The organism is Streptomyces californicus (genome assembly GCF_000717645.1).
Lineage (GTDB): Bacteria > Actinomycetota > Actinomycetes > Streptomycetales > Streptomycetaceae > Streptomyces > Streptomyces californicus.
On the sequence record NZ_JNZZ01000026.1, the window covers coordinates 1 to 57,671 of the forward strand.

Below are 57,671 nucleotides of genomic sequence, written 5' to 3' on the forward strand. Positions count from 1 at the left end.
CTATCAGACTCTTTCGTGCCTGATTCCCGGTCGAAGCGGGCCCTGCGATTCTGCTTGTTTCGCTTTCCAGGTCTTCGCTTTCACGTTTCCCTTTCCGGCAAGTCCGACTCTATCAGATCCTTTCGGGCCTGATTCCCAGTCAGCGGGGCTTGTCTTCCCGGCTGTTGGGCCGTTCCGACGCTCAAACTCTAGCGGATTCTCCCGGCGGCTCATAATCGGGCCTTCGCAATCAATTCCGGCATGCCGAAATCATCCCGAGTGGGAGATCGTGCTGAAGTTTGGTTGCCGCATTCGCGGCGGGATGGCTGCCCCGGATTCGTACCGACTCCGTGACAACTCGGAGAACACTACGCAGCCGAGCGGGGTGGTGTCAACCCTCCCCGGGTGGCCTTCCCCGTCCGCCCCGGGGCCTTCCGCTACCGGCCGTCAGTCCAGGTCGGTGAGGCGGCCGCCGGCGTCCGGTTGGGCGTGCTCCACCCGGCGCAGCAGGCGGACCAGCAGCTCGCCGAGGACGCCGCGCTCATCACCGGAGAGGTCCTGGAGGAGGTCCTCCTCGAAGTCGGTCGCCATGCGCATCGCCTCCAGCCATTTCGTACGGCCCTCGTCGGTCAGCTCGACGATGACGCGGACCCGGTTGTTCTCGTCGCGGTCCCGGGTGACCAGGCCCTCGCCGGCCATCCGGTCGATGCGGTGGGTCATGGCGGCCGGAGTGAGGCCGAGGCGCTTCGCCAGCTCTCCGGGGCCCAGGCGGTAGGGGGCGCCGGACAGGACGAGGGTCTTGAGGACCTCCCACTCGGCGTTGCTGATGCCGAGCGCCGCGACCTGTCTCCCGTACGCGACGTTCATCCGGCGGTTCAGTCGGCCCAGCGCGGAGACGACCTGCTCGACCTGGGGGTCGAGATCGCGGAACTCCCGCTGGTACGCGGCGATCTGTTCGTCGAGGCTCGGCTCGCCGACGGCGGGCTCCTCGGTGCTCTCGGACATGGCGGGCAGTATGGCACGGCTCACCACCCTTGAAGTCCTTCATGATGAAGTTTTCACACTTGAAGTTTAGTGCTAAAGTCTTCGAGTCTGATTTCTTACGTGCGGGGCCCGCCGCGCGGCCAACCGGTGACGGGCCCTTCGAGATCTTGAGGTAGGTGAGTGTGACCAGGGAGATGGGCGCAGCGCTGCGGCGGATCCAGCTGGGCAGCGCGCTGAGCGCGTTCGGGCTCGGATTCACCGTTCCGTATCTGTACGTCTATGTGGCGCAGGTGCGGGATCTGGGCGCCGGGACGGCGGGGGTCGTCCTGGCGGTCTTCGCGATGGCGGCGCTGGCCGTTCTGCCGTTCACCGGACGGGCCATCGACCGGCGGGGCCCGTTGCCCGTGCTGGTGGTGGCCTCCGGTCTGGCCTCCGTGGGCGCCGCCGCCCTGGGATTCGCGAGCAGTGTCCCGGCCGCCGTGCTGGCCGCCGCGGTCCTGGGCGCGGGTACCGCCGTCATGCAGCCCGCCCTCGCCACGATGCTCGTGTGGTGCTCCTCCACCGCGACCCGTACGCGCGCCTTCGCCATGCAGTTCTTCCTGCAGAACCTGGGCCTCGGCCTCGGCGGGCTGGTCGGCGGGCAGCTGGTGGACGTGGACCGGCCGGCGAGCTTCACCATGCTGTTCCTGATCGAGGCCGCGATGTTCGTGGTGCTCGGCGTCACCGTGACGACCGTGCGGATGCCCCGCCCGGCCTCGCTCGGTGAGGTGCGGCCGTCCGACGCCTCGGCGGCGAAGGGCGGCGGGCTGCGCGCGCTGCTCTCGCACCGGGCCATGGTGCAGCTGTGCGTGCTCGGGTTCGTGCTGTTCTTCGCCTGCTACGGGCAGTTCGAGTCGGGCCTCGCCGCGTACGGCACCGAGGCCGCCGGGATCGAGCCGTCCACGCTCGGCCTCGCGCTGGCCGCCAACACCGCGGTCATCGTCGTCGCGCAGTTCGTCGTGCTGCGGCTCGTGGAGCGGCGTCGGCGCACCCGGGTCATCGCCGCGGTCGGTCTGATCTGGGCGTTCGCCTGGATCGTGGCGGGCTACGCGGGGCTGGGCCACGGCAGCCAGACCATGGCGACGGCCGCGTTCATCTCCACGTACGCGCTGTTCGGGCTGGGTGAGGCGATGCTGTCGCCGACCGTCGCGCCGCTGGTCGCGGACCTGGCGCCGGAGTCGATGGTCGGGCAGTACAACTCGGCGTTCGCCCTGTGCAAGCAGCTCGCGCTGGCGGTCGGCCCGGCGGTCGGCGGGCCCATGGGGGCCTCGCTGCACGGCCCGTACATCGTGACGTTCGTGCTGTTCTCGCTGGGCATCACGGGGCTCGCGCTGCGGCTGGGCCGCCGCCTCACCCCCGTACAGGACCAGCCGTCGCTGGCGGCCGTCCCGTCGCGGGTGGTGGCGGTGTCACTGCCCGAGAGCCCCGAGAGCCTTGGGGGGCGCGAGGGCGGGGACGTCGTCGGGAACCCCCCGGCTCCGACCTCAGCGCCGGCCCCGGCCGGTCACTGACCGGCGTCGCTCCGCGCGTTCGCCCTGCTCACCGCGGCAGGGCGAACTCGCACCAGACCGCCTTGCCGCCGCCGGGAGTGCGGCGGCTTCCCCACGAGGTGGCGATCGAGGCGATGATCGAGATGCCTCGGCCCGCCTCGTCCACCGGTTCGGCCTGGCGGCGGCGCGGCAGGTGGTCGTCGCCGTCGGTGACCTCGATGATCAGCCGCCGGTCCGTACGTCTCAGGCCCAGGCGCATCGGGGGTGTGCCGTGCTGGAGGGAGTTGGCGACCAGCTCGCTGGTGGCGAGCACGCCCAGGTCGCACAGCTCGACCGGGAAGCGCCAGGAGGCCAGCACCCCGGTGGCGAAGGCGCGGGCGCGCGGGGCGGCCTCGATGCCGCCGAGGAGATCGAGCGCCGCGTTGTGGAACAGCTCCGCGTCCGCCCCCGTGCGGGCGGGGTGCTGGACGACCAGGACCGCCACGTCGTCGTCGTGCTCCGCGGTCACTCCGAGGGAGCGGATCAGCCGGTCGCAGACGACCTGCGGGGTCCCCCTGGCCCCGGACAGGGCGCGGGCCAGGGAGGCGACGCCCTCGTCGATGTCCTCGCTGCGCCGCTCGACCAGGCCGTCCGTGTAGAGGACGGCGGTGGAGCCGGGCGGGAGCGCGATGGTGCCGGAGGTGTGCACCCAGCCGCCGGTGCCGAGCGGGGGCCCGGTGGGGTCGGCGGCGCGGTGGACGGTGCCGTCCTCGTCGGCGACGAGGATCGGGAGGTGCCCGGCGGAGGCGTAGACGAGCTGTTCCTCGTTGGGGTCGTGGACGGCGTAGACGCAGGTCGCGATCTGGCTGGCGTCGATCTCGGCGGCGAGGACGTCCAGCAGCTGGATCACCTCGTGCGGCGGGAGGTCGAGCCGGGCGTAGGCGCGGACGGCGGTGCGGAGCTGGCCCATCACGGCGGCGGCCCGGACCCCGCGGCCCATCACGTCGCCGATGACGAGCGCGGTGCGGCCCGCGCCGAGGGTGATGACGTCGTACCAGTCGCCGCCGACCGCCGCGTCGGTGCCGCCGGGCTGGTAGGTGGCGGCGATCCGGAGGTCGTCGGGCTGTTCCAGCTCCTGCGGGAGCAGGGAGCGCTGGAGGGTGACGGCCGTCTCGCGGTGGCGGCGCTCGCTGGTGCGCAGGCGTTCGGCGGCCTCGGCGTGGTCGGTGACGTCGGTGGCGTAGACGAGGACGCCTTCGCCTCCCGCCTCGCCGGCGACGGGGGTGCAGGTCACCGTGTACGAGCTGCCTCCGGGGGTCCGGCGGGACTTGACCGTGCGGGCGGTGCCGCTGCGCAGGACCTGGTCGAGGAGGGGGAGGACGCTGAGCTGGGCGAGCTCCGGCATGGCCGCGGCGGCGGGGGTGCCGGACGGGCGGGGGCCGAACGCGGTCGCGTAGGCGTCGTTGACGTAGGAGATCTTGTGGTCGGGGCCGTGCAGCAGGGCGACCGGGGCGGGGAGCCGGCCGATGATCTCGCAGGCGGACAGGTCGTCGAGGGTGGGGCCGGGGGCGGTCTCGGGGGTGGCGGCGTCGCCCGGCGCCGGGGAGGAGTCACCGGGTGGGCCGTCCGGCCGGGCGGATTCGGCTCGGGCGGCCGGCACGGGACTGCGGTCGTTCCGTGCGGCGGCGGCTCGGCGCTGCGTTCCGGAAAGGCGGGCGCTCCAACGCGTGAAGTTCACGGTATTTCTGGCCTCGTGTGTCGGTCTGGTCCGCTCGGGCGGGCTGCTTCTTCTGCCGTTGTCATCGGTGCGTCGGGGCCGTACCCCCGGGAAGGCGCAGCCGGGCCTCTTCGTGCTCGTGGTGCGTCGCTGCTGGTCACTGTTGGTTACTGCCGACCGGGTCACTCTGTGCAGGTGTGGGCCCACCTATGGTCACACGTCCAGTGTGACCGACCGTACTGACAGTTGCCTCCCGACCGCTCCGCCGACGGGCCGCCAGCCGCCGCTCGGAGGGCCGTCGTCCGGCCGCCGTGCGCCCCTCATCCGCCGGTCGGGCGGTGCTCCGGCGGTTCTTCCCCGTCCTTCGGGCGGCCGGGGCGGGGGATTCCCGGTGCGGCGCCGCCGCCCGCCGCGAGTTCGAACTCGGCGCGGGGGTGCTCCAGCGAGCCGAGGGAGACGATCTCGCGTTTGAAGAGGCCGGACAGGGTCCATTCGGCAAGGACGCGGGCCTTCCGGTTGAACGTCGGCACCCGGCTGAGGTGGTAGACGCGGTGCATCAGCCAGGCCGGATAGCCCTTGAGCTTGCGGCCGTAGACGTGGGCAACGCCCTTGTGCAGGCCGAGGGAGGCGACGGATCCGGCGTACGCGTGCCGGTACTCCGCCGGCGGCCGCCCGTCGATCGAGGCGAGGACGTTGTCGGCCAGCACCTTCGCCTGGCGTACGGCGTGCTGGGCGTTGGGGGCGGTCTCGCGGCCCGGTTCGGCGGCGGTCAGGTCGGGTACGGCGGCGGCGTCGCCGGCGGCCCAGGCGTGCGGCATGCCCTCGACGCCGAGGGCGGCGGTGCAGCGGAGCCGGCCGCGTTCGGTGAGGGGCAGGTCGGTGGCGGCCAGCAGGGGGGCCGGTTTCACGCCCGCGGTCCAGACGAGGGTGCGGGTGGGGAAGCGGGAGCCGTCGCTGAGGACGGCGACGCGGTCCTCGCAGGTGTCGAGGCGGGTTTCGAGGCGTACGTCGATGTTGCGGCCGCGCAGCTCGCCGACGGCGTACGTGCCCATGGCCTCGCCGACCTCGGGGAGGATCCGCCCGGACGCCTCGACGAGGATCCATTTCAGGTCGGACGGCTTGATGTTGTGGTAGTACCGGGCGGTGTAGCGGGCCATGTCCTCCAGCTCCGCCAGCGCCTCCACGCCGGCGTAGCCGCCGCCGACGAAGACGAAGGTCAGAGCGGCGTCGCGGATGGCGGGGTCACGGGTGGCGGAGGCGATGTCCATCTGTTCGATGACGTGGTTGCGCAGCCCGATGGCCTCCTCGACGGTCTTGAAACCGATGCCGAATTCGGCCAGCCCGGGAATGGGCAGGGTGCGTGACACGGACCCCGGCGCGATGACGATCTCGTCGTACGCGATCTCCAGGGCCCCGGTGCCGTCCTCGGCGGTGGCGAGGGTGGTGACGGTCGCGGTCCGCTTGGCGTGGTCGACGCGCTCGGCCTCGCCGATGACGATCCGGCAGTCCTTCAGGACGCGGCGGAGCGGGACCACCACGTGGCGCGGTGAGATCGAGCCGGCGGCCGCCTCGGGCAGGAAGGGCTGGTACGTCATGTACGGCTCGGGCGTGACGACCACGATCTCGGCGTCGCCGCTTCTCAGCCGCTGCTTCAACTTCCGTTGGAGGCGCAGCGCCGTGTACATCCCGACGTAGCCGCCGCCGACGACGAGAATGCGTACACCTGGCCGGGTGCCGGGGGTCGTCCCCCGGGAATCTGGAGCCATCACCACCCCATGACGCAACGGAGTCAGTGGTTTGTCCACAGGCCCGGCAAATTGTGTGACCGGAGCGCTCCCAGCGGGGCTCGGTGTCCGTGCGCGGGGCGGAACGGCAGCCGCGCAGGTCAGGCGCTACGCCGGGGGTGGGAGGCGGGACGATCTCCCCGCGTGGACCGGGTCGTGGCCGGTTCGGGCGCCGCCCCATGCGGAACTACCCTCTTCTGAATTGACGCGGGCTCAACTATGTTCGGTACCCGTCGGGGTGTCGGGTGCGGATTTCGTTGTGCGCCGCTCCCCGGCTGAAACGGCGGGAAGTCTCCGGGGGGAGACGTCATAACCGGGGGAAAGTTATGCAGATTCAGGATACGCATGGCCAGGCTGCGCTCTCGCGCCCGTCCGAGGACCAGGGACGCCTCGGCTCCGTGGGCGCGCTCGGGGTCATGAGCTCGGCCGACGCCGTTCGTTCCGCGGCGGCCGTGAGCGCCGCGATGGTCTCGTCCGCTGCCGTGCCGGCCCCGAACGGGGCGACGGCCACCACGACGGGATCCGCGGGCGCGCCGCGCTCGGCCCCGCTGCGCGTCGACGCGCAGCGGAATCTGGAGCACGTGCTGCGTGCGGCACGCGAGGTGTTCGGGGAGCTGGGGTACGGCGCTCCGATGGAGGACGTGGCACGTCGCGCGCGCGTCGGCGTGGGCACGGTCTACCGGCGGTTCCCGAGCAAGGACGTGCTGGTGCGCCGGATAGCCGAGGAGGAGACCTCCCGGCTGACCGAGCAGGCGCGTACGGCGCTGGGGCAGGAGGAGATGCCGTGGGCTGCGCTCTCCCGCTTCCTGCGGACGTCGGTGGCTTCGGGCGCGGGCAGGCTGCTGCCGCCGCAGGTGCTGCGGGTCGGGGCCGAGGCGGAGGAGCCGGCCGGTTCGGCGGGCGCGGGCGACGAGACCCGGGTTCCGCAGCAGCGGCAGGGCGTGGGCCAGGACGACTTCCGGGTCGTCGGTCAGCGCTCCGGTGGGGCCGACGGGCTGGACGGGATCGGCGAGGAGACCGGTGCGGTCGAGCTGCTGGAGGTCGTGGGGCAGTTGGTGGACCGGGCGCGGGACTCGGGCGAGCTGCGCCGGGACGTGACGGTCGCCGATGTGCTGCTGGTCATCGCCACGGCGGCTCCTTCGCTGCCGGACGCCGCTCAGCAGGCCGCGGCCTCGGCCCGGTTGCTGGACATCCTGCTGGAGGGTCTGCGGTCGCGCCCGGCGTGACGCGGGGCGGGGCCCGAGCGGTGACATGGTGCGGAGCCTGAGGGATGGGCGGAGACGGGGTCGACGGGCGGGGCGGTGGTTCTGCCGCCGTGCCGGCCGGCCTGCGTCGGCCGCTCCCGCGCCGCCGGTGGTCGTCCGTCGCGTCGAGTGTGCGGGCGGGGCGGGCGGCATGAGGTGGTCGGGGCCGGGCGGCCGGGCGGGCGCACCCGCGACGATGACACGGACGCAGACGGAGACCGACCGACAGGGGCCCATTCCCCGAAAGAGTGACGCCTAGTACTCCCTTACCAGAAAGCGCCCCGGATGAGTGGTTGGCGCGACGGAGGGGCGAACGCGATTGAGCCATGTGGCAGTCTTGGCCGGTATTCGGGTCCGAGGGTGTATACGGGGGCTTCCGCGATGAGCGGTAACGAGCAGCAGGAAGAGCCGCTCGACGAGATCGCTGCGGCCGGCAAGGACACGAGGGCGGCGGGGCGACCCGCCGGGCACGTGCCCGTCCGGGCCGCACGCGGCGCGTCGGACGGCGAGCACGAGGGCGGCACCGTTCTGCCCGGCCCGTGGCCCGCCGTCGCCGAGGACGACGCCTCCGGCGGAGCCGGGGCGGGCGTCGGCCCGCACGCCGTTCCGCAGCAGCGCGCCGGTCGTAGCGGGGCTCCCGAGTCCGGGCTCTCGGACGCCCGGCTGATCGAGGACATGCGGGCCGGCGACGACCAGGCGTACGAGGAGCTGTTCCGGCGACACTCGGCCGCCGTCCTCCGGTACGCCCGCAGCTGCTGCCGCGACGGGCATACCGCCGACGACCTGACGGCCGAGGTGTTCGCGCGCACGCTCCAGGCCGTACGGGGCGGGAAGGGGCCCACGGAGGCGGTCCGGGCCTACCTGATGACCGCCGTCCGCCATGTCGCCGCCGCCTGGACGAAGAGCTCCAAGCGCGAGCACCTGGTCGACGACTTCGCGGTGTTCGCCGCGCAGGCCACCCGCTCCTCGGAGCTCTCCGACGACGACACCCTCGAACTCGGCGCCGACGTCCTGGCGATGCACGAGGCCGAGCAGACGATGGCGATGCAGGCGTTCCGGAGCCTTCCGGAGCGCTGGCAGGCGGTGCTGTGGCACACCACCGTGGAGGAGGAGTCGCCGAGCGAGATCGCCCCGCTGTTCGGCCTCACCGCCAACGCCACCGCCGTGCTGGCCGGCCGGGCCCGCGAAGGGCTCAAGCAGGCATACCTCCAGGCCCACGTCAGCCGGGCGCTCACCACCGGCGGGGACTGCGCGCAGTACGCCGACCGGCTCGGCGCGCACGCCCGGGGCGGCCTGCGCACCCGCGCCGAACGCGGTCTGCGCAAGCACCTCGACGAGTGCGCCAGGTGCCGGGTGGCCGCGGGCGAGCTGGAACAGGTGAACGCCGGGATTCCGGCGCTGCTGCCCGTCGCGGTCATCGGGTGGTTCGCCGCCGGATACGCGCTCAAGGCAGCCGGCGTGGTGGCCGGCGGCGCGGTCGGGGCGGCCGGGGCGGGCGCCGCCGCGGCGGCCACCGGGTCCGGTTCGACCGGCGGGGCCGCCGGGGGCGCTGCGGCCTCCGAGGGGCTCGGCACGCCCGCCAAGGCCGGGATCGCCGCCGCCGTGACCGTGGCCGCCGCGGCCGGACTGGTGTGGGCGCTCGTCGGCGACGACCAGCCGAAGCCGGAGCCCAAGCCGGTCGCCAAGCCGCCGGCCGTGGCGCCGGCGGATCCCACGCCCGCGCCCGAGCCCCCGCCGCCGGCTCCGAAGCCGAAGCCCGAACCGCCGGCGGCCCCCGCACCGCCCGCGCCCCCGGAGCCGGCCCCGTCCGAGCCGGCCCCGGAGCCGACGCCGAGCCCCACGCCCTCCCCCGAGCCGCCGCCGGAGCCCGCGCCGCCCGCGCCGACTCCGCCGCCGTCCCCCTCTCCGACGCCGACGCCGACGCCGCCCCCTCCGTCTAAGCCCACCCCGCCGCCGCCCGCGCCGGAGGTGTACCAGGTCAGCGAGTTGCCGTACTCCGTCTTCGGGGACCGCAGCGAGCCGGAGGTGGTGATGGGGCAGAGCAGTTGGATCTGGCAGCGGTCCAACGTGTCGATCGCCTCCACCCGGTACGCGCACGGGGTGACCGTGCACGCCCGCTCCTCGGTGACCATCCGGCTCAACCGGCCGTGCACCCGCTACGAGGCCATGGTCGGGGTGGACGATCTGACGATGGGTCTCGGCGCGGCGCGCTTCTCCGTGTTCAACGGAGACGGGGCGCGGCTGTGGCGCTCCCCGGTGATGAAGGGCGGCGACCCCGCCGTCCCGGTCGGCGTGGACATCTCCGGCCAGTCCTCGATCCGCCTGGTGGTGGAGCCCGAGGGAACGTTCGGCCAGGTGGCGCTCGCCGACTGGGCGGAGTCCCGGATCAGCTGCTCCTGAGCCGTACGCGGGCCCGCACGCCGGACGCGCCCCGGGGCTTCGGTCCGGTGGGCGGAAGCGTTCCGGTCAGGGCTGGAGCGTGCGCCGGGCGGGGGCCACGCCGCCCGCGACCGCGCGCCGGCGCGGTGCGGCCGTACCGGTCCAGCAGGTGCCGCGGCGGTTCAGCAGGCGGCGCAGCCACAGTTCGGTGGAGGCGAGGTCCGCCAGTCCGTCCAGGGGCAGCGGTGCGCCCTCGGAGGCGGCGCGCAGGGCCTTGCGGACCACCCGGGCCTCGACCAGGCCCGCGTCGGCCAGCAGCGGGGCGTCGAAGAGGGCCATCAGGTCGGGCAGGGCCATGCGCAGGCCGGTCCGGGTGACGGCGGTGGAGGTGGCCTGGGAGGGCGCGCCCCAGCCGGGCGGCAGATCGTGGATGCCCGCCCCGCCGAGCACCCGGCGCAGGATCGCGGCCCGTGCGCCGGGCTGGACGCGGAGCGATTCGGGCAGGGCGCGGGCCGCCCGGACGACCTGGTTGTCGAGGAACGGGGCGTGCAGGCGCTGGCTGCGGATCTCCGTGGCCTGTTCCAGGATCCGGTGGTCGGCGGCCCCCCGGGCGAGCGCGGCGCGGGCGCGGGCCTCCCCCGGGCGCTGCACGGAGGTGGGCCGGATCGCCGCCTCCTGGAGGCGAACCGATACTTCCGCCAGCGCCTCTCCCGTGAGCCAGCGCGCAGCCGGTCCCGGGCGCGACCAGGCGAGGGCGGCGAGCGAGGCGTCGGCGGGGGTGGCGAGGTCGGGGGCCCGGCGGTTGGCGTCGGGGAGGAGTCCGGCGGCGGACTCCAGGCCGGTGCGGTAGGACGTACGGGCGAGGCGGCGCGCGGCGCGGTAGAGCGTCAGCGGGACGAACAGGGAGTGCGCCGTGGGGCCTTCGGCCTTGGTGAGGGCGGCGACGGGGCGCAGGAGGTGGCGTCTGCGCCGGTCCATCAGGAGGTCGGCGAGACGGGCCGGATGGGCGTCCAGGACCTGCCGGGCCCCGTGGCCGACGAGGTGGTCGGCGCTGCCCGCGGAGAGCCGGCGGCGGTGGCGTTCGGCGAGGACGAGGGAGGGGGCCGGTTCGTCGGTGAGCGGTCCGGTGTCCAACGAGGCGTAGGGCAGGGCCTCTTCGCCGGCCGCGACGACGACGTGGTGCAGGCGCGGGTCGGCGGCGATGGCGTGGGCCCGCTCCAGTTCCTCCTCGTCCCCGCGGGTGGTGAGGTCGTTGAAGGTGACGGCGAGCAGCCGCTCCCCCGCGCCCGCTCCGTGGCCGAGCAGGGTGCCGGGCAGCCCGGGGAGTCCGGAGGCGAGCAGGGCGAGGGTGGCGGAGGCGCTTCCTCCGGAGAGGTCGGCGCCGATGCCCGCCACGGGCCCGCCCCGGGCGGCGCGCCGGTCGGCGGGGCCCATGCCGGGGACGGGCCCGGGGTCCGGCGGGGCGGCTTCGGGCGCGTGGCGGGGGGCCGTGAGCCGGGCGCGTACGGCTTCGACGAGCGCGTCCCGTACGCCTTCCACGGCGTGCACCGGGTCGGCCTGGGGAGCCGCGACGGCGAGGGAGGCGACGGCCTCGTACCCGGTGATCTCGCGCGAGCCCTCGCGGAGGATGAGCGCGTGCCCCGGCGGGACCCGCTTCACGCCGGCGTAGGGCGTGCCGTCGCCGAGCGCTTCGGGGGACTCGGGGCAGGCGAGCAGGGCGGCGAGGTGCCCGATGTCGAGCTGGGCCTCGATGAGGTCGGCGAGCGGCAGGGCCGCGGTGGCGAAGGCGGTGCCGCCGGCCCACGGGGTGTGGAAGACGGGCCGGGCGCCGGCCAGGTCGCTCGCGACGGTGATGCGGCGGCCGATCTGCACGACGGCGGTGTAGCTCCCGGGCCAGGCCGTGAGGTGGCGCATCGCGCCGCCGCGCGCGGAGAGCAGGCCGACGCGCAGTTGCTCGTCGGTGGCGCCGCAGCAGCCGAGGACCGCGAGGCGCGCGGTGGGCGCGCCCTCGGGGGTCGCGACGCCGATGACGCGGATCTCGTCGGGCCGCCAGTCACCGACCGCCCAGAGCGGATCCGGGTCGCCCCACAGCAGTTGGGAGCCCACGGGGTGGACCGTGCGCCCCTCTCCGCTGTTTCCGACGGCGCCGACGGTGCCGAAGCTCGCGGCGATACTGCTCCACCCCACCAACCAACGCATCGCCGCCTCCACAGGCTGTGGACAAACGGCGCACCGGATGAGCGAGAACACCGCTGCGGGACATGCTGCCACGACAATGCCGCAGGAGAGGGTGTACGGGCAGCGCACGCCGGAAGAGCATGCGCCCCTGGCAAAGGCCCGCCGCGTTCTTCACCGCGGCCACAACAACGGAACGCCCCGTTCCGGGAGTTGCGGAGCCGGGGCCGCCCGGCCTCCGCGCCGCCCCGGCCCGCCCCCGATGAGAGGGGAGGGCCGGCGCCGCCCGGAAACAGCGTCGATATCCGGCCATAGTCGGACCGTTGGCCAGACCCTCACCGGACCGTCGCTATTCGGCCATTCTCTCGAAGCGCCACCCCGCGCGCTCGCCGTGCCGCGCCCCCCTTGGCGACCCTTCCGCGCACGGTCCGGGAGGTGGGCCTCACCTCCCGGACCGGTCCGCCGCTCGCGGGGAATGGAACGACGGTTTCCCCCAGCCCACTGAGTCCAGTGCAGTGGGCCGACCCACGCAGGACCCAGCCAACCGGCCGGGCGGGGGCCGGACCAGAGCGCACGGCCGGGCGCACGGCCACACACCGGGGGCACGCCCCGCACCGGCGTACGGACGCCGCAGCGACGGCCCCGGCCTCCCGCGCGGACAACAATCCCGCCATCCGGACGTCCACCCCTTAACGGTAGGGATAGGGAGAACTACGCTGTGTTTACCGGTGTTCTCGACAGGGGGGCATATTCCTCGGGGCTCAGCCACATGCGTGTGCAGGTGGAGTACGAGGGTTCGAACCTGGGGAGGCATCGGCACGAATGCCGCGCACCGCCCTCGGTGACGCGGCGGCCGTCTGTGTGTCGAGGGGTGGCGCATGTCCAGGGAGCAACGCGGGCCGAACGAGAAGCTCGGCACGGTTCTCGCCCTCGCGGGAATCAGCAACGCCGGGCTCGCCCGGCGGGTCAACGACCTCGGAGCACAGCGCGGTCTGACACTTCGCTACGACAAGACCTCGGTGGCCCGGTGGGTCGCCAAGGGCATGGTGCCGCAGGGCGCGGCGCCGCATCTCATCGCGGCGGCGATCGGGGCCAAGCTCGGCCGGCCCGTCCCGCTGCACGAGATCGGCCTCGCCGACGCGGACCCCGCACCGGAGGTGGGCCTCGCCTTCCCCCGCGACGTGGGCGAGGCGGTCCGGTCGGCGACCGAGCTGTACCGGCTGGATCTGGCCGGGCGGCGGGGCGGCGGCGGGATCTGGCAGTCCCTGGCGGGATCGTTCTCGGTGAGCGCCTACGCGACGCCCGCCTCCCGCTGGCTGATAACCCCCGCCGATCCGTCGGTGGCCCGGGACCCGACGGCGGCACAGGCGTCAGCCCTCGGGGCGCGCGGCGGCACGGGCGACACCCCCGGCGCGGCAGGACCCCGCGGCCCGGGAAGCGCACCGGACGCCCGGGGCGCACATCTCCTCCACACCGGCGCGGCCGGCTCCGTGCCGGTCCAGCCCGGACCGGACGCGGTGGCGGACGCCTCGCCGCTGCGCGTCGGCCACAGCGACGTGTCGAAGCTGCGCGAGGCGGCGCAGGACGCCCGGCGCTGGGACTCCAAGTACGGCGGCGGCGACTGGCGCTCGTCCATGGTCCCCGAGTGTTTACGCGTGGACGCCGCTCCCCTGCTCCTCGGCTCGTACACCGACGAGGTCGGGCGGGCCCTGTTCGGCGCCTCGGCCGAACTGACCCGGCTGGCGGGGTGGATGGCCTTCGACACCGGGCAGCAGGAGGCCGCCCAGCGCTACTACATCCAGGCCCTGCGCCTGGCCCGCGCCGCCGCCGACGTCCCGCTCGGCGGCTATGTCCTCGCCTCGATGTCCCTCCAGGCGACCTACCGCGGCTTCGCCGACGAGGGCGTCGACCTCGCCCAGGCCGCCGTCGAGCGCAACCGGGGCCTCGCCACCGCCCGCACCATGAGCTTCTTCCGGCTGGTGGAGGCGCGCGCCCATGCCAAGGCGGGCGACGCACCGGCCGCGGGGGCCGCGCTGAAGGGCGCGGAGAGCTGGCTGGAGCGGTCCCGGGCGGGCGACTCCGATCCGTCCTGGCTCGGCTTCTACGGCTACGACCGGTTCGCCGCCGACGCCGCCGAGTGCTACCGGGATCTGAAGGCCCCCCGCCAGGTGCGGCGCTTCACCGAGCAGGCGCTGTCCCGGCCGACCGAGGAGTTCGTCCGCAGCCACGGACTGCGCCTCGTCGTCTCGGCCGTCGCCGAGCTGGAGTCGGGCAACCTGGACGCGGCCTGCGCGGCGGGCACCCGGGCCGTGGAGGTCGCCGGACGGATCTCCTCCGCCCGCACCACCGAGTACGTACGCGACCTGCTCCACCGCCTGGAGCCGTACGGGGACGAGCCCCGCGTCGCGGAGCTGCGGGAGCGGGCCCGCCCCCTGCTGGTCGCCCAGGGCTGAGCGGGGACGAGGAGGCGAGCTCGTACACGGAGACGAGGTCAGAGGCCGGGCTCGTACGCGGGAACGGGCTCGGTGGCCCGGGGCCCGTAAGCAAGGACGGGCTCGGGGAACGGGGTGGGGAGCGATCGGCGGCGGGGCGTGGCGCGTCCCGGCGGCGGCCCGCCGGGGCCGAGGTGTGCGCCACGCCCCGCCCCTCCCGGGTTTGAGCCCGTTGTCAGTGGGTCAGTGCACTATCGGGGTGGGAGGTGGCGTGATGATGACGCACGCGGCGTACGACTGCGACGTGCTGGTGACCGGTGGCGGGATCGTCGGCCTGTCGACGGCGTACGCGCTGACCCGGGCCGCTCCGGGCACGCGGGTGACGGTCCTGGAGAAGGAGTCCGGCCCCGCCCGCCACCAGACCGGCCGCAACAGCGGTGTGATCCACAGCGGTATCTACTACCGCCCCGGCTCGCTGAAGGCGCGGTACGCGCTGCGCGGCTCCGCCGAGCTGGCGGACTTCTGCGCCGAGCACGCCGTCGCGCACGCCACCACCGGCAAGCTGATCGTCGCCACCGACCGTTCCGAGCTGCCCCGGCTGCACTCCCTGGTGCAGCGCGGCCGCGAGCACGGGCTGCCCGTGCGGGAGCTGGGCCCGGCCCAGATCGCGGAGTACGAGCCGGAGGTGCGCGGGCTCGCGGCGATCCGGGTCAACACCACCGGCGTCTGCGACTTCACCGCCGTCGCCCACCGCCTCGCGGCCGAGGTCGGCGCCGCCGGCGGCATCGTGCGCTACGGCGCGGAGGTCACCGCGATCGACCGCCGCCCCTGGGGCGTCGCGGTGCGCACGGCGGACGGCCCGGTGGTGCGCGCCCGGACGCTGGTCAACTGCGCGGGGCTGCACAGCGACCGGGTGGCCCGCCTCGCCGGGGACGACCCGGGGGTGCGGATCGTGCCGTTCCGGGGCGAGTACTACGCGCTGGACCGCCCCGAGCTGGTGCGCGGCCTGGTCTACCCGGTGCCGGACCCGGCGTTCCCGTTCCTCGGCGTCCACCTCACCCGGGGGTTCGACGGCTCGGTCCACGTCGGGCCGAACGCGGTGCCCGCCCTGGCCCGCGAGGGATACACCTGGCCGCGGGTCCGCCCCGCCGAACTGCTGTCCACGCTGAGCTGGCCGGGCACCTGGAGCATCGCCCGCCGCCACTGGCGGTACGGGGCGGGCGAGGTGCACCGTTCGCTGTCCCGGTCCGCGTTCACCCGGGCCGTCCAGCGGCTGCTGCCCGCCGTCACCGAGGACGACCTGCGCCCGTCGCCCGCCGGGGTGCGGGCCCAGGCGGTGCTGAGGGACGGCACGCTGGTGGACGACTTCCTGATCCGCGAGGCCCCGCACACCGTGCACGTGCTGAACGCCCCGTCGCCCGCCGCGACGGCGTGCCTGCCCATCGGGCGGGAGGTCGCGCGGCTGGCGCTGCGCCGGGCTCAGGAGACGGGGTGGAAGCCGCCCGCCGTAGAATCCGGTCATTGTGTCTGAGCAGCCCCTGAACCCCAGCCCCGCCGGAACCCCCGACGACGCCGCGGCCGGCACGGCGCCCGCCGCCCCCGGGCCGTCCGCCCCCGGACCGACCGGTTCCACGGCGGCCGACGCGCTCCCGCTCCCGCTCCCGGCCGAACCGGCCTCCGACGCCGCCCCCGACGCCCTGTCCGACGAGGACGCCGCCGCGCGGCGGGCCGCCTCCTTCGAACGCGCGCGGCGACTGCGGCAGGAGCCCCGCTTCCCCGGCGGTCCCGCCGCCGACCCGGCCGGCTCGCACCACGAGCGCCGGATCCGCAGCTTCCAGCCGCGCCGCAGCCGGGTCACCACCGGGCAGCAGGAGTCACTGGAGCGGCTGTGGCCGCAGTGGGGCCTGGACATCGACGGCAAGCGGGTCCTGGACCTGGCCGAGCTGTTCGGCGGCCTGCCCGTCGTCCTGGAGATCGGCTTCGGCATGGGCGAGGCCACCGCGCAGATGGCGGCCGACGACCCGGGCACCGGCATCCTCGCGGTCGACGTCCACACCCCCGGCCAGGGCAATCTGCTCGGCCTCGCGGAGAAGGCGGGCTCGACGAACGTACGGGTGGCCAACGGCGACGCGGTCATCCTGCTGCGCGAGATGCTGGCCCCCGAGTCGCTCGACGGCCTGCGCGTCTACTTCCCCGACCCGTGGCCCAAGGCCCGCCACCACAAGCGTCGGCTCATCCAGCCCGACTTCCTCGACCTGGTCGCCCCGGTCCTCAGGCCCGGCGCGATCGTCCACTGCGCGACCGACTGGGAGCCGTACGCGGAGCAGATGCTGGAGGTGCTCACCGCGCACCCCCGCTTCGAGAACACCGCGGCCGACGGCGGCTACGCCCCGCGCCCGGCGTTCCGGCCGCTCACCCGCTTCGAGGGGCAGGGCCTGGACAAGGGACACGTCGTCCACGACCTGCTGTTCGCCCGCGTCTGAGACACCACGGCGCACGACGGCGCGCACCACGGCGTACAGCCGTGTCCTCGCCGGATACGCACCCCTGTCCTCGCCTGACACGCCCCTGTCCGGAAACGCCCCGGCCGGGCTCGCGGTCCTGGCCGGATGCGCCGCCCCGACCGGATGCGCCGTCGCCGGGTGTCAGCACCGCTCGTTAGGGTCGAGAGGTGTCCGACCCCTCCGTGCAGCATCATCAGGCGCGGCCCGCCGTACCGGTCCTCCACGAGCAGCGGCTCGACGAGGTCCTGGGCGCCGCGCCGGAGCCCGGCCGCGAGCGCTACCGGCCGCACCGCGTCGGCATGGTGTGGCGCAGCAAGGCGTTCCGCGTCGGGGCCGTGGCGGTGGCGCTCCTGCTGTGCGGGCTGATCATCCTCGCCCTGGTCCGCGAACAGACCGGCACGGAGGGGTTCCTGGTCGGTCTCGGCCTCGCGGTGCTGCCCGTGCCGCTGCTGATGGCCGCGTTCCGCTGGCTGGACCGGGTCGAGCCGGGGCCCTGGCGGAACCTGCTGTTCTCCTTCGCCTGGGGCGCGTGCGCCGCCGCGCTCGTCGCGATCATCGCCAACTCCTTCGCGACGCGCTGGATCGCCACCGCGACGGCGGACCCGGCGAGCGCGGACACCCTGGGCGCGACCGTGATCGCGCCCGTGGTCGAGGAGAGCGCGAAGGCGGCGGCCGTGCTGCTCATCTTCCTGTTCCGCAGGCGGGAGTTCAGCGGGGTGGTCGACGGCATCGTCGTCGCCGGCTTCACCGCGACGGGCTTCGCGTTCACCGAGAACATCCTCTACCTGGGCAACGCCTTCGGTGAGGACCAGCAGCTCGGCAGCTCCGGGCTGGCCTCGGTGACGGCGGGGACGTTCTTCGTACGGATCGTCATGTCGCCGTTCGCGCATCCGCTGTTCACCGTGCTCACCGGCCTCGGCTTCGGCTTCGCGGCGGTCAGCGCCCGCGACCACCGGGTCCGCCGGATCGCCCTGCCGCTGCTGGGCCTGGCGCTGGCGATGGGGCTGCACGCCCTGTGGAACGGTTCGTCGTCCCTGGGCCCGTACGGCTTCTACGCGGTGTACGGGATCGTCATGGTCCCGGCGTTCGGCCTGGTGACCTGGCTGGCGATCTGGTCGCGCCAGCGGGAGCTGCGTACGCTCGCCGCCGAGCTGCCCGCGTACGCGGCGGCCGGCTGGCTCACCCCCGCCGAACCGTCGGCGCTCTCCTCCATGCGGGCCCGGGGCGTCGCCAGCGACCTGGCCCGCCACTGGCAGCAGGACCGGATCCGGGGCCGGGCGGCGGCCCGCGCGGTCGCGGAGTACGAGTCGTTCGCGACCTCGCTGGCCGGCCTGCGCCGCCGGGCCCGCCACGGCGCGGTGGGACCGGACTTCGGCGCGCGGGAGCGGGAGTTGCTGCACCACCTGTGGCAGCGCCGGGAGATCGCGGCCCCGGCACTCACCCACGCGGCCCGCCTCACCTCCCGCCCGGGAGCCCACCGGAACCTCGCGCCGACACCGTACGGAAGCGGTCCCGGGTACGGAAGCGGCCACGGGAGCGGCCACGGGCCGGGGTACGGCTACGGGTACGGCCCCGCCCCTTGGAGCCCGCCGCCCGGCCACGGCCACCCGCAGCCGCAGCCGCAGCCACAGCCACAGCCACAGCCGTACGGTCAGCAGCCCGCCCAGCCGTACGGACCACCGCCCGGTTACGGCTACGGCGCCCCGCACCCTCCGCACGGCCACCGCCGGCCCCACTAGCAACCGGCCGGGAGGACCCCGCGCACGTCAGGCGGATGCCTCGGTGAGCAGCGCGATCTCCTCGTCCGTCAGCCGGAGTCCGGCGACCGCGAGGAGGGCGGGGAGCTGTTCGACCGTACGGGCGGAGGCGATCGGGGCGGCCACGGTCGGCTGTGCGGCGAGCCAGGCGAGGGCGACGGTCGCGATCTCCGCGCCGCGCTCCCCGGCGACCCGGTCGAGCGCCGCCAGCACCTTGCGCCCCCGCTCCGACTCCAGGTGACCGCCCGCCGTCGCGGACCGGGCGCTCTCGACGGGCGTTCCGGGGCGGTACTTGCCGGTGAGGAAGCCCGAGGCGAGCGCGTAGTACGGGACGGCGGCGAGTCCGGCGGCGGCCGCCGTGTCCTGGAGCGCGCCCTCATAGGTGTCGCGGGAGACCAGGTTGTAGTGGGGCTGGAGGGCGACGTACCGGGCGAGGCCCTCGCGCTCGGAGAAGTCGAGGGAGGCCCGCAGCCGCTCGGGGCTGATGTTGGAGGCGGCGATGTGGCGCACCTTGCCGTCCTTCACCAACTGGTCGAGGGTGGTGACGATCTCCTCGACGGGGACGCTCTCGTCGTCGAAGTGCGTGTAGAAGAGGTCGATGCGGTCGGTACGGAGCCGGGTCAGCGACGCGTCGACGGCGCCCTTGACCGCACCGGCGGACAGGCCCCGGTGGTCGGGGTGGGCGCCGGCCTTGGTGGCGACGAGGACGTCGTCCCGGTTGCCGCGGGAGGCGAGCCAGTCGCCGATGACGGTCTCCGACTCGCCGCCCCGGTTGCCGTCGACCCAGGCGGAGTACACGTCGGCGGTGTCGATGAAGTTGCCGCCGGCCGCCACGTAGGCGTCCAGGACGGCGAAGGACTGCTCCTGGTCGGCCGTCCAGCCGAAGACGTTGCCGCCGAGGGCGAGCGGGAAGACCTGGAGGCCGGAGGTGCCGAGGGGGATGCGCGGTGAAGTCATGTGAGGGTCCAACGGGCGCGCCCGGGGACGGTATTCCACCGCGTACGCCATCCGGGGCGGCGACGGGGCCGTACGCGGTGGGGCCGGGGCGTACGGAGCGGTGCCCCGTACGCGGGGGTGGTACGGGCCCGTACGCGGGGGTGGTGCGGACCGGGCGCGGACATGGGGCGGGCCCGGGCGCGGATGTGGGGCGGGCCCGTCGGGCGGCCGCGTGAGCCCCCTGAGCAGACCGGCAGCCCTGACGTCGGGGGGTGTGCGTCAGGGCTGCCGGGGTTTCGGGGAGGGCCGGCGGAGGAAGACCGCCGGCCGGGGACCGGCGAGCGGCCGGTCCGGGGTGTTCAGACCTGCAGGCCCTTGCTGTTGAGCCAGGCCATCGGGTTCATCGCGGAGCCGTCGGCGGTCCGGACCTCCATGTGGAGGTGGGTGCCGGTGACGTTGCCGGTGGCGCCCATGCGGCCGATCGTCTGACCGGTGGTCACCTTCTGGCCGACGGAGACGTCGATCGAGGACTGGTGCGCGTACCAGATCTCCGTGCCGTCCTCCAGCTGGAGCACGGTGCGGTAGCCGTACGAACCGGACCAGCCGGCCGACGTGATGGTGCCGCTGTGCACGGCCTTGAGCGGCGCGCCCGTCGATCCGGCGAAGTCGAGGCCGGTGTGCTGGCCGGAGGACCACATGGCACCGGACTGCCCGTAGGTCGAGGTGATCGTGTACGAGGAGGTCGGCAGGGAGAAGCTGGCGGCGAGCTTGGCGAGCCGCTCCTCCTCCGCCTTCTTCTTCGCCGCTTCCTCCGCCGCCTTCTTCTCGGCGGCGGCCTTCTTCTCGGCCTCGTCCTGCTGCTTCGCGGCCTCCGCCGCGGCCTCCTCGGCGGCGGCCTTCTCGGCGGCGGCCTTGGCCTCGGCGTCGGCGGCGGCCTGCTGCTGCTCGGCCTGCTGGAGGATCCGGGCGCGCAGGGCCTCGCCCGCGTCGGCGCCGCTCTCCACCTCGGCGGTGGTGAGACCGGCGTTGGTGATCGGCGCGGCGACCGGAGCGGTCTCCGCGTCGTCGGACATGAACGCCCCTACGCCGGGAAGGGACTTGGCGTCGGGAAGATTGTCCGCGATGGAATCGGGAAGGGAGATGGAGACCGGGGCCTTGTCCTGAGCGGTGGCGATGCCACCCGCTCCGACGGCCGCCATGACGCCGACCCCGAGGACGGTGGAGCTGCGCGCGAGACCTCGCTGCTTGGCCACGCGGTGCCTGCCGCGCACGGGGCGGATGGTGTCCTCGGTGGGGTTCCACTCGCCAACGGACCGCTCCGCGCCGCCGTAGACGTCCGCGTTGAAGGGTGAAACGGCCTCAGGGGCAGGCTGGTTGGACGCCACGTGGGCGCACTCCTTTCCTTCCTTCTCGCCTACCGGGTTAGCTGACGGGTTCGGAGCAGGAAGGTCTCCTACGGGCCCCTCCGCCTCTGACGAGACGCAGGCGTCCGATTCACCCCAAGGAACGTGGTTCCCCGGTTTCCTCGCGGAATTCGGCGCTCGCGCGCGGCGCCGTCCCTGACGACGGCTGTGACGACCGCGCTGCGTTATCGAACGTTAATAGACACCCGGGCCCGATTCCAAGCTGTTCCTGTTGATCATTAACGAACAGGACGGGGATGTACGGGGCACAAGCGGGTGGAATCGGGCGACCTGACCGTCGTTCAGCGACACCCCTTTTTATGACGGTGTGTCAAACGTTATGCGGAGCGGCGTCCTTCGATCACCCAGCGTGGTATCGGCCCGCACCCCTGAACACGCCTCCGCACCACGTCCGGACCGCCCCGCGCCCGCCGGACCACCACCGCGCGTTCCGCCCGTCGGCCGGACCGCCACCGCGGGCTCCGTGCTACCCCTCGCCGGGCCCGTCGCCCCGGCCCACGATCGGCACCGTCGTCCGGCGCACCGGCTGCCCCTCCGCCGGCCGGCCCACCGCGAGCAGCGCCATGTCGTCCGTGGCCCGCCCGCCCGTGTGCAGCCGTACGTCGTCGGTGAGCGCCGACAGCAGCTCCTCCGGCCCCGGGAAGATCCGGCCGCGCAGCCGGGCCGCCGGATCGTAGAAGACCCCGTCGGCGTTCCGGGCCTCGGACAGGCCGTCGGTGAAGGCGAGGAGCGTCGCCCCCGGGGGCATCTCCCACACGTCGGCCCGGTCCGGCCACGCCCCGAGGTCCATGCCCAGCGGCAGTGCGGGCACCGAGGGCGCCAGCACCTCCAGGGCGCCGTCCGCGTGCAACAGGATCGGCTCGGGATGGCCCCGGTTCACGACGCGGAGCGAGGTCGCGCCGGGCGGGATCTCGGCCAGGACGGCGGTGATGAACCCCTCCATGGCGTCCAGCCCGTACCGCCGCGTCCCCTCCCGTGCCAGCGCCCGCTCCAGCCGCTGCGCCACGCCCTCCAGCGAACGCTCCTGCTCGGCCGCCTCCCGGAACGACCCGATGATCACCGCCACCGCCTCGACGGCCCCGAGCCCCTTCCCCCGCACGTCCCCGACCACCACGCGGACGCCGTACGGGGTGTCGGCGACGGCGTACAGGTCGCCGCCCACGAACTCGTCCGCCTGCGCCGCCTCGTACCGGGCGGCCACCTGGAGCCCGCCGATCCGCTCCGCCGGGGTTGGCAGCACGGCCCGCATGGCGGTCTCCGCGATGACCCGGGCCGAGGCCAACTGCTCGTTGCCGCGCCGCACGACGCCGTTGATGAAGACGGCCAGCACGGCGGTGGTGAGCACGGTGAGCATCTCGATGACCGGGACCACCCGGGTGGAGGTGCCGTCGGAGAGCCGCATCGCGATGACGGACAGGACCGAGGCGACGCCCGTGCGGACGGTCCGGGAGAGCGAGAAGAACGGCGCGGCGATCAGCGGGGCCGCGACGAACAGGGGGACGGCCGTGAAGTTGGTCGGGGCCAGTGAATCGAAGAGCAGCCCGCCGACGATCAGCAGCGCCGGCAGCATCCGGACGAACCGCCGGGAGCCTCTGCTGCCGGACGTCCCGGTGTCGTCCGGCGAACCGAACACCGCGCGGCCGACGGCGTCGACGCCCCGCCCCGCTCCCCGCCGTCGCTCCTCGCCCATCCCCACCTGTGCACTCCTGCCCGGTCCACCCACGGCTGCGGACGGTACCGCGCCCCGCCCAGGCTTCCCGGAGCCGCGCCGAGCGGCGACTCCTCATCGGCCGAATAGGGGGAGTGCGGGTGGCGGCTCGGCCGTCCGTGGTCAGTCGGAGAGCCGGTGTTCCGCGTAGACCGTCAGCGCGTCCCGTACGAAGGCGGCGGTGCCGTCTCCGTGGCGATCGTAGTTCTTCCCGAACCGGGGATCGGCGGCGTACATCTCGCCGAGCCCGATCACGTACGACCGGCCGGGCGCGCGGGACGACGACTGCGCCAGCCACGCGCAGTGCCGCCGGGCGATCTCCTGCGCCTCGGGCCCGTCGGCGGCGAGCCCCGCTCCGCGGGCGCGGCCCCAGTCGCGGGCGATCACCTCGTGCTCGTCCTGGAACGCCCGTTTCTCCGCCGCCCCCAGCGAACGCCACCAGCGGTCGCCCGCCGCGTACGCCTCCCGGCCCCAGCGCTCGGTCACCTCCTGCTCGTGGACCGTGTGGTCGAACCCGTCGAACACTTCTTCGGCCATGAGTTCCGTCCCCTCCAGCGTCTTGTGGAGCGTGGTCCGCACCGAGGCGATCTGCCGCCCGATGCGCGCCTGCTCCTGTTCGAGCAGCCGCAGATGCGCCCGCAGTGCCACCGCCGTGTCCCGCTGCCCCGCCAGCACGTCCTTGATCGCGGGCAGCGAGAGCCCGAGCTCGCGCAGCAGCAGGATGCGCTGCAGCCGGACGAGGGCGTCCTGGTCGTAGTAGCGGTAGCCGTTGCTCCCCACCCGGCTCGGGGCGAGGAGCCCGAGCTCCCCGTAGTGCCGGAGCGTGCGGCTGGTGGTGCCGGCCCGGCGGGCGATTTCCTGGATGGACCACTCCATGCCGGAAACGCTAGATCTTGACGCTGCGTCAAGGTCAACCCCGCAAGCACCGGGCCGGGGCGGGCCGCACCGGGGCAGGCCGGGAAACGACTCGGGCCCGGCACGCTGTCTGCGTGCCGGGCCCGGGCCTTCAGTAGCGGGGACAGGATTTGAACCTGCGACCTCTGGGTTATGAGCCCAGCGAGCTACCGAGCTGCTCCACCCCGCGTCGGTGAACACAACTCTACGGCATTCCCGGAGTGCCGATGACCAATTACTCCGGGGCGCCCCAGCGCGGGGGCCTTCCGGCCCGCCGTCTCCCTCGGCGGGCGAGTACCTTGTTGCATAGAGATTGCAATAACGAACACTGTGCGAGAAGAGGCTCCCGTGCGGACTCCGGTGGTGCTGGGCGTCGAGTCGTCGTGTGACGAGACGGGGGTGGGGATCGTCTCCGGCGGGCGGCTGCTCGCGCACGTCGTGGCGTCGAGCATGGACGAGCACGCCCGTTTCGGCGGGGTCGTGCCGGAGATCGCCGCCCGCGCGCACCTCCAGGCGTTCACCCCGGTCGTCCGGGAGGCCCTGGCGCAGGCGGGTATCGGGCTGCGCGGCGTCGACGCGGTCGCGGTGACCACCGGGCCCGGTCTGTCCGGCGCGCTCCAGGTCGGTCTGGCCGGGGCGAAGTCGCTGGCGTACGCGGCGGGCGTACCGCTGTACGGAGTGCACCACCTGGCCGGGCACGTGGCCGCCGACACCCTGGAGCACGGGCCGCTGCCCGATCCGTGCGTGGTCCTCATCGTCTCCGGCGGCCACACCTCGCTGCTGCTGGTGCGCGACCTGGTGCGCGACCCGATCCTGCACCTGGGCGACACCGTGGACGACGCCGCGGGCGAGTGCTTCGACAAGGTCGCCCGCGTCTTCGGCCTCCCGTATCCGGGCGGGCCCGCCATCGACCGCGCCGCCCGGGACGGAGATCCCCGCGCCGTCGCCTTCCCCCGGCCGTTGCTGGGCTCGAAGGACGACCCGTACGCGTTTTCCTTCTCCGGGCTCAAGACCGCTGCCGCCCGCTGGGCCGAGCAGCACCGCCTGCGCGGCGAGGACCTGCCGCTGGCCGACGGGGCCGCCTCGCTCCAGGAGGCCGTCGCGGACGTCCTGACGCGCAAGGCGCTGGCCGCCTGCCGCCAGTACGGCGTCCGCACCCTGGTCGTCGTCGGCGGGGTCGCGGCGAACTCCCGGGTCAGGGCCCTGGCCGAGGAGCGGTGCGCGGCGGCGGGCGTCGAGCTGCGGGTGCCGCCGCTGACGCTGTGCACGGACAACGGGGCGATGATCGCCGCCGTCGGCGACCTCCTGGTGCGATCGGGCGCGGCTCCGGCGAAGCTGGACGTGTCGATCGACCCGTCGGCGCCGCTGGAGTACGCCGCGCTCCACCCGGCCCCGGCCCCCGCGCCGGCCAGGGCCCGTACCGCCGCCGCGCGCCCTCGGTGACCGGCCGCCCTCCCCCACAGACCGACCGAAGGACTTCTTGTGCGTACCGCCGACATCCGCAGCCGCTTCCTCGACTTCTTCGCCGCCCGCGGCCACACCGTCGTGCCCAGCGCGCCCCTCCCCACCCCGGACCCGACGCTGCTGTTCGTCAACGCCGGGATGGTGCCGTTCAAGCCGTACTTCGCCGGTGAGGCGCCCCCGCCGTGGGAACGGGCCACCAGCGTGCAGAAGTGCGTGCGGACCCTGGACATCGAGGAGGTCGGCCGCACCACCCGGCACGGCTCGTTCTTCCAGATGAACGGCAACTTCTCCTTCGGCGACTACTTCAAGGAGGAGGCCGTCGCCTACGCCTGGGAGCTGTCGACGAGCCCGCAGGCCGAGGGCGGCTACGGCCTGGACCCGGCCAGGATCTGGGTCACCGTCCACCACTCCGACACCGAGTCGCGCGGCATCTGGCGCCGGGTCGCGGGGCTGCCCGACGAGCGGATCGTGGACCGGGGCGACGAGGACAACTTCTGGTCCATGGGCGTCCCCGGACCGTGCGGGCCCTGCTCCGAGCTGTACTACGACCGCGGCCCGGCGTTCGGCCGGGAGGGCGGCCCGGCGGTCGACGAGGACCGGTACATGGAGTTCTGGAACCTGGTCTTCATGCAGTACGAGCGCGGCGCGGGCCCCGGCAAGTCCGGCTACCCGATCCTCGGCGAGCTGCCCCGCCGCAACATCGACACCGGCATGGGCCTGGAGCGCATGGCGACCCTGCTCCAGGGCGTGGACAACCTCTACGAGATCGACGAGACCCGCCCGGTGCTCCAGCGCGCCGCGGAGCTGGCCGGGGTGCGCTACGGCGCCGATCCGGAGGCCGACGTACGGCTGCGGGTCGTCGCCGACCACGTGCGGACGGGCCTGATGCTCCAGGCCGACGGGACCGCCCCGGGCAACGAGGGCCGCGGCTACGTCCTGCGCCGCATCCTGCGCCGCGCCGTCCGCTCCATGAGGCTGCTGGGCTACGAGGACCCGGCGCTGGCGGAGCTGCTGCCGGTGGCGCGCGACTGCATGGCGCCGAGCTACCCGGAGGTCGCCGACGCGTATCCGCGCATCGCCGAGCAGGCGGGGGCCGAGGAGGACGCGTTCCGCTCCTCCCTCCGGCAGGGCACCACCGTGCTCGACACCGCCGTCGCCCGGGTCAAGGAGAGCGGCGGCCGGTCCCTGCCGGGCGCGCAGGCGTTCCTCCTGCACGACACGTACGGCTTCCCCATCGACCTCACCCTGGAGATGGCTGCCGAGCAGGGCGTCGAGGTCGACCGCGAGGGCTTCACCGCGCTGATGAACGAGCAGCGCGAGCGGGCCCGCGCGGACGCCCGCGCCCGCAAGGCCGGCGGGGCCGTGGACACCACCGCCCTGCGTACGGTGCTCGACACGCACGGACCCACCGATTGGCGGGCCTGGGACACCCTGGAGACCGAGTCACGCGTGATCGCGCTGCTCGGCCCGGCCGGCCCGGTGCCGGTGGCCCGTACCGGCGACGTCGTCACCGTCGTCCTGGACCGCACCCCGTTCTACGCCGAGTCCGGCGGCCAGGAGAGCGACGCGGGGGTCCTGTCCGGTGCGTCGGCCGAGGCCGAGGTCCTGGACGTCCAGCGGCCGCTGCCCGGCCTGGTCGCCCACCAGGTCCGGGTCACCGCCGGCGAACTCGCGCTGGACGACACCGTGCACGCCGCCGTCGACGCCGAGTGGCGGCTGGGGGCCCGCCAGGCCCACTCCGGCACGCACGTGCTGCACGCCGCCCTGCGCGAGGTCCTCGGGCCGAACGCCCTCCAGTCCGGTTCGTACAACCGGCCCGGCCACCTGCGCCTCGACTTCCCCTGGCGCGGCGCCCTGTCCACGACCGCCCGCAGCGAGATCGAGGAGGCCGCCAACCGCGCCCTGCGCCGCGATCTGCCGGTCGGCGTGCGGTGGATGACGCTGCCGGAGGCGAAGGAGATCGGCGCGCTCGCCCTCTTCGACGAGACGTACGGGGAGAAGGTGCGCGTCGTCGAGATCGGCGGGGCCTGGTCGCGGGAGCTGTGCGGCGGCACGCATGTGGACCGGGCCGCGCAGATCGGCACGGTCGCGCTCACCTCGGAGGGCTCGGTCGGCGCGGGCATGCGCCGCCTGGAGGCGGCCGTGGGCATCGAGGGCTTCGGCTACCTGGCCCGCGAGCGGGACCTGGTGGCCCGGATCGCCGACCAGCTCGGGGCCCCGCGCGCCGAACTGCCGGACCGGATCGCCGGGCTCCTGGACCGGCTCAAGGCGGCCGACCGGGAGAACGCCCGGCTCAAGCAGCAGGCCACCTCCGCCCGCGCCGGCGACCTGGCCGGCGCGGCGGCCGACGTGAACGGGGTGCGGACCGTCACCACCACCGTGTCCGGCACCGCCCAGGAGGCCCGCGCCCTCGCCCTGGCGGTCCGCGACCGCCTCCCCGCCGACGCACCCGGCGCGGTCGCGGTCGGTACGGAGGACGGGGCGCTCGTCCTGACCCTGAACGCGCGGGCCCGCCAGTCGGGCCTGAACGCCTCCGACCTGGTGAAGCGACTCCTCGACGGCCGGGGCGGCGGCTCCCCGGAAACCGCCCAGGGCGGCGGCCTCGGCCGCGAGGGAGTCACCGCCGCACTCACCGCCCTGCCGACGGCACTCGCGGCGGGCTGAGCGGGCACTGCGCGCGGGGGGTACGGGCGGGCTGAGCGGGCGGCTTCGGGCGGGCGGCTGCGGCTGAAGCGGCGGGCGGGCGGCTGCGGCTGAGGCGGCGGACGGGCTGCGGGCTGAGGTGACTGCGGACGGGCGTGGCTGAGGCGGCGGGCGCGCGAGCCGCTGTCGGGCCGAGACGGCGGGCGGGTGCAGACGGGCTGCGGGCTACCGCGGGCCGAGGCGACGGCAGGGCTACCGCTCCGCCGGACCGCGCTCCGGTCGTTCGAGCGCGCGTCGGGTTCCAGCCGCCCCCGGCAGGTCGTCCCGTGTCCCGGCGGCCCGGCCCCGCCGTCTCCCGGCGAAAAGCTCCGCTCCCGCCCCTTCCCGCCTGCCTGCCTGCCGCACCGTTGCGGCCACCCGGGACGCCACGACGCCACCCCCGCACCGGACCGGACCGGACCGCTACGTATCCCTGCACAGGGCCCGTACGCAGTCCTGCCCCGCCGCCCTCCAAGGGCAGGCCCGACCGTTCCGACGTACGGCCGGAACGGAGTCCGCTCACGGCGCCGGACCGTCGCCCCCGCCGAGGAGCGAGCGCCCCGCCCCGTGCGGCGGCCCCCGGAACCCGCTCGCGTACCCCGATCCAGCCGGCACCGCGGACAGCGCCGCAGACGACACCGCAGACAGCACCGCAGTCGGCACCCCCTGGGCCGTGTGACGGCCATGACCGCAGATATACCCCCGGGGGTAATCGTGTTACCGTCGATTTCATACCCCGGGGGGTAATCGAGCATCGAAGGAGTATCGCCGTGTTCTTCGTGGACGTGATCGAGCTGGAAGGGCTGGGCAACCGCAGCTACCTGGCAGGCGGCACGTCGTCAGCGGTGGCGGTGGACCCGCCGCGCGACATCGACCAGGTGGTGGCCGCGGCCGAGCGGCGCGGTGTGCGCATCTCCCACGTGGTGGAGACCCACATACACAACGACTACGTCACCGGCGGCCTGCACCTGGCCCGGCTCACCGGCGCGGCCTATCTCGTACCGGCGGGGGCGCACGTGTCCTTCGCCCGGACCGCCGTCTCCGACGGCGACACGGTCGACATCGACGCCGGCCTGACCCTCACAGCGGTCTCGACGCCCGGGCACACGCCGCACCACACCGCGTACGTGCTGCGGGAGGCGGGACGGCCCGTGGCCGCGTTCACGGGCGGCTCGCTGCTCATCGGCACGGTCGGCCGGCCCGATCTCGTCGAGCCCCGGCTGACCGAGCAGTTGGCACGCGCCCAGCACGCGTCCGCGCACCGGCTCGCCGATGCGCTGCCCGACGACACGGCCGTGCTGCCCACGCACGGGTTCGGCAGCTTCTGCTCGTCCGCCCCGGCGGACGGCGACGCGACGACGATCGGCAAGGAGAAGGCCGCGAACACCGCGCTGACCGTGGACGTGGACACCTTCGTCGCCGACCTGCTCGCCGGACTGGAGGACGTGCCCGCCTACTACGCCCACATGGGCCCCGCCAACGCGATCGGTCCCGACCCGGTCGACCTGACGCCTCCCGCCGTCGCCGACCCGCAGGAGATCGCCGCACGGCTCGCGGCCGGGGAGTGGGTGGTCGATCTCCGCAACCGCGTCGCCTTCGCCGAGGGACATGTGGCGGGTTCGTTCAACTTCGAGGCGGACGGCAAGCTCGCCACGTATCTCGCCTGGCTGATCCCGTGGGGCAAGCCCGTCACCCTGCTCGCCGAGAGCGGCGAACAACTGGCTTCGGCTCAGCGCGAGTTGGTCCGCGTCGGCATCGACCGTCCGGCCGCGGCCGCGACCGGAGGCCCCGGGTCCTGGCTGCGCGAGGGGGAGCGTCCGGCCTCGTTCCCGCGCGCCACGTTCGCGCAACTCGCGCTTGAGCGCACGGACGGGGTCGTGGTGCTGGACGTGCGCCGGGACTCCGAACGGGCCGGGGGCTGGATCGAGGGCTCGGTCCACATCCCGGTCCACGAGGTGCACCGCCGTCTCGGGGAGGTGCCGGACGGCACGGTCTGGGTCCACTGCGCGGGCGGCATGCGCGCCGGCATCGCCGCCTCCCTGCTGGACGCCGCCGGGCGGCAGGTCGTGGCGGTCGACGACGGATTCGACGCGGCCGGCGAGGCCGGACTGACCGTCGTCACCGGCTGAACCGCCGCCGGAACGCAAACCGAGAGAAAGGCCGGACCGACGATGTTCCTCTTTGACAGCAGGGCGCCGCGCCTGTCCGTGGACGAAGCGCGCGCCCGTACCACGGGCGAGCGGGCCGAGGCCGTTCTGCTGGACGTGCGGGAGCTGCCCGAGTGGAGGGCCGGGCACGCCCCCGACGCCGTACACGCCCCGTTGACGGCACTGATCACGGGCGCGCCCCTGCCCGCCTCCGCGCGGAGCCGGGCCCTGGTGGTGGTGTGCCGCAGCGGGCACCGCTCGCAGCAGGCGGCGAAGCTCCTGGTCGAGCGGGGCGCGGACGCGGTGGACGTGAAGGGCGGCATGGACGCGTGGGCCGCTTCCGGATATCCGGTCGTCGACGAGCGCGGGAACAGCGGCTCGACAGCATGAGCACCCTCGTCCTCGCCCTGATCGCGGGAGCCGCCATCGGTATGGCCCTCGGCGCTCTGGGCGGCGGTGGCAGCGTCCTCGCGGTCCCCGCCCTGATCTATCTGATGGGCTTCTCCCCGGCGTCGGCGACCACGGCCGCCCTGATCATCGTCGCGGCCACTTCCGCCACCGCCCTGTACGCCCACGCCCGCGACGGCAACGTCGCCTGGAGGACCGGCGTCCTGTTCGCCCTGGCGGGCGTCGGGCCGGCGTTCCTCGCCGGGGCCGCCGCCGGGCGTCTGCCGCCCGCCGTGCTCACCGGGGCCTTCTCGGTGCTCGCGGCCCTGTCCGCCCTGCGGATGCTCCGCCCGACGGGCTCCGAACCGGCCGGGCGGGTGAGGCCCGCCAGGGCGGCCGGCGCGGGCGCCGGACTCGGAGCGGTGACCGGGTTCCTCGGCGTGGGCGGAGGCTTCCTCGCGGTACCGGCCCTGGTGGGTGTGCTCGGCCTGCGGATGAAGCAGGCGGTCGGCACCAGCCTCCTGGTCATCTCGCTCAACTCCCTGGCTGCGCTCACCGCACGGACCGGGGCGGACGGCGACCTGCGCTGGGAGGTGATCGCCCCGTTCGCCGGGGCGGCGATCCTCGGCGCCTGGGACGGCAAGCGGCTCGCGTCGAGGATCACCGGGCAGGCCCTGCAACGCGTCTTCGCGTTCGTGCTGCTGGCGGTGGCGGCCGTCATGCTCATCGACGTGATCGTCTGACCCGGCCGCCCGCCGGCTCGTACCGGACAGCTCAGGCCAGGGAGAGGAACAGCTTCTCCAGCCGGGCGCGCATCGCGTCACGGTCCTCACCGGTGCGGCTGCCGTCCTCCATCTCGGTCAGGCACTGCTGCAACCCGGTGGCGATGATCGCGAAGCCGGCCCGGTCCAGCGCCCGGGAGGCCGCCGCCAACTGCGTGACGACCTCTTCGCAGTCCCGGCCCTCCTCGATCATCCGGATCACGCCGGAGATCTGCCCCTGCGCCCTGCGAAGCCTGTTCAGGACCGCCTTCAGCTCCGCACCCGCCAGATCGAGCTCCATCACCACTCCTCATCACATACCCCCTGGGGTAAAGATACTCCCCCCGGCGGGAGCCCCACCGACGACAAAGGATGACACTCGCCATGACCACGCCCACCACCCTCGGCCCCGGTGAAGCCCGCACGCGCCTGCACGAGCTGACCGTGATCGACGTCCGCACCCCCGGCGAATACGCGGGCGGCCACGTGCCCGGCGCCCTCAACGTCCCCCTCGACCACATCCGACGGGCTCTGCCCGACATCCGCCGCGCCGCCGAGCACGGGGACGTCCTGGTCGTCTGCGCCTCCGGCGCACGGTCGGAGAACGCCTGCCGCATCCTGGCCGACCACCGCATTCCCGCCGCCACGCTCTCCGGAGGCACCACCGCCTGGGCGGCCGACGGCCACGAACTGCACCGCGCCCAAGACCCCACCCGCGCGACCTGGGGGATGGAACGTCAGGTCCGCTTCACCGCCGGAACCGTCGTCCTGCTCGGCCTCCTGCTGGGAGTCCTCATCCACCCGGCGTTCCAGATCCTCTCGGCCGGCATCGCCGTCGGACTGGTCTTCTCCGCCCTCACCAACACCTGCGGCATGGCGGCGATACTCGCCAAGCTCCCCCACAACCGGCCGCGCCCCGCCGACCTCGACCACACACTGGCCGAGCTCCGCGCCCGCTGAACAGACGGGGAAGCGCCTCCACCCGGATGACGGGGTGGAGGCGCTTCGGTGCAATTCGGAGGAGGTGCCCCCGCCCCGCTGTCAGTAGGCCGTGTAGGAATCGAACCCACAACCAACGGATTAAAAGTCCCCGCTGGGGTCGGGTGGGTGGTGCCGGGCGCTGCCGCCGCGTCCCGAAACGACTGGTCGGAGGGGGTGCTCGGTGCCGCGCGGTCCGGACGCGAGCGGGCTGTGCCGGAACGTCCGCTCACGCATCGCTCACGCATGGACGGCGTTGCGGCGTGCTCGACGCCGACCCCAACGGGACGGATCCGGGGCCCGATCCGTCGGACGCCGGATCCCCGTCGGCGGAGTGGCACCTCGGGCGGTCTCGGTGAAGCGGTGGACCCGGCCGGAGTGGTGCCCCTGGAGAACCGCCACGCAGGCCAGGCCACCGGCGACCGAGCCGTATGGCAGGGCGTTCGGGCCGAGCGTACCGTGAGAACCAGGGAGGAATACGGCATGTGAGGGCTGCGTGCACCGATCCGACTTGCCGGGAGGTCGCGGCATGGTACGGGGTATCCGCAACACCGTAGGACTTGTTCTGGCCGTACTCGGCGCGGCTGCGGCGCTCTGGGCTCCCTTCCGCAACTGGAACGACGGACGGCTCGGACGCGACTTCCGGGTATGGGAGCTGTTCACCGGGGCCGGCGTCACAGATTCTGGCGCGGGCCTCTTCGCATCCATGTTCCTGCCGCTTCTCGTCGGAGCGCTTCTCACCGTTCTCGGCGTCGCGTTCCGGTCAAGACTTCTTGTCCTGGTCGCCGGGATCATCACGCTCGGATTCGCCGTTCTCTGGATGGTTCGCCAGGCGCAGGCTCAAGGCAGCCTGACCGTGACGGGCGACAGCGACGGCCTCGGCAGCGGTGTGGGGCTGGCTCTGCTGGGTGGTCTCCTCATGCTGATCGGCTCGGCCGTCATGAGCGGGCGCGAGCGCAGGACGGTGCGCCGTGCGCGGCGTGAGCAGGAGGGGCGAGCACAGGACGCGCTGGACCGTGAGGACGCGGAGCGTCACCGCGCCGGGGTCGAGGACGCCTACGGTACGGCCGCGCGGGACGTGGCAACGGGGAGCGAGGCCGACCGCCCCGGCGCGGCCGGGGCTCGATCCGACACGAGTGCCGGCCCCGGTCGGAGCGCTCCGGTCCGGGACGACGCACCGCCGCGCACCGTCCGTCCGTCCCGGGAGCAGGCACCTGCGCCACGCGGCCGACCGGTACCGGCGAGGGATGCCGACGGTGCGGGGCCTCCGCGAGGGGACGCGGACCGGACACAGTACGAGCAGAGCGACCGGCTCACGGGATCCCACCGGTCCGATCCTGGACACGGCCGGTCGGGCTGGATGCGCCCTGATCGCGAGGACCAGCGGTAGCGCTCGAACAGGCCCGTTGCCCAGATCTGCGTACTGCGTCCCGATACGGGTAGGTGGCCCGTATGCCGTCGGGTCTCCGCGGCAGCTTCTGGGGCAGGGGAATCATCGCAATGCCGATATCCACGACGGCTCCGGCCTTGGCCACGGATGCGCCGCACGCACCGCTCCCGCAGATCCGCGACCCTCGCAAGGTGGCTCCGAAGGACGCTCGCGTTCTCAGCACCATCTTCTTCGAGCGGCTGAGGGTGCTGGAAGAGGGCACGCACGAGTACCAGTACGCGCGTAACACCCTGATCGAGACGAACCTGTCACTGGTCCACTTCGCCGCACGCCGGTATCGCAGCCGTGGCAGCGGCGAGATGGAGGAGATCATCCAGGTCGGAACGGTGGGCCTGATCAAGGCGATCGACCGGTTCGACCTCAGCCGGGAGGTGGAGTTCACCTCCTTCGCCATCCCTTACATCGTCGGGGAGATCAAGCGTTTCTTCCGCGACTCCACCTGGGCGGTCCATGTACCGCGCCGCCTTCAGGAGCTGCGCGTCACCCTGGCCAAGGCCAAGGAGGAACTCGCCGGACGGCTGGACCGGGATCCCACCGTCCAGGAACTCGCCCGCCATCTGGAACTCAGCGAAGACGAGATCATCGAGGGCCTCGTCGCCTCGAACGGATACACCGCGGGATCCCTGGACAAGCCCGTCGGGAGCGAACAGGACAACGCGTCGGCCGTCACCTACGGCGACACCGAAGGGGACATCGATCCCGCCATCGAGAGGGTCGAGGATCTCCATGCGCTGGCGCCCCTGCTCGAAGACCTCAGCGACCGCGACCGGTCCATCGTGGCCATGCGCTTCGGCCAGGAGATGACCCAGTCCGAGATCGGCCGGCAGCTCGGCATCTCCCAGATGCACGTCTCCCGGCTCCTGACCCATCTGCTCGGCCGCCTCCGCACCGGGATGCTGGCGCACGGATGAGTCCTGCGGAGTGAGCCTCACGTACCCGAGCGAGGTCCACCGCCCCGCCGGGCGGCCACTCCGATCCGAGGGGAGGCGGCCGAGGCCGCGCCCCTTCGACCCACCAGTCCAGCAACAGCGGTCACGTCCTCGGCTGTTCCGTTCCCACCACATCGCGGTGACCGCCCAACGGCTGTCCGGTGTCGGCCACGAGAGGTTCGTACCCATGACCGCAGAAGTCTCCGTCCGCCCCGAGCGGACGACCGGGAGCGATTTCGCCCGGCTGTCCAAGAGGATCGTCGATCACGGCCTGATGGCCCGGCGACCCCGCTACTACGCGGTCCGGATCGTGGCTGTGGGTGCCCTGTACGTCGCCGGCTGGACCGCGTTCATCCTCGTCGGCGCCTCCTGGTGGAACCTGGCCGTCGCCGTCTTCCTGGCCGCGGTCTTCGGCCAGGTGGCGCTGCTGGCCCACGACATCGCCCACCGCCAGGTCTTCCGTCTGCGCAAGGCCAGCGAGAGGTCGGGGCGCATCACCGCGAACGTCGGCATCGGCATGGGCTACGGCTGGTGGCAGGACAAGCACACCCGCCACCACGCCAACCCCAACCACGAGACACTCGACCCCGACATCGAGCCCGATCTGCTGGTCTGGTCGCAGGACCAGGCCCGCGCGGCCAAGGGCCTGCCCCGGCTGATCGGCCGCTCGCAGGCGTACCTGTTCTTCCCTCTCCTCACCCTGGAAGCCTTCAACCTGCACGTATCGGGCCTGCGGGCGCTCGCCGACCGTTCGCTCAAGCACCGGCTGCTGGAGGGGTCACTGCTCGTGGCGCACTGCGCGGTCTACCTGACGGCGCTCTTCCTGGTGCTGCCGCCCGGCATGGCGATCGCCTTCCTGGCCGTCCACCAGGGCCTCTTCGGTCTGTACCTCGGCTCCGTCTTCGCCCCCAACCACAAGGGCATGCCGATCCGGACAGGCGACGACCGCCCGGACTTCCTGCGCCGCCAGGTCCTGACGTCACGCAACGTCCGCGGCAATTGGTTCACCGACATCGTCCTGGGCGGGCTGAACTACCAGATCGAGCACCATCTCTTCCCGAGCATGCCCAGCCCCAACCTGCGCAAGGCCCAGATCGTCGTCCAGCGCTACTGCGAAGAGCTGGACGTCGCCTACCTGGAGACAAGCCTGATCGCCTCCTACCGGCAAGCACTCCGCAGCCTCCACCAGGCAGGCGCTCCCCTGCGCCGGACAGAGGCACGCCCCGCATGACCGGTGATCCCTCACCCCGCCCACGGGGCCACACCCGCCGCAACGGCGCGACGCTCCCGCCGCACGCGACCGTAGGCCCCGGCCACGAGCCACGGGAGAAGCCCTCCCGCCGGGGGTCTGCGACGATGGCGGGCATGGACGTGCGGAGCAGGAACCATGTCAGGGTGACCGGGCGGACCGGTGCACCGGTGGTGATGCTGGCGCACGGGTTCGGGTGCGACCAGAACATGTGGCGTCTGGTGGTGCCGACGCTGGAGCAGCATTTCACCGTCGTCCTTTTCGACCATGTCGGCTCGGGAAACTCGCAGCTGTCTTCCTGGAGCCGGGTCCGGTACGGATCGCTGGACGGGTACGTAGCCGATGTCCTGCAAATAATTCGGGAGTTGGCGCTGGGGCCGGTCATGTTCGTGGGGCATTCGGTGAGCGCGATGATGGGCGTGCTGGCCGCCGCGCACGAGCCGGAGGCGTTCTCCGGGCTGGTGCTGCTCGCACCGTCTCCCTGTTTTATCGACGATCCGGCCGCCGGGTACCGGGGTGGCTTCAGCGCCGCCGACATCGATGAGCTGCTGGAGTCGCTGGACGCCAACTATCTCGGCTGGTCAGGCGCGATGGCACCGGTGATCATGGGGAACCCGGGGCGGCCCGAGTTGGGCGAGGAGCTGACGAACAGCTTCTGTCGTACGGATCCGGAGATCGCGCGGGTCTTCGCCCGGGTGACGTTCCTGTCCGACAACCGCGCCGACCTCGCGGCGGTGCGGGTGCCCACGCTGGTCGCCCAGTGCTCCAGCGATGCGATCGCACCGCCGGAGGTCGGCGCGTACGTCCACGCCCAGATCCCGGGAAGCCGACTGGTGACGCTGAACGCGACGGGGCACTGCCCTCAGCTCGCCGCACCGGAGGAGACCGCCGCGGCGATCGCAGCGTTCGCCGGGACGGCGCGGTGATGTGCGAGACGGGCGAGGCTGCGGACAGCAAGGACCAAGCACCGGTGCATGAGGAGGCCCGCTTCTCCGAAATGCTGGAGGACAGTGCCGAGGACCTCTACGAGCACGCCCCGTGCGGCTACCTCTCCACCCTGCTGGACGGCAGGATCGCGAAGGTCAACGCGACACTGCTGGACTGGCTCGGCTACCGGCGCGGCGACCTGGTGGGCCGCATGGACTTCTCCGACCTTCTGACCGTCGGGGGCCGGCTCTACCACGAGACCCACTTCGCCCCGTTGCTCCAGATGCAGGGCGAGATCAGCGGCATCGCCCTGGAACTCAAGGCGGCCGACGGCTCCCACCTGCCCGTCATGGTCACCTCGACGGTCAAGACCGGAAGCGACGGACAGCCCCTGCTGATTCGCACCACCCTCTTCGACGCCCGCGACCGCCGCGCCTACGAGACGGAACTGCTGCGCGCCCGCCAGGAGGCCGACCAGGAACGCGACCGCCTCAAGCTCCTGAACACCACCCTGCAGAAGACGCTGCTGCCCCCCACGCTGGCGAACGTACCCGGCCTCGACGTCTCAGCGCACTACCACATCGCCTCCGTCGACGAAGTCGGCGGCGACTTCTACGACCTGTTCCCCCTCGCCGCCGGCACCTGGGGCCTCTTCCTGGGCGACGTCTGCGGCAAGGGCGCCGCCGCGGCAGCCGTCACCTCCCTGGCCCGCTACACCCTGCGCGCCGCTGCTGTCTACAACCCGGACCCGGCCGCCGTACTCGCCAACCTCAACACCGTCCTCAACCACGAGTACCAGGGAACCGACCCCCGCTTCTGCACCGTCGTCTTCGGCCTGCTCACCCCCGACCCCGACCGCGGCGGCTTCCGCATCACGCTGGCCAGCGGCGGCCACCCCCCGGCCCTGCTGATGCGCGCCGACGGCACCGCCGACTACCTGCCCACCCCCGGCGGGCAGCTCATCGGCGCCCTGCCCAACGCCCACATCGCCACCACCACCGTCCACCTCTCCCCCGGCGACACCCTGCTCCTGCACACCGACGGCCTCACCGAAGCCCACACCACCGCCGCCGGCGGCGATGACCGCTACGGCGACGACGCTCTCCTCGACTTCGGCCGCGACCTCGCCCCCACCACCGCATCGGACACCATCGGTGCCGTTCGCGACCTGCTCGACGCCTTCGGCACCGGCGTGGACGACGACACCGCGGTCCTCGCCATCCACGTGCCCCGACCCCTCAGTGAAGAGCAGCAGTGACCCAGCACTTGACCCTGAGCACCCGCACCACCGCTGCCGGCCCGGTCATGGAACTCGCCGGGGAACTCGACCATCACACCGCGCCACGGGTCCGCGACGCCCTGGCCGGTCTCGCTCTGCGCCCTGGGCAACAGCTCGTCGTGGACCTCAAGGGCATCACCTTCTGCGACTCCAGCGGCCTCACCGTCCTCATCGCAGCCCGCAACCACGCTCTGGCCGCCGACGCGACCATCGCGCTGGCAGCCGTCCCCGAACGTCTCTCCCGGATCCTCGGCATCACCGGTCTGGACGATGTCTTCCCCAGCCACCCCACCGCACAGGACGCTGAACACGCCTGGCGAACCGCCTCGGACTGACCGCCGGACCGCTCGTACGAGTCACGCGGTGGTCGTAGTACCCGCTCCAGCCAACGCCCTGTCAGGTGCGGAGGGTGCGGAAGAAGGCGCGGATGTCGTCGACGAACAGGTCGGGAACCTCGAAGGCGGGAAAGTGCCCGCCCTCGGCGTGCTCGCGGAAGAAGGTGGTGTCGTCACGCGGGCCGAGGACCTTGCGGACCAGCGGGTCGCTGGAGAACAGCGAGGAAGCCATGGGCACCCCGGAAGGACTGCCCCAGCCCGGGTCGTCGGCGTGGGCCAGCTCCCAGTAGAAGTCACCCGCCGCCGGGCCGGTCCGGGTGAACCAGTACAGGCTCGCGGTGATCAGCACGTTCTCGCGGCTGATCGGAGTGGCGGGATTGGCCCATTGCACGAACTTCTCGGCGATCCACGCCAACTGCAGGACCGGAGAGTCGGCCAGGCCCGCCGAGAGAGCGTTGGGTGCGGTCATGTGCAGCACCTTGTAGCCCTTCATCTGCGACCAGTTGCGCTGCGCCGCTTCGAGCCCGGCTTGCTCGTCCGGGCTCAGCCCGTCCGGCACGGGCAAGTCCTCGCCGGCCATGCCGAGCTGGAGCCGGTCGCCGTGGGTGTGCGCACCGATGACCCGGTCCGGCATCAGGGTGACCACTCGACCGGTCACGCCGGCCCCGAGGTCGCCCCCTTCGACGCCGAATCGCCCATAGCCCAGGCGGGTCATCAGCTCGCCGAAGGCCAGGGCGGTGCGCTCCAGGTTCCAGCCGCGCGCCGAGAGAGGGCTGGAGAAGGCGAAGCCGGGCAGCGAGGGAATGACTACGTGGAACGCGTCGGCGGAGTCCCCGCCATGAGCGCGCGGATCGGTCAGCGGCCCGCTCGCTTCCAGGAACTCCACGAACGAGGTCGGGTAGCTGTGGTTCAGCAACAGCGGCGTGGCGTCCGGCTCCGGCGAGCGCAGATGCAGGAAGTGGATGGTCTGCCCGTCGATCTCGGTCAGAAACTGCGGATAGGCGTTCAGCCTGGCCTCATGGGCCCGCCAGTCGAATCCGTTCCTCCAGTATTCGGCCAGTTCGTGGAGGTGGTCCGGCGAGATGCCGTGATCCCACTCCGATGCGGCACCGGGTACCGGGTACGGCGATCGGGTGCGTGCCAGGCGGTCCTGTAGATCGTCGAGAGCGGCCTGCGGGATCTGGATCCGGAACGGGCTAATGTCACACATAATGAGGAACATATATGCAGATTTATTGGTGTATCGCCATGAAAGAGTCATACAAGTGATGGCATAACCACCAGGTCCGAAGTCGCGCGGGTCCCTCAGGCAGATCGCGATCAGGGACAACAATCAGCTCGTCTCGCTGTCGAGCTGCATCGCATCAGCGCCCGCCCCGGAGCGCGGGTATTCGATCTGTGCTGACGACCTGCGCGGGATCACATGACTCGGCACTCGGCAAACTGCCATGGTGACTTCGCAGCAGCCACGAAGGCGGAGCGGCCCTCGTGAAGGCGGGCGAGGACGCCCAGTAACAGGGTGCGGGAGACACCCTCCCCGTGTAACTCAGCGGCAAGGCAGTCCCTCCGCAGGAGAACCGGTGACGATCCGCTCACGCACGAACCCCCGAACACCGGAACGCCCCGACCGGCCGAAGCCGGTCGAGGCGCTGAGTAGCAGGTCAGAGGAGGTTTCCTCGCCCTACTGTCGGTAGGCCGTGTGGGACTCGAACCCACAACCAACGGATTAAAAGTCCGCTGCTCTGACCAATTGAGCTAACGGCCCCCGTGACATCACCCCCCGAGCATAGCCCGCCCCGGCCCGGCAGCCGATCCGGTATCGGTCTTGGGGGCGTCGTGCCTGGTCCGGAGGGGTGGTGGGGGTGGGAACGGCAACAGGGCCCGTACGGCACCGAGTCGGTTCGGTGGCGTACGGGCCCTGCCGGTCTGTCGGGCGGACCTGCTCGGCCTCAGCGGGCCGGGCGGGGGTCAGCCGTTGCGCTTCCAGCGCGGCTTGTCGTCACGGCGGCCGAAGGAGCCGGTGTTCGTGCCGGTGTTGGCGCCGCGGTGGTCGTCACGACGGCCGGTGGGGCGGTCGTGGCCGCCGGAGCGGAAGCCGCCCGAGGGACGGTCGTCGCGGCGGTCCCGGTTGAACGGGCGGTCGCTGCCGCCGGAGCGGAAGCCACCGGAGGGACGGTCGTCGCGACGGTCGCGGTTGAACGAGGGGCGGTCGTCACGGCGCTCGAAGGAACGGCCGCCACGGTCGTCACGACGGTCGCTGCCACCGCGGAACGACGGACGGTCGTTGTCACGACGCTCGAAGGAACGGCCACCACGGTCATCGCGACGGTCGCCACCGGAGCGGAAACCACCCGACGAGCGGTCGTTGCCGCCGCGGTAGCCGCCACGGTCACCACCGCGGTTGTCGCGGCGCTCGTAGTTGCCCCGCTCGTCGCGGCGCTGCTCGTCGCGGGCGGCCGGCTGCTCGGGGACGGAGACGGCTGCCACGAGGGCGGCCTCGGCCTCGGCGGCCACCTCGGCCACCGCGGCCTCGGGGTCGTCGCCCCGCTCGCGCGCGGCGCGGGCGACCAGGCGGTCGGCCTCCTCACGCAGCTCGACGGCGCGGCGCTGGACCCGCTCCAGCTGCTTCGTCAGGTCGGCGGCCTCGCGCTCGGCCTGCTTGGCGGCGTTGTTCGCGGAGTCCGCCTGGACCTCGGTGAGCGAACGGGCGCCGGTGATCTCGGCGACCTCCGGCTCGAAGACGCCCGCGCCCTGGACGATGTGGCGCGAGGCGTCGACGCCCGCGTCCTCCATCAGGCGGAAGATCTGGCGGCGCTGGTGCGGGAGCGCCAGCGAGACGACGACACCGGACCTGCCGGCACGGGCGGTACGGCCCGAGCGGTGCAGGTAGTCCTTGTGGTCGCCGGCCGGGTCCACGTTCAGGACCAGGTCGATGCCGTCGACGTGGATGCCTCGGGCGGCCACGTCGGTGGCGACGAGCGCGTTGACGTAACCCTTCTTGAAGTCCTCCAGGACCCGGGTACGGGCGCCCTGCGTCATGCCGCCGTGCAGCGCGTCGGCCTTCACGCCGGACTCGATGAGCTGCTCGGCGATGCGGTCGGCGCCCAGCTGGGTGCGGACGAAGATGATCGTGCGGCCCTTGCGGGCGGCGATGGCGGCCGTGACCGGCGCCTTGTCCTTCGGCTTCACGACGAGGACGTGGTGCGACATGGTCGTGACGTTGCCCTGGGCGCTGTCGACCTCGTGCGTGACCGGGTTGGAGAGGTAGCGCTTGACCAGCGTGCCGATCTCGTTCTCCATGGTGGCGGAGAAGAGCATCCGCTGACCGCCGGCCGGAACCTGGTCCAGCAGCTCGGTGACCTCGGGCAGGAAGCCCAGGTCGGACATCTGGTCGGCCTCGTCGAGGACGGCGACCTGGACGTCCTCCAGGGAGCAGGCGCCGCGGTTGATGATGTCGCGCAGGCGGCCCGGGGTGGCGACGAGGATGTCGACGCCGCGCTCCAGGGCGTAGATCTGGTTGCCCATCGACGTACCGCCGCAGACGACCTTCATCTTGAGGCCGAGCACGTCGCCGTACGGCTGCAGCGCGTCCGCGACCTGCATCGCCAGCTCACGGGTCGGGGTCAGGATGACCGCGCGGGGCTTCTTCTTCTCGGTGCGGCCACCGGCCAGGGCGGCCAGGGTCGGCAGACCGAAGGAGAGGGTCTTGCCGGAGCCCGTACGGCCGCGGCCGAGGATGTCCTTGCCGGCCAGGGCGTCCGGGATGGTCGCCGCCTGGATCGGGAAGGGGGTGGTCACGCCGTTCTGCGCGAGCTTGCGGACGATGCCCTCGGGCAGGCCCAGGTCGCCGAAGGTGACGGTCGGCTCGGCGTCGGCGGCGGGCTCATCGGCCTGCGCGTCGGCGGCCGGCTGCTCGGCGGAGGAGTCGTCGGCCTGCTCGGCGGACGGGGTCGCGGTCGCCTGCTTCTCGGCGGACTGCTTGTCGGCGACGAAGTCCGCGACGGACTTCTCGGCGGCCGGGGCGGTCGCACCGGCGGGGGCCTCGGTCACGGCGGACTCGACCAGCTCGGCGAGCTGGGCGCTGTCGACGTTCTCGGGCATGACGGTGCGGTCAGAACTGGAAATTGACATGCGAAATGCGAAACCTTCCGGAGTCTCGGCACGCGCCCATAACTCCGTGATTCGCAATTTCGACCGCCTCAATGCGGTCCAGCCACGGCAAGGGAGAGTACGCGCCACACGGCGCTCTTCTGTGTCGGCGCCGGGCAATGGGATCAAACGATCTACTACCATACGCACTCTCCCCCGCCCAGCGCAAACCCGGCCCTGGGAGGCGCCGGTCACACCGGCTTGACCTGCGGTGATGCCTCCGGGGTCCGCAGCGGCCGGACGGCCTCCCGGCTGTTCATCCCCTGCGCCCGGAGCTGCGCGCCGGGCGTGGCCGAGGGCTGCGGCTCCGGCGGCACGGTGGGTTCAGGATCGGGCTCCGGGTCCGGGTCCGGCGCGGGCGGCGTCGTGGCCGGCGGCTCCGGAACGGTCGGCGGCGGCTCGCCCGGCCCCGGGGCCGAGGGCGTCGGCGCGGGCCGCGTACCGCCGGTGCCCCGGGTGGGCTTCGGTGCGGCCGCTTCGGGGCGCCGGTCCTTCGGCGTCGCCGAGGGCTCGGCGCCGGAAGCTTCCGGGCGCGGGGTGGCCCCGGGGGCGGCCCGGTCCGATTGCGGGTGGACGCCCCCGGGGCGCCCTCCGGCCCGCCCGGAGTCGGTGACCGTGTCCCCGGCCGGGTCGACGTCGGACCCCTTCGCGCCGGTGGAGCGGGAGGGTCCCGGGGCTCCGGCGTCGTCCTCCCCGACGCTCATGCAGCCGGTGGAGGCGGCGATCGTCAGCGCGGTGACGGCGGCCCAGCGGAGAGGGACGGACAACTGGCGCACGAGGGGCACCTCCGGGGGCGAGGGAGCAGGAGCGGGGCGGGCGTGGAGCGCGACGCCCGGGGCCGACCGGAACGGGCCACCGGCCCGGCGGTCGGACCGGCACCCTGGGCGGGGAGCCGCAGCGGCGACCGGAACGGCCGGAACCGCGACCGGAGGACCGGAGACCGGACCGACCGGAGGACCCGCGACCGGAGGACCGGCGACCGGACCGACGGACCGACCAGAGCCACCGGACCGGAGACCGGAGCCACCGGACCGACCGGAGGCCGGAGCTGACCGGACTCGGCGTCGTACCGTGCCCAACTCCCCGGACCCCGCCGGAGACACGCCCGAAACTGCACCCGCCCGCGCGACGCCCACCCGAGCCACCCCGTACGCCGGGCCCCCGCGCCACCGACACCGCCGAACCCGGCCCCGTACGCCGAAGCCGGCGCCGCACGCCCAGGCCAGCTCCAGGGCCCCGCACGCCCAGGCCCGCGCCGCAGCCCCGTACGCCCGGCCGGCGCCGGGCGATCGCCCGCCTCACGCCGGAGTCGGCACCCCCTACACCCCGAACCCGCCCGCCAGTTCGGCCCCCACGAACACCGCGCCCAGCCCGGCCAGCAGGGAGGCCAGCACATTGGCCGCCGCCAGGAAGGCGCGGCCCGTCTCGGCCAGACGGAGGGTCTCGTACGAGAACGTCGAGTACGTCGTCAGCGCCCCGCACAGGCCCGTCGCCAGCAGGGCGTGCGCCGGGGAGGAGACCGCAGCGCCGGTCAGCACGCCGAGCAGCAGGCTGCCCGCGATGTTCGCCGTGAAGGTGCCCCACGGGAAGACGTACGGGACGCCCGGGCCCTGGGACGCCTGCACCGCACGGTCCGTCAGATAGCGCAGGGGCGCGCCCACCGCACCTCCGATCGCCACCAGCAGCCAGGTCACACCGCCCTCCCCGTTCCCATGTCCCGCACACCCGACCGCGTATCCGAGCGCACATCCGACCGCGCGTCCGAGCCCGCGCCCGAGCCCGCGCCCCGGTCCAGCCAGGCCCGGGTCGCCACCGCCGCCGCCCACACCGCGGCGAGCGCGGCCACCGCCGTCGCCGCCGTGTACGCCATCGCCACCGCGACCTCCTGACGCGCCAGCAGGCCCGAGACGTCCGCCGCGTACGTCGAGAACGTCGTGTAGCCGCCGAGCACGCCGACGCCCAGGAACGGCCGCACCAGCGGGTGCGCGATCCGGCCGCGTTCGACGGTCAGCACCATCAGCACTCCGATGAGGGCGCAGCCGCTCACGTTCACCACGAACACCCTCCACGGGAAGCCGCCCGCGCCGGGCCACAGCACCAGCGCCCCGTACCGGGCGAGCGCCCCGAGCGCGCCGCCGGCCGCGACCGCCGCCAGCACCCGGCCCTGCGGCGCGGACGGCGGTCCCGGTTCCGGCAGTTCCCGCGGTTCCTGCTCGCTCATCCGTACCCCAGGGCGTGCAGCCGCTCGTCGTCGATGCCGAAGTGGTGGGCGATCTCGTGGACCACGGTGATCTCGGTCTCCGCGACGACGTCCTCCCGCGTCTCGCACATCCGCAGCGTCGGGCCCCGGTAGACGGTGATCCGGTCCGGCAGCACCCCCGCGTACCACTCGCCCCGGTCGGTGAGCGGGGTGCCCTCGTAGAGGCCGAGCAGGTCGGGGTCGCCGGGGTCCGGTTCGTCCTCGACGAACACCGCCACGTTGTCCATCAGCCGCGTCAGCTCCGGCGGAATCCGGTCCAGAGCCTGGCTCACCAGCTCTTCGAACTGTTCGCGCGTCATCTCCAGCACCCGGCCATTGTCCCGTACGCGGGCCGGGCACGGGCAGACCGCGACCGCCCGGCATCGCGGCGACCGGGTACGGCCAGACGCAGACCGGGCACGGGCGGACAGCGACCGGGCACGGGCGGACGGCCACCGCCCGGCATCGCGGCGACCGCCCCCGTACGGACGCATGACCGGCGCCCCCGCCCGGCATGACGGAGGCCGTACCCGGGCATACGCGCCCAATGGTCCGCGTCCCCTTCCGTGCCGCAGCCGACCGCGTCCGGCGCCGCCTCGGCCGCATCGCCCGCCCGTCGTCCCGGAGCCGTACCGCCGCCCGCACCCCGGCGGCGGCCCCCGGCGACCTGGCCGCCGCCGGTCGCGGCCCCGGCCGCCACCCCTACCTCCGCGCGCTCGGCATGCTGGCCGTCGTCGTGCTGGGGGCGTGGCTGGGCCTGCTCGCGGTCGGCAGCATCCGTACGCCGGTCGGCCCCATGGACACCACCATGACGCTGCGCCCCTCCCTCACCGGCGGCAGCAAGATCAACGTGTCCCCGCTCGGCGCGCTGGAGCTGGACTCGCACATCGCGCCGCTCCGGCTCGACGTGGACGTGGACCGCCTCGACCCCGAACGCTCCCAGGCCCTGGTCGACCAGCCGGAACGGTTCTCCAACCTCCAGGACGAGGTCACCCGGGACGTCGCCGCCGGCACCCGCGAACTGGCGGTGCGCTCCTGCGTCGCCGTCGTCTCCGGGGCCGCCGCGCTCGGGCTCGTCGTCTACCGCCGGCCCCGCCGCGCCCTCGCCGCCGGCGGACTCGCGCTCACCCTGCTGGCCGCTTCGGGCGTCAGCGCGTACGCCACCTGGAACCCGAAGTCCGTCCTGGAGCCGAAGTTCTCCGGGCTGCTCTCCAGCGCCCCGTCCCTGGTCGGCGACGCCCGCTCCATCGTCACCGAGTTCGACATCTACCAGCGAGAACTGGCCCGCCTGGTCACCAACGTCACCAAGCTGTACGACGCGACCTCCACGCTCCCCGTCTACCAGCCCGACCCCGGCACCATCCGGGTCCTGCACGTCTCCGACATCCACCTGAACCCGGCCGCGTGGCACATCATCGCCTCGCTCGTCGAGCAGTACGAGATCGACGTCATCGTCGACTCCGGCGACACCATGGACCACGGGTCCGCCGCGGAGAACGGCTTCCTCGACCCGATCCGCGACCTCGGCGCCCCCTATGTCTGGGTGCGCGGCAACCACGACTCCCGCGGCACGCAGGAGTACCTGGAGAAGTTCAGGAACGTACGCGTCCTGGACGACGGCGCGGCCGTGAACGTCGGCGGCCTGCGGATCGCGGGCACCGGCGACGCCTCCTTCACCCCGGACCGGACCGGCCCCGGCAGCAACAAGGAGGCCGCCCGGCTGGAGGGCATGCGGCTGGCCACCGCGCTGCGCGACCAGGAGCGCGCGGGCACCCCGGCCGACATCGCCGTCGCCCACGACCCGAACACCGCCCGGGAGACCGACGGCACGGTCCCGCTGGTGCTGTCCGGCCACTACCACCGCCGGATCAACGAGCAGCTGAAGCTCGGCACCCGGCTGAAGGTCGAGGGGTCGACGGGCGGCGGCGGACTGCGCGCCGTGCAGAACGAGAAGCCCGAGAAGGTGCACGCGTCGGTGCTCTACATGGACCGCTCGACCCGCCGCCTCCAGGCGTGGGACGAGATCACCCTGGGCGGCCTCGGCCTGACGACCGCCGAGGTCAGCCGCCATCTCCCGGAGGAGAACCTGAAGAAGGACGCCCCCGGATCCCCCACCCCGTCCCCGTACTCCCCCTCCTCGTCGGCCTCCCCGGCCCCCTCCCCCGGCCGCTCCTCGGGGCGCCCCACCCCCGCGCCGTAAACCGTTTTGGCGATAGCTCCACCCATCCCATATGCTTCTCACGTCCCCGACGCGCTGCAAAGCGAACCGGCGGGCCAATAGCCCTCATCGTCTAGTGGCCCAGGACGCCGCCCTTTCAAGGCGGTAGCACGGGTTCGAATCCCGTTGGGGGCACGTTTCACCGTGTGCGAGACTTGTCTCGCACATTGCTTGGTCCTGTGGAGCAGTTTGGAGTGCTCGCCACCCTGTCAAGGTGGAGGCCGCGGGTTCAAATCCCGTCAGGACCGCTTGCAGCCCCAGCGGCTGCGTGGCTGGGTAGCTCAGTTGGTACGAGCGATCGCCTGAAAAGCGATAGGTCGCCGGTTCGATCCCGGCCCCAGCCACCTCCCGAAGGCCCCGTCCACCGGACGGGGCCTTCGCCGTGTCACACCTTCTCGGTCTCCCCTTCCGGCGCGCCGGTCTCCTCGTCCGCCGGGACGGACGTGCCGCGCCGCCGCCGGGCGCGTACGCCCAGGACCAGGAGCGCGAGCAGTGCCGCGCCGGCCAGGGCCGCCAGGTCCGGTACGCGTTCGCCGAGCCGTTGCGCCCACTGCTCGACCGCGAACGAGTCGTCGACCCCGAGCAGGCCGGGCAGCGCGGTCGTCCCGTCGTACACGAGGAACAGTGCGCCGAGCCCGATGAAGAACAGGCCCGACAGCAGCGACGTGGTGTGCAGCTCGAACCGGCCGAGGCGGACGGTCCGGCCGCGCAGCCAGGTCCGGCGCCCGAGGTCGAAACGCTCCCAGAGCAGGGCGAGGACGAAGAGCGGGACCGCCATGCCGAGCGCGTACACCGCCAGCAGCAGCCCGCCGTAGACCGGGCTGCCGCTGACCGCCGCCACGGTCAGGACGCTGCCGAGGATCGGGCCCGCGCAGAAGCCGGCCAGGCCGTAGACCGCCCCGAGCGCGTAGACGGAGAACGCCGTGGTCGGGCGGATCCGGCCGCTGAGCTCGGCCATCCGACGCGAGGCGAAGCCGAGGCCGACGATCTGTGCCGCGCCCAGCGCGATGATCAGCCAGCCCGCGCCCGTGACGAGGACGTCGCGGTGGCCGTAGAACAGCTTCCCGGCGTACGAACCGGCCGCGCCGAGCGGGACGAGGGTGGTGGCGAGCCCGGCGTAGAAGATGCCGGTACGGGCCAGCAGCCGGGAGGCGGAGTCGACGGAGTACGCGAAGAACGCCGGCAGCAGCAGCGCGCTGCACGGGCTGACCAGGGCGAGCAGCCCGCCGAGGAAGGCCGCGAAGTAGCCGATGTCCGCCGTCACTTCGCGGGCTCCCCGGCCTTGCCCGCCGCGCCCGTCCGCTGCGCCTGCTCGGCGGCGGCCTCGATGGCCCGGGTGAACGTCTCGTCCGGCTGGGCGCCCGCGATCGGGCGGCCGTTGATCAGGAACGACGGGGTGGACGTGGCGCCGATCCCGTACCCCTGCTCCTGGTCCTTCTTGACCGCCGCGCGGGCCGCGTCGCCGTCGAGGTCCTTCATGAAGCGGTCCAGGTCCTTCACCCCGGCCTCCTCGGCGAGCGCCTTGACCCGGCCCTTGCCGAAGCCCTTCTCCTTCGCGCCCTCGGCGTAGGCGGCGGCGTGGAACTCCCAGAAGCGGTCCTGCTGCCCGGCGGCCCAGGCGGCGCGTGCGGCGTTCTCGGACTCCTCGCCGAAGATCGGGAAGTTGCGCCACTCGATGCGGAGCGTGCCGTCCTTCACGTACTTCTCGATCAGCTCCGGCTCGGTGTCCCGGGCGAACTTGCCGCAGTAGCCGCACTTGAAGTCGGCGTACTCGATCAGGACGACCGGGGCGTCCGCGGGGCCGATGGCCAGCTTGTCGTCCGCGTCCCGGCGGGCGAGCTTCGCCAGCTCCGGGTAGACGCCCTCGTTCGGGTCGGCGGAGACCTCGGCTGCGGGGCCGGTGGCGGATGTGTCCTTCGAGGAGTCGTCGGGGCGGGTGGCCTGGTACGAGGCAAAGCCGAGCAGCCCGGCGGCCACGACGACCACCGCGCCGTAGACGAGGGGCTTCTTCGAGCCGGACTTCGCGGACGCGGGCTTCTTCGGTGCGGGCTTCTTGGGCGTGGACATGCGGGACTCCGTGCTGGTGCGGGCGGGAGGGGATGGGTGGGGCGGGCGGCGCGGGCCCGCCTACACCCGCAGCACGGAGAGTTCGACGGGCGTCGGGGTGTACGGGGCCGGGGCGCGGCCCCGTATCTGCGCAGGCGGCGCGGCCGAGGGCGCCCCGGCCTCGGGCAGCCCCCACGGAGCGAGGCCCGCCGCCAGGTCGTGACCGGCCCGGGCACGGGAGGGCAGTGCGGGCTCCCCGTCGTGATCGCGGAACTTCCCACAGCCGGGGACACGGGTGCCGGCGTCGGCCGCGTCGGCGGAGGCTACCGGGGCGGCGGAGGCAGGGGGCGCGTAAGCGGAGGCCGGGGGCACGTCGGCGGAGGCAAGAGGCGCGGAGGCCGGGGCCGCCTCGGCGGAAACCGGGGCGGCGCCGACCACGGCGGCCGTGGCGACCGTCGAGGCCGTACCGGCCGCCTCAGCCTCCGCGACCGCTTCGGCGGCCGTGGCCGCGCCGGCCTCCACCGCCGCCGAAGCCGTGCCGGCCGTGCCGACCCGGCCCGCCGCCCCGCTCCCCGCCCCGCTCGCCGCGAAGGCCACCGGTCCGCACAGCAGTCCCAGCACCACCGCGAGCAGCGCCGTCAGGCTCCACCACTGCGTACGGGACACGGGACCGGGCCTTTCTCGCGCGGGTGGCGGTGGCGGGGTGTTCGACTGCCCGAAATGGTACGTGCCGCGTGACGCAGCCCGCGCGAAATGAGGTCGCCACCGGAGCGGCCCGGGTGAGATCCTGGGATCCGTATGTCTACTTCCTTCGCCGATCTCCAGTCCCAGCTCGGTCAGCTCTCGCTCCGCGACGCGAACCGGCTCGGCCGGCGCCTCGAAGGAGCGCGCCGCATCCGCAAGCCCGAGGCCCGCCAGTCCGTGCTGGACGAGATCGCGGCCGAGGCGGGCAAGGCGGCCGACCGGCTCGCGGCGCGCGCGGCCCGGCTGCCGGCCCTGTCGTACCCGGAAGAGCTGCCGGTCAGCCAGAAGAAGGACGAGATCCTGGAGGCGATACGCGACCACCAGGTCGTCATCGTCGCCGGTGAGACCGGGTCCGGGAAGACCACTCAGCTGCCCAAGATCTGCATGGAGCTGGGGCGCGGCGTCCGGGGCATGATCGGGCACACCCAGCCCCGCCGCATCGCCGCCCGCACGGTCGCGGAACGCGTCGCGGACGAGCTGAAGACCCCGCTCGGCGAGACCGTCGGCTGGAAGGTCCGCTTCACCGACCAGGTGAACCCGGAGTCGACGTACCTGAAGCTGATGACGGACGGCATCCTGCTCGCGGAGATCCAGACGGACCGCGATCTGCTGGCGTACGACACGATCATCATCGACGAGGCCCACGAGCGGTCCCTCAACATCGACTTCCTGCTCGGCTACCTGGCCCGGCTGCTGCCCCGCCGCCCCGATCTGAAGGTCGTCGTCACCTCCGCGACCATCGACCCGGAACGGTTCGCACGCCACTTCGGGGACGCGCCGATCGTGGAGGTCAGCGGGCGGACGTACCCCGTCGAGGTGCGGTACCGCCCCCTCCTCGAAGAGGACAGCGAGGACTCCGACCGCGACCAGATCACCGCGATCTGCGACGCCGTCGACGAGCTGGGCCACGAGGCCCCCGGCGACATCCTGGTCTTCCTCTCCGGTGAGCGGGAGATCCGGGACACGGCGGACGCGCTGAACAAGCGGAACCTCAGACACACCGAGGTGCTCCCCCTCTACGCCCGTCTCTCGCACGCCGAGCAGCACCGCGTGTTCCAGCGCCACACGGGCCGCCGCATCGTCCTGGCGACCAACGTCGCCGAGACCTCGCTGACCGTCCCCGGCATCAAGTACGTGATCGACCCGGGCACCGCCCGCATCTCCCGCTACAGCCACCGCACCAAGGTCCAGCGGCTGCCCATCGAGCGGATCTCCCAGGCCAGCGCCAACCAGCGCAAGGGCCGTTGCGGCCGTACGTCGGACGGCATCTGCATCCGGCTGTACGCGGAGGACGACTTCGTCACCCGGCCGGAGTTCACCGACGCCGAGATCCTGCGGACCAACCTGGCCTCCGTCATCCTCCAGATGACCGCCGCCGGGCTCGGCGAGATCGAGAAGTTCCCGTTCATCGACCCGCCGGACCACCGCAACATCCGCGACGGCGTGCAGCTCCTCCAGGAGCTGGGTGCGCTCGACCCGGTGGAGAAGGATCCGAAGAAGCGGCTCACCCCGCTCGGCCGCAAGCTCTCCCAGCTGCCCGTGGACCCGCGCCTGGCCCGCATGGTCATCGAGGCCGACAAGAACGGCTGCGCCCGCGAGGTCATGGTCATCGCCGCGGCGCTCTCCATCCAGGACCCGCGCGAGCGGCCCGCGGAGAAGCAGACGCAGGCCGACCAGCAGCACGCCCGGTTCAAGGACGAGACGTCCGACTTCCTGGCGTACCTGAACCTCTGGGCGTATGTCCGCGAGCAGCAGAAGGAGCGCGGCTCGTCCTCGTTCCGCCGGATGTGCAAGCAGGAGTACCTGAACTTCCTGCGCATCCGCGAATGGCAGGACATCTACGCGCAGCTGCGCACGGTGGCCAAGCAGATGGGCATCGCCGTCGAGGAGCCCAAGGCGGAGGCGTCCGTCCCCGAGCAGGCGGTGCACACCTCCCTGCTGGCCGGTCTGCTGTCGCACATCGGGCTCAAGGACACCGAGAAGAACGAGTACCTGGGCGCGCGCAGTGCCAAGTTCGCGATCTTCCCCGGCTCGGCGCTGTTCAAGAAGCAGCCCCGGTTCGTGATGTCGGCGGAGCTGGTGGAGACCTCCCGGCTGTGGGCGCGGGTCAACGCCAAGGTCGAGCCCGAGTGGATCGAGCCGCTGGCCCAGCACCTGGTGAAGCGCACCTACAGCGAGCCGCACTGGGAGAAGGACCAGGCGGCGGTGATGGCGTACGAGCGGGTGACCCTCTACGGCGTACCGATCATCGCCCAGCGCAAGGTCAATTTCGGCCGGATCGACCAGGAGGCGTCGCGGGACCTGTTCATCCGCAACGCCCTGGTCGAGGGCGACTGGCGCACCCACCACCAGTTCTTCCATGACAATCGCAAACTCCTCGGCGAGGTCGAGGAGTTGGAGCACCGGGCCCGCCGCCGCGACATCCTCGTGGACGACGAGACGCTCTTCGACTTCTACGACCGGCGCATCCCGGAGCACATCGTCTCCGGGGCGCACTTCGACTCCTGGTGGAAGAACAAGAAGCGCGAGGAGCCGGACGCGCTCGACTTCGAGCGCTCCATGCTGATCAACGAGAAGGCCGGGGCCGTCACCAAGGACGACTACCCGGACTCCTGGCGGCAGGGGAAGCTCAAGTTCAAGGTGACGTACCAGTTCGAGCCCGGCGCGGACGCGGACGGCGTGACCGTCCACGTACCGCTCCACGTGCTCAACCAGGTCACCGCCGAGGGCTTCGACTGGCAGATCCCGGGGCTGCGCGAGGAGGTCGTCACCGAGCTGATCCGCTCGCTGCCGAAGCCGATCCGCCGCCACTACGTCCCCGCGCCGAACTACGCGGAGAAGTTCCTGGACCGGGCCGTTCCGCTCCAGGAGCCGCTGCCGGTCACCCTCGCCCGGGAGCTCCAGCGGATGGTGGGCGTCCCGGTCACGGCCGACGACTTCGACCTGTCCCGGGTCCCGGACCACCTCAAGATCACGTTCCGGATCGTCGACGAGCGGCGCCGCAAGGTGGCGGAGGACAAGGACCTGGAGGCGCTCCGGCTGAAGCTGCGCCCGAAGGCCCGCCAGGCGCTCTCCAAGGCCGCCGCCGCGACCGCGGGCCCCTCGGGCGAGTCCATCGAGCGTTCGGGCCTCACGGACTGGACGATCGGCACGCTGACCAAGGTCTTCGAGACCCGTCGCGCCGGGCAGCCGGTGAAGGCGTACCCGGCCCTCGTCGACCAGGGCGACACCGTGGCCGTGCGCCTCTTCGACACCGAGGCCGAGCAGCAGCAGGCGATGTGGCGCGGCACGCGACGGCTGATCATGCTGAACATCCCGGTGAATCCGGCGAAGTTCGCCTCGGACCGGCTGAGCAACCAGCAGAAGCTGGCCCTGTCCCGCAATCCGCACGGTTCGGTGCAGGCCCTCTTCGAGGACTGCGCCACCGCGGCCGCCGACCGGCTGATCGCCGCGCACGGTGGGCCCGCGTGGGACGAGAAGGCGTTCCGGACGCTGTACGACAAGGTGCGCGCGGACCTGGTGGACCTGACCGTCCGCACGATCGACCAGGTGCAGCAGGTCCTGGCCGCGTGGCAGGCGTGCGAGCGCCGGCTGAAGGCGACCAACAGCCTGACGCTGGTGGTCAACGTCGCCGACGTCCGCGACCAGTTGGCCCGTCTCGTGCCGTCCGGCTTCGTCACGGCCACCGGGCTGCGCCGGCTGCCGGACCTGATGCGCTACCTGGTGGCGGCGGACCGGCGGCTCCAGCAGATGCCGACGGCCGTGCAGCGGGACACCACGCGGATGGAGAAGGTCCACGAGATGCAGGACGAGTACGCGTGGCTGCTCGAACAGTTCCCGCAGGGGCGGCCGGTGCCGCAGGAGGTGCGGGACGTCCGTTGGATGATCGAGGAGCTGCGCGTCAGCTACTTCGCCCATGCGCTGGGCACGGCGTTCCCCGTCTCGGACAAGCGGATCGTGAAGGCGATCGACGCCCTGGCGCCCTGACGGGGACGCGCCCGAGCCCGGCCGGTGAGGGCCCCGGCGCCCCGCCGGGGCCGCGCGGAGGGCGCGACGGACCGGGGTGCGGGCCGGTGACGGAGTCACCACCAGGAGTGAAGTCGACCTGGACCTCTTCCCTCCTGTACAGTCTGGTTTCGCAGCAAGCCGCAAGGCAAGCAGCGAAAACCTGGTCCTGTGGAGCAGTTTGGAGTGCTCGCCACCCTGTCAAGGTGGAGGCCGCGGGTTCAAATCCCGTCAGGACCGCAGTAGAGAAAGCCCGGATCGTTTCGATCCGGGCTTTCTCGCGTCTTGACGAGCCCACCGGCCCCGGGTACCCCGGAGAGCAGAGGCCGTCCCTGCACCCTCGGCGCTGCTCACGGCGGGGGACGGCCGGGCCCACCGGGAGGTGGCTCGGATGTCCGCGTCCACGGCACGACACGAGATACGCGCGCTGCTGCGCGCCCATCTGGCGGCCGCTTCCGCCTACCGCCACCTCACCCGGTACTGCGTGGTCTGCCACCGCCTCCTGCGGCTCGCCATGGAGCCCGGTGGCGACGGGGCGGCCGGGCCGACCGCCGGCCGCTCGACGCCATTGGGCAACCCCCCGACGCCCCCTGCCGACCCCTCGACGCCACCGGCCAAACCCTCGGCCCCTTCCGCCCGGTCTTCGACGCCCTCCGTCGGCCGCTCGGCGCCCGCCGCCGGCTCCCCGAAGCCCCCCGCCCGGCGCTCAGCGCCCGCTGCCCGACCCTCGGTGCTCTCCGTCGACCTCTCGGCGCCCGCTCCCCGGTCTTCCGCAGCCTCCGGAGCCGCTTCGGAAGCCCGCCGCCGCCTTGACGGAGGCGTCGGCTCACCCGGTGAAGCCGAGGACGAGGCCCGCGCGCCGGGCCCGAAACGGACCGGACGCCCTGGGAAGCGGAGCGCGGAGGAGCGGACCGGGGCCGAAAGACCCTCCCCGACATGACCATCGGCCGGATGCTTCCCCGTCCACGCAGTGGCACGCTGGGAGTTGGCAAGCGTCGGGCGGTGTGACGGTAGTCACCGAAAGAGTTTTCAGACTGGGGGACTTTACTCGCCCCCTACAACTGTTGAATTTAATATGTGCAATTGCACGGGTGCGATCACCGGGTGGCGGCCCCCCGGAGACCGTTCCGTCCGGGGCTGTCCCACCGCGTCCCCACCCCCTCCGGGACGCTCACCCACACTCCCGCACAGACCCGCTCACAGCCCCACGAAGGCCCCGGCCCCCCGGCACGCCTCCCCGTCGGCCGACAGAGCACCCGAGGGCCCCTGGAGCCCCGGAAGCCGACCGACCGCCCGGTTCTGTACGGCCGGCCCGGCAGGGGCACGGGAGAGCCCTCCAGGGCATAAAAAATCGCGCTGGACCCGGCGGAGTCCAGCGCGATCAATACGACGACACCCGTGAGACACAGGTATGACGCCCGTTGGGGCAGGCGTCCGTCGAGTGGAGCTATGGGCGGGCTGCCGGGGTTGGGGGACCCGCTGACTGCCCGATTGTGGTGCGGTGTTGCGTGGTTACTGCGGTACTGCCGAACTGCTGTTTCTGCTGCGAGGCAGGGGTGTTCAGGCCTCGCTGCGCTGCTGCGGAATACCCGCCAGCAGTGCGCGGACCTCTGCCTCGCGGTACCGGCGGTGTCCACCGAGCGTGCGGATGGACGTGAGCTTGCCAGCCTTGGCCCAACGGGTGACCGTCTTCGGGTCCACGCGGAACATCGTGGCAACCTCAGCCGGGGTCAGCAGCGGCTCGGCATCAGGGGTGCGAGCGGTCATGAGCGGCCTCCTCGGGAGAACCGAACCTTCTCGGTTCTTTCCTTTAAATTCTGCACCTTGACCCGCGTTGCCCGAAATGGCGGACGCGGGCCGAGTCGGTTATAGGACGAACGGCTTGTCCTCGGCACTACAACTACACCATCCGTCCAGCCACGTCGGCCAAACCGATGGAATTGCCCTCCCAGGTGTTCATCAGCGACGGAAAGCCGATGGACCATGCCATAGCGGACAGTCACGCCCCGGTGACGATCAGTCACAGAGCGATCAGGAGCCCTCAGAACCCCCATAGCGCGCAAAGTCGAGCATCCTGCCCTTATGCGGACAGAAGGAGCCCTCCCCGGACTCCTTGTCCTATTTTGGCATGAGGAGTAGGGATAGGCGCAAGAGCCCCGTTAGTGCTGTCCATCACGCATGAGGCTTAGGCCCGGTTCGGGACGTAGGTCCCGGGGTCGGCGGCGTACGCTTCCGCCTCACCCTTCACACGTGTCACATCGAACGAGGGTTCACGGCCCGTCAGCCGTCCGTCGAGCCCTCTCCGTCACCCTCCGCCGGGGCGACGCGACGTCCTCCCTCTCCCGGTCACTCCGAACGGTCCGGCCCCGATGGCCGTCCGCCGGCCTCTCGGCCGTCCTGGATGAAGGATGCCCCGGTTCCGTCACCTTGATGCCCCTGTGGGCCTTTTCACGTCAATTGGTGAACTGCCGGTCCCTGACCGCCCGCCAGCGCTCCGCGAGCCGCGCGTACGCCTCCGCCGCGCCCTCGCCGTCCCCGTCCCGCAACGCGGTCAGCCCCTCCGCCACGTCCGCCGCCGACCGGTCCCCCGCCAGGAGCTCCGGCGACAACGCGTGCACCAGGCCTCCGTAGTCCAGCTCGACCAGGGAGCGCGGATGGAACTCCTCCAGCCAGCGCCCCACGTCCACCAGCCCCTCGGTCAGCGGGCCTTCGGGGACGTTCTCGCGCAGGGTCCGCAGCGCCCGCGCCAGCCGCCGGCGGGCCTCGACCATCGGGGTGCGGTAGCGCAGGACGGGCCCGTCCTCCCCCGCCTCGTCCGCCGGCCGGTACTCCCGCTCCTCGTCGTCGAAGAGCACGAACCAACGCACCGGCACCTGCCACACCGTGGTGCGGATCCACGGCCGCGCGTCCGGGTGGCGCCGCTGCCAGCGCTGATGGTCCGCCGCCGCCTGACCGCGCACCACCGCGGGCAGCACGACGTCCAGCACCTTGGCCGGAAACATTCCATCGAGTTCCTCCAGGGCCAGCCAGCCGCGCAGTCTGGTCCGCCACGGGCAGACGCACACCACCCCGTCGAGCACCGCCACGAACGCGTCGCCGCTCTCGTGGACGGGCACCCCGACCGGCGGCGTCGCCACCAAGTCCGCCAGCGAGCGGCGCAGTTCGTCCTGGGCCGTGGGAAGCTCCGCGCGCCGCGCGTAACGCGTCCAGTGACCGCGCTCCGGCTCCGCGAAGGCGGCGAGCGGTTCGTAGACCCGGAGATACGACGTGTAAGGGACGAGCACCGAAGACACCACCGACATGCAGCGCATCGTGTCACGGCCGGTCACCCCCAGGGGGTGATCCTTCGCAGGGGGGCGGACCAGCGCCGCCGAAGGACTTACGCTCTTGCCCATCGGACCCGCCGTGCGCGGTCGGTCCGCGGCCCTCCCCACCCTCAGGAGGGTCTTCCGCCGCTTCGTTGTTTGGGAGTCACCACAGTGACCGATGTGACCGGCGCGCCCGTCGATGTACTGCACACCCTGTTCCACTCCGACCAGGGAGGCCACGAACAGGTCGTGATCTGCCAGGACCGCGCCAGCGGTCTCAAGGCCGTCATCGCCCTCCACTCCACCGCCCTGGGCCCCGCCCTCGGCGGCACCCGCTTCTACCCCTACGACTCCGAGGCCGACGCCGTCGCCGACGCGCTGAACCTCTCGCGCGGGATGTCGTACAAGAACGCCCTGGCCGGGCTCGACCACGGTGGCGGCAAGGCCGTCATCATCGGCGACCCGGAGCAGATCAAGAGCGAGGAACTCCTCCTCGCCTACGGCCGGTTCGTCGCCTCGCTCGGCGGCCGGTACGTCACCGCCTGCGACGTCGGCACCTACGTCGCCGACATGGACGTCGTCGCCCGGGAGTGCCGCTGGACCACCGGCCGCTCGCCCGAGAACGGCGGCGCCGGCGACTCCTCGGTGCTCACCGCCTTCGGCGTCTTCCAGGGCATGCGGGCCTCGGCCCAGCACCTGTGGGGCGACCCGTCGCTGCGCGGCCGCAAGGTCGGCGTCGCCGGGGTGGGCAAGGTGGGCCGCCACCTCGTCGAGCACCTGCTCTCCGACGGGGCCGAGGTCGTGATCACCGACGTCCGCGAGGAGTCGGTGCGCGCGATCACCGAGCTGCACCCGGAGGTCGCCGTGGCGGCCGACACCGACGCCCTGATCCGCACCGAGGGCCTCGACGTCTACGCGCCGTGCGCGCTCGGCGGCGCGCTGAACGACG

At 72.9% G+C, this 57,671-nt stretch carries 43 protein-coding genes, 6 tRNA genes and 1 riboswitch (1 of these 50 running past the window's edge); of the genes, 27 read left to right on the forward strand and 22 right to left on the reverse strand.

Annotated elements, in window-relative coordinates:
• Window positions 1–426 precede the first annotated feature (426 nt).
• Window positions 427–984: a MarR family winged helix-turn-helix transcriptional regulator gene (locus IF19_RS0128385; protein WP_030119492.1), complete on the reverse strand. Its 558-nt coding sequence runs from the start codon at window positions 982–984 to the stop codon at window positions 427–429.
• 173 nt (window positions 985–1,157) lie between these two features.
• Here IF19_RS0128385 and IF19_RS0128390 point away from each other — a divergent pair, with 173 nt between their 5' ends.
• Window positions 1,158–2,513: an MFS transporter gene (locus IF19_RS0128390; RefSeq protein WP_032747682.1), complete on the forward strand. Its 1,356-nt coding sequence runs from the start codon at window positions 1,158–1,160 to the stop codon at window positions 2,511–2,513.
• 28 nt (window positions 2,514–2,541) lie between these two features.
• Here IF19_RS0128390 and IF19_RS0128395 read toward each other — a convergent pair whose 3' ends face one another.
• Together IF19_RS0128395 and IF19_RS0128400 are read right to left on the reverse strand one after the other, a co-directional pair.
• Complete coding sequence (locus IF19_RS0128395; RefSeq protein WP_030119494.1) at window positions 2,542–4,209, reverse strand: ATP-binding SpoIIE family protein phosphatase; 1,668 nt, start codon at window positions 4,207–4,209, stop codon at window positions 2,542–2,544.
• Between the two features lie 299 nt (window positions 4,210–4,508).
• Window positions 4,509–5,954, reverse strand: a complete 1,446-nt coding sequence (locus tag IF19_RS0128400; protein WP_078580712.1) for an NAD(P)/FAD-dependent oxidoreductase — start codon at window positions 5,952–5,954, stop codon at window positions 4,509–4,511.
• A gap of 344 nt (window positions 5,955–6,298) precedes the next feature.
• Between IF19_RS0128400 and IF19_RS0128405 the strand changes: the two genes are divergently transcribed.
• A complete protein-coding gene (locus IF19_RS0128405) occupies window positions 6,299–7,198 on the forward strand; it encodes a TetR/AcrR family transcriptional regulator (protein WP_030119496.1) in 900 nt (299 codons plus the stop codon).
• Between the two features lie 399 nt (window positions 7,199–7,597).
• Entirely contained in the window at window positions 7,598–9,616 is a 2,019-nt protein-coding gene (locus IF19_RS0128410; protein WP_030276624.1) for a sigma-70 family RNA polymerase sigma factor, read from the forward strand.
• Between the two features lie 66 nt (window positions 9,617–9,682).
• On the opposite strand, the gene IF19_RS0128415 is transcribed toward IF19_RS0128410, so the two are convergent.
• The gene (locus IF19_RS0128415; RefSeq protein ID WP_030117320.1) at window positions 9,683–11,794 is read right to left on the reverse strand and encodes an asparagine synthase-related protein; all 2,112 of its coding nucleotides are present in this window, start codon (window positions 11,792–11,794) and stop codon (window positions 9,683–9,685) included.
• Window positions 11,795–12,648: 854 nt separating this feature from the next.
• Here IF19_RS0128415 and IF19_RS0128420 point away from each other — a divergent pair.
• From IF19_RS0128420 to IF19_RS0128435, 4 genes are all read left to right on the forward strand, one after another.
• Window positions 12,649–14,223 (forward strand): NsdA family TPR-like regulatory protein, encoded by a 1,575-nt coding sequence (locus IF19_RS0128420; protein ID WP_030117319.1) that lies wholly within the window; start codon window positions 12,649–12,651, stop codon window positions 14,221–14,223.
• 253 nt (window positions 14,224–14,476) lie between these two features.
• The gene (lhgO, locus tag IF19_RS0128425) at window positions 14,477–15,733 is read left to right on the forward strand and encodes an L-2-hydroxyglutarate oxidase (RefSeq protein WP_030117318.1); all 1,257 of its coding nucleotides are present in this window, start codon (window positions 14,477–14,479) and stop codon (window positions 15,731–15,733) included.
• Window positions 15,726–16,685, forward strand: coding sequence for a tRNA (guanosine(46)-N7)-methyltransferase TrmB (gene trmB / locus IF19_RS0128430; RefSeq protein ID WP_030276626.1), 960 nt, complete (start codon window positions 15,726–15,728; stop codon window positions 16,683–16,685). The genes lhgO and trmB overlap by 8 nt, the downstream gene beginning before the upstream one ends.
• A 188-nt stretch (window positions 16,686–16,873) precedes the next feature.
• Window positions 16,874–18,445 (forward strand): PrsW family intramembrane metalloprotease, encoded by a 1,572-nt coding sequence (locus tag IF19_RS0128435; RefSeq protein WP_030276628.1) that lies wholly within the window; start codon window positions 16,874–16,876, stop codon window positions 18,443–18,445.
• Between the two features lie 27 nt (window positions 18,446–18,472).
• Here IF19_RS0128435 and IF19_RS0128440 read toward each other — a convergent pair whose 3' ends face one another.
• The 5 genes from IF19_RS0128440 to IF19_RS0128460 all read right to left on the reverse strand — a co-directional run bounded on the left by IF19_RS0128440 (window position 18,473) and on the right by IF19_RS0128460 (window position 23,615).
• A complete protein-coding gene (locus IF19_RS0128440) occupies window positions 18,473–19,420 on the reverse strand; it encodes an aldo/keto reductase (protein ID WP_030195964.1) in 948 nt (315 codons plus the stop codon).
• A gap of 338 nt (window positions 19,421–19,758) precedes the next feature.
• Window positions 19,759–20,784, reverse strand: a complete 1,026-nt coding sequence (locus tag IF19_RS0128445) for a M23 family metallopeptidase (protein ID WP_030117312.1) — start codon at window positions 20,782–20,784, stop codon at window positions 19,759–19,761.
• Window positions 20,785–20,795: 11 nt separating this feature from the next.
• Window positions 20,796–20,949, reverse strand: a riboswitch (cyclic di-AMP (ydaO/yuaA leader).
• Window positions 20,950–21,289: 340 nt separating this feature from the next.
• The gene (locus IF19_RS0128450; RefSeq protein ID WP_030117311.1) at window positions 21,290–22,513 is read right to left on the reverse strand and encodes a PP2C family protein-serine/threonine phosphatase; all 1,224 of its coding nucleotides are present in this window, start codon (window positions 22,511–22,513) and stop codon (window positions 21,290–21,292) included.
• Window positions 22,514–22,654: 141 nt separating this feature from the next.
• Window positions 22,655–23,407: a MerR family transcriptional regulator gene (locus tag IF19_RS0128455; protein ID WP_030117310.1), complete on the reverse strand. Its 753-nt coding sequence runs from the start codon at window positions 23,405–23,407 to the stop codon at window positions 22,655–22,657.
• A 134-nt stretch (window positions 23,408–23,541) separates the two neighbouring features.
• Window positions 23,542–23,615: transfer RNA gene (locus IF19_RS0128460), tRNA-Met, on the reverse strand.
• A gap of 170 nt (window positions 23,616–23,785) precedes the next feature.
• Between IF19_RS0128460 and tsaD the strand changes: the two genes are divergently transcribed.
• From tsaD to IF19_RS0128485, 5 genes are all read left to right on the forward strand, one after another.
• Window positions 23,786–24,868: a tRNA (adenosine(37)-N6)-threonylcarbamoyltransferase complex transferase subunit TsaD gene (gene tsaD / locus IF19_RS0128465; protein WP_032746935.1), complete on the forward strand. Its 1,083-nt coding sequence runs from the start codon at window positions 23,786–23,788 to the stop codon at window positions 24,866–24,868.
• Window positions 24,869–24,907: 39 nt separating this feature from the next.
• Complete coding sequence (alaS, locus tag IF19_RS0128470) at window positions 24,908–27,553, forward strand: alanine--tRNA ligase (protein ID WP_030117308.1); 2,646 nt, start codon at window positions 24,908–24,910, stop codon at window positions 27,551–27,553.
• A gap of 788 nt (window positions 27,554–28,341) precedes the next feature.
• On the forward strand, window positions 28,342–29,700 hold the full coding sequence (locus IF19_RS0128475; RefSeq protein ID WP_030117307.1) for an MBL fold metallo-hydrolase: 1,359 nt from the start codon (window positions 28,342–28,344) through the stop codon (window positions 29,698–29,700).
• Between the two features lie 42 nt (window positions 29,701–29,742).
• The gene (locus tag IF19_RS0128480; RefSeq protein WP_030117306.1) at window positions 29,743–30,108 is read left to right on the forward strand and encodes a rhodanese-like domain-containing protein; all 366 of its coding nucleotides are present in this window, start codon (window positions 29,743–29,745) and stop codon (window positions 30,106–30,108) included.
• The gene (locus tag IF19_RS0128485) at window positions 30,105–30,848 is read left to right on the forward strand and encodes a sulfite exporter TauE/SafE family protein (protein WP_030117305.1); all 744 of its coding nucleotides are present in this window, start codon (window positions 30,105–30,107) and stop codon (window positions 30,846–30,848) included. The genes IF19_RS0128480 and IF19_RS0128485 overlap by 4 nt, the downstream gene beginning before the upstream one ends.
• A gap of 31 nt (window positions 30,849–30,879) precedes the next feature.
• Here the strand turns inward: IF19_RS0128485 and IF19_RS0128490 are convergent, their stop codons facing one another.
• The gene (locus tag IF19_RS0128490) at window positions 30,880–31,167 is read right to left on the reverse strand and encodes a metal-sensitive transcriptional regulator (protein ID WP_030117304.1); all 288 of its coding nucleotides are present in this window, start codon (window positions 31,165–31,167) and stop codon (window positions 30,880–30,882) included.
• 83 nt (window positions 31,168–31,250) lie between these two features.
• Here IF19_RS0128490 and IF19_RS0128495 point away from each other — a divergent pair, with 83 nt between their 5' ends.
• The 7 genes from IF19_RS0128495 to IF19_RS0128525 all read left to right on the forward strand — a co-directional run bounded on the left by IF19_RS0128495 (window position 31,251) and on the right by IF19_RS0128525 (window position 38,013).
• Entirely contained in the window at window positions 31,251–31,826 is a 576-nt protein-coding gene (locus IF19_RS0128495) for a rhodanese-like domain-containing protein (RefSeq protein WP_030117303.1), read from the forward strand.
• A gap of 514 nt (window positions 31,827–32,340) precedes the next feature.
• A complete protein-coding gene (locus tag IF19_RS1000000137200; protein ID WP_136975154.1) occupies window positions 32,341–33,234 on the forward strand; it encodes a hypothetical protein in 894 nt (297 codons plus the stop codon).
• 110 nt (window positions 33,235–33,344) lie between these two features.
• Window positions 33,345–34,205 (forward strand): SigB/SigF/SigG family RNA polymerase sigma factor, encoded by an 861-nt coding sequence (locus IF19_RS0128505; RefSeq protein WP_030117301.1) that lies wholly within the window; start codon window positions 33,345–33,347, stop codon window positions 34,203–34,205.
• Window positions 34,206–34,410: 205 nt separating this feature from the next.
• Window positions 34,411–35,454, forward strand: coding sequence for a fatty acid desaturase family protein (locus IF19_RS0128510; RefSeq protein ID WP_030117300.1), 1,044 nt, complete (start codon window positions 34,411–34,413; stop codon window positions 35,452–35,454).
• Window positions 35,455–35,588: 134 nt separating this feature from the next.
• The gene (locus IF19_RS0128515) at window positions 35,589–36,398 is read left to right on the forward strand and encodes an alpha/beta fold hydrolase (protein WP_030117299.1); all 810 of its coding nucleotides are present in this window, start codon (window positions 35,589–35,591) and stop codon (window positions 36,396–36,398) included.
• Window positions 36,398–37,657, forward strand: a complete 1,260-nt coding sequence (locus IF19_RS0128520; RefSeq protein WP_030117298.1) for a PP2C family protein-serine/threonine phosphatase — start codon at window positions 36,398–36,400, stop codon at window positions 37,655–37,657. The genes IF19_RS0128515 and IF19_RS0128520 overlap by 1 nt, the downstream gene beginning before the upstream one ends.
• Window positions 37,654–38,013 (forward strand): STAS domain-containing protein, encoded by a 360-nt coding sequence (locus tag IF19_RS0128525; protein ID WP_030117297.1) that lies wholly within the window; start codon window positions 37,654–37,656, stop codon window positions 38,011–38,013. The genes IF19_RS0128520 and IF19_RS0128525 overlap by 4 nt, the downstream gene beginning before the upstream one ends.
• A 61-nt stretch (window positions 38,014–38,074) precedes the next feature.
• Here IF19_RS0128525 and IF19_RS0128530 read toward each other — a convergent pair whose 3' ends face one another.
• The 7 genes from IF19_RS0128530 to IF19_RS0128565 all read right to left on the reverse strand — a co-directional run bounded on the left by IF19_RS0128530 (window position 38,075) and on the right by IF19_RS0128565 (window position 44,730).
• Complete coding sequence (locus tag IF19_RS0128530; RefSeq protein ID WP_199807294.1) at window positions 38,075–39,223, reverse strand: epoxide hydrolase family protein; 1,149 nt, start codon at window positions 39,221–39,223, stop codon at window positions 38,075–38,077.
• A gap of 481 nt (window positions 39,224–39,704) precedes the next feature.
• Window positions 39,705–39,778 (reverse strand) — tRNA-Lys (locus IF19_RS0128535).
• A 203-nt stretch (window positions 39,779–39,981) separates the two neighbouring features.
• Window positions 39,982–42,114, reverse strand: a complete 2,133-nt coding sequence (locus tag IF19_RS0128540; RefSeq protein WP_030290154.1) for a DEAD/DEAH box helicase — start codon at window positions 42,112–42,114, stop codon at window positions 39,982–39,984.
• 239 nt (window positions 42,115–42,353) lie between these two features.
• Entirely contained in the window at window positions 42,354–42,938 is a 585-nt protein-coding gene (locus IF19_RS0128545; protein ID WP_030117293.1) for a hypothetical protein, read from the reverse strand.
• Between the two features lie 543 nt (window positions 42,939–43,481).
• Window positions 43,482–43,856 (reverse strand): fluoride efflux transporter CrcB, encoded by a 375-nt coding sequence (gene crcB, locus IF19_RS0128555; protein ID WP_030117291.1) that lies wholly within the window; start codon window positions 43,854–43,856, stop codon window positions 43,482–43,484.
• Complete coding sequence (locus IF19_RS0128560; RefSeq protein WP_050493984.1) at window positions 43,853–44,383, reverse strand: FluC/FEX family fluoride channel; 531 nt, start codon at window positions 44,381–44,383, stop codon at window positions 43,853–43,855. The genes crcB and IF19_RS0128560 overlap by 4 nt, the downstream gene beginning before the upstream one ends.
• Window positions 44,380–44,730, reverse strand: coding sequence for a metallopeptidase family protein (locus IF19_RS0128565; protein ID WP_030117289.1), 351 nt, complete (start codon window positions 44,728–44,730; stop codon window positions 44,380–44,382). The genes IF19_RS0128560 and IF19_RS0128565 overlap by 4 nt, the downstream gene beginning before the upstream one ends.
• 218 nt (window positions 44,731–44,948) lie before the next feature.
• Here IF19_RS0128565 and IF19_RS0128570 point away from each other — a divergent pair, with 218 nt between their 5' ends.
• From IF19_RS0128570 to IF19_RS0128585, 4 genes are all read left to right on the forward strand, one after another.
• Window positions 44,949–46,601, forward strand: a complete 1,653-nt coding sequence (locus tag IF19_RS0128570) for a metallophosphoesterase family protein (RefSeq protein WP_030117288.1) — start codon at window positions 44,949–44,951, stop codon at window positions 46,599–46,601.
• An 80-nt stretch (window positions 46,602–46,681) separates the two neighbouring features.
• Window positions 46,682–46,754: transfer RNA gene (locus tag IF19_RS0128575), tRNA-Glu, on the forward strand.
• Window positions 46,755–46,792: 38 nt separating this feature from the next.
• Window positions 46,793–46,867 (forward strand) — tRNA-Asp (locus IF19_RS0128580).
• 22 nt (window positions 46,868–46,889) lie between these two features.
• Window positions 46,890–46,963, forward strand: a tRNA-Phe gene (locus tag IF19_RS0128585).
• A gap of 41 nt (window positions 46,964–47,004) precedes the next feature.
• On the opposite strand, the gene IF19_RS0128590 is transcribed toward IF19_RS0128585, so the two are convergent.
• From IF19_RS0128590 to IF19_RS1000000137825, 3 genes are read right to left on the reverse strand one after another with little or no spacing between them, the layout of a single operon-like run.
• Window positions 47,005–47,883 carry a cytochrome c biogenesis CcdA family protein gene (locus IF19_RS0128590; protein ID WP_030117287.1) on the reverse strand — a complete coding sequence of 293 codons (879 nt, stop codon included), beginning with the start codon at window positions 47,881–47,883 and terminating at the stop codon, window positions 47,005–47,007.
• A complete protein-coding gene (locus IF19_RS0128595; RefSeq protein ID WP_030117286.1) occupies window positions 47,880–48,686 on the reverse strand; it encodes a DsbA family protein in 807 nt (268 codons plus the stop codon). The genes IF19_RS0128590 and IF19_RS0128595 overlap by 4 nt, the downstream gene beginning before the upstream one ends.
• A gap of 60 nt (window positions 48,687–48,746) precedes the next feature.
• Window positions 48,747–49,331 carry a hypothetical protein gene (locus tag IF19_RS1000000137825; RefSeq protein ID WP_030276634.1) on the reverse strand — a complete coding sequence of 195 codons (585 nt, stop codon included), beginning with the start codon at window positions 49,329–49,331 and terminating at the stop codon, window positions 48,747–48,749.
• A gap of 132 nt (window positions 49,332–49,463) precedes the next feature.
• Here IF19_RS1000000137825 and hrpA point away from each other — a divergent pair, with 132 nt between their 5' ends.
• The 3 genes from hrpA (at window position 49,464) to IF19_RS1000000138960 (ending at window position 54,354) form a co-directional block, all read left to right on the forward strand.
• Complete coding sequence (gene hrpA, locus IF19_RS0128605) at window positions 49,464–53,396, forward strand: ATP-dependent RNA helicase HrpA (protein WP_030117283.1); 3,933 nt, start codon at window positions 49,464–49,466, stop codon at window positions 53,394–53,396.
• A gap of 183 nt (window positions 53,397–53,579) precedes the next feature.
• Window positions 53,580–53,654: transfer RNA gene (locus tag IF19_RS0128610), tRNA-Asp, on the forward strand.
• A gap of 151 nt (window positions 53,655–53,805) precedes the next feature.
• Complete coding sequence (locus tag IF19_RS1000000138960) at window positions 53,806–54,354, forward strand: DUF6274 family protein (protein ID WP_078580718.1); 549 nt, start codon at window positions 53,806–53,808, stop codon at window positions 54,352–54,354.
• Window positions 54,355–54,974: 620 nt separating this feature from the next.
• Here IF19_RS1000000138960 and bldC read toward each other — a convergent pair.
• Both bldC and IF19_RS0128620 read right to left on the reverse strand, forming a co-directional pair.
• A complete protein-coding gene (bldC, locus tag IF19_RS0128615) occupies window positions 54,975–55,181 on the reverse strand; it encodes a developmental transcriptional regulator BldC (RefSeq protein ID WP_003949541.1) in 207 nt (68 codons plus the stop codon).
• Window positions 55,182–55,867: 686 nt separating this feature from the next.
• Window positions 55,868–56,716, reverse strand: a complete 849-nt coding sequence (locus tag IF19_RS0128620; RefSeq protein ID WP_030117282.1) for a DUF8083 family protein — start codon at window positions 56,714–56,716, stop codon at window positions 55,868–55,870.
• A 177-nt stretch (window positions 56,717–56,893) separates the two neighbouring features.
• Here IF19_RS0128620 and IF19_RS0128625 point away from each other — a divergent pair, with 177 nt between their 5' ends.
• On the forward strand, window positions 56,894–57,671 hold the 5' portion of the coding sequence (locus IF19_RS0128625) for a Leu/Phe/Val dehydrogenase (RefSeq protein WP_030117281.1). It continues 314 nt past the right edge of the window; the window shows 778 of its 1,092 coding nt (coding positions 1–778); the start codon lies at window positions 56,894–56,896; the stop codon falls past the right edge of the window.

What these genes read in the sequence shown, in the direction of transcription:
- IF19_RS0128385 (WP_030119492.1), bottom strand. Translation starts at nt 984, where the DNA reads ATGTCCGAGAGCACCGAGGAGCCCGCCGTCGGCGAGCCGAGCCTCGAC.
- IF19_RS0128390 (WP_032747682.1), top strand. Translation starts at nt 1,158, where the DNA reads ATGGGCGCAGCGCTGCGGCGGATCCAGCTGGGCAGCGCGCTGAGCGCG.
- IF19_RS0128400 (WP_078580712.1), bottom strand. Translation starts at nt 5,954, where the DNA reads ATGGCTCCAGATTCCCGGGGGACGACCCCCGGCACCCGGCCAGGTGTA.
- IF19_RS0128405 (WP_030119496.1), top strand. Translation starts at nt 6,299, where the DNA reads ATGCAGATTCAGGATACGCATGGCCAGGCTGCGCTCTCGCGCCCGTCC.
- IF19_RS0128410 (WP_030276624.1), top strand. Translation starts at nt 7,598, where the DNA reads ATGAGCGGTAACGAGCAGCAGGAAGAGCCGCTCGACGAGATCGCTGCG.
- IF19_RS0128415 (WP_030117320.1), bottom strand. Translation starts at nt 11,794, where the DNA reads ATGCGTTGGTTGGTGGGGTGGAGCAGTATCGCCGCGAGCTTCGGCACC.
- IF19_RS0128420 (WP_030117319.1), top strand. Translation starts at nt 12,649, where the DNA reads ATGTCCAGGGAGCAACGCGGGCCGAACGAGAAGCTCGGCACGGTTCTC.
- lhgO (WP_030117318.1), top strand. Translation starts at nt 14,477, where the DNA reads ATGATGACGCACGCGGCGTACGACTGCGACGTGCTGGTGACCGGTGGC.
- IF19_RS0128440 (WP_030195964.1), bottom strand. Translation starts at nt 19,420, where the DNA reads ATGACTTCACCGCGCATCCCCCTCGGCACCTCCGGCCTCCAGGTCTTC.
- IF19_RS0128450 (WP_030117311.1), bottom strand. Translation starts at nt 22,513, where the DNA reads ATGGGCGAGGAGCGACGGCGGGGAGCGGGGCGGGGCGTCGACGCCGTC.
- IF19_RS0128455 (WP_030117310.1), bottom strand. Translation starts at nt 23,407, where the DNA reads ATGGAGTGGTCCATCCAGGAAATCGCCCGCCGGGCCGGCACCACCAGC.
- IF19_RS0128480 (WP_030117306.1), top strand. Translation starts at nt 29,743, where the DNA reads ATGTTCCTCTTTGACAGCAGGGCGCCGCGCCTGTCCGTGGACGAAGCG.
- IF19_RS0128485 (WP_030117305.1), top strand. Translation starts at nt 30,105, where the DNA reads ATGAGCACCCTCGTCCTCGCCCTGATCGCGGGAGCCGCCATCGGTATG.
- IF19_RS0128490 (WP_030117304.1), bottom strand. Translation starts at nt 31,167, where the DNA reads ATGGAGCTCGATCTGGCGGGTGCGGAGCTGAAGGCGGTCCTGAACAGG.
- IF19_RS0128495 (WP_030117303.1), top strand. Translation starts at nt 31,251, where the DNA reads ATGACCACGCCCACCACCCTCGGCCCCGGTGAAGCCCGCACGCGCCTG.
- IF19_RS0128505 (WP_030117301.1), top strand. Translation starts at nt 33,345, where the DNA reads ATGCCGATATCCACGACGGCTCCGGCCTTGGCCACGGATGCGCCGCAC.
- IF19_RS0128510 (WP_030117300.1), top strand. Translation starts at nt 34,411, where the DNA reads ATGACCGCAGAAGTCTCCGTCCGCCCCGAGCGGACGACCGGGAGCGAT.
- IF19_RS0128515 (WP_030117299.1), top strand. Translation starts at nt 35,589, where the DNA reads ATGGACGTGCGGAGCAGGAACCATGTCAGGGTGACCGGGCGGACCGGT.
- IF19_RS0128520 (WP_030117298.1), top strand. Translation starts at nt 36,398, where the DNA reads ATGTGCGAGACGGGCGAGGCTGCGGACAGCAAGGACCAAGCACCGGTG.
- IF19_RS0128530 (WP_199807294.1), bottom strand. Translation starts at nt 39,223, where the DNA reads ATGTGTGACATTAGCCCGTTCCGGATCCAGATCCCGCAGGCCGCTCTC.
- IF19_RS0128540 (WP_030290154.1), bottom strand. Translation starts at nt 42,114, where the DNA reads ATGCCCGAGAACGTCGACAGCGCCCAGCTCGCCGAGCTGGTCGAGTCC.
- IF19_RS0128560 (WP_050493984.1), bottom strand. Translation starts at nt 44,383, where the DNA reads ATGAGCGAGCAGGAACCGCGGGAACTGCCGGAACCGGGACCGCCGTCC.
- IF19_RS0128570 (WP_030117288.1), top strand. Translation starts at nt 44,949, where the DNA reads ATGGTCCGCGTCCCCTTCCGTGCCGCAGCCGACCGCGTCCGGCGCCGC.
- IF19_RS0128595 (WP_030117286.1), bottom strand. Translation starts at nt 48,686, where the DNA reads ATGTCCACGCCCAAGAAGCCCGCACCGAAGAAGCCCGCGTCCGCGAAG.
- hrpA (WP_030117283.1), top strand. Translation starts at nt 49,464, where the DNA reads ATGTCTACTTCCTTCGCCGATCTCCAGTCCCAGCTCGGTCAGCTCTCG.
- IF19_RS1000000138960 (WP_078580718.1), top strand. Translation starts at nt 53,806, where the DNA reads ATGTCCGCGTCCACGGCACGACACGAGATACGCGCGCTGCTGCGCGCC.
- bldC (WP_003949541.1), bottom strand. Translation starts at nt 55,181, where the DNA reads ATGACCGCTCGCACCCCTGATGCCGAGCCGCTGCTGACCCCGGCTGAG.
- IF19_RS0128620 (WP_030117282.1), bottom strand. Translation starts at nt 56,716, where the DNA reads ATGTCGGTGGTGTCTTCGGTGCTCGTCCCTTACACGTCGTATCTCCGG.